The sequence below is a fragment of the Pseudomonas sp. LFS044 genome, assembly GCF_047978245.1.
Classification (GTDB): Bacteria; Pseudomonadota; Gammaproteobacteria; order Pseudomonadales; family Pseudomonadaceae; genus Aquipseudomonas.
The window spans coordinates 1-56,502 of sequence record NZ_JBFPFX010000039.1 but is presented as its reverse complement, the minus strand read 5'-3'; the positions used below and the strand labels follow the sequence as shown (position 1 = coordinate 56,502).

Genomic DNA, 56,502 nt, shown 5'->3' with positions numbered 1-56,502 from the left:
GCCAATTTAAAAGACAGTGAGTAATCTCGCTGTGTGCGCTTTACACCTTGCTCCATCTGACTCTCCGGAAATTCGGGATGGGAGGTGTAAACCTTATTCAGGACGGGACAGGGGAAACAAAAAAGGCCCACCTTTCGGTGAGCCTCTTTGATACTGCGTATGGTGCCGGCACCAGGAATCGAACCCGGGACCTACTGATTACAAGTCAGTTGCTCTACCATCTGAGCTATACCGGCAATGGGGCGTCATTATAACGATCGTTCGACGCCTGTAAACCACTTCCTTTCAAATACTCGAAAATGACCTAAGTCACCGGCCTAAAAGGAGAAATTTCCTACCAGCCGCGGTGGATGGTATTGACGTTTGGCTCGGTCTTGCCGGGGTTGAAGAACAGCTTGTCGTTGTCGCAGCCGCGCTTGCGGCAGGGGCTTTCAGTGCGCAGGGGCAGGCCGTTGTCGCCGCCCAGCTGCATGGCTGGGGTGTTCCAGCCCAGGTTGCTGGTGGGCTGGGGGGCGGGGCTGTTGCTGCAGGCGGTCAGGGTGAGCGCGAAGGCCAGCAGGGCGAGGGGTTTGGCTTGGGTCACGATGTCTAAGTCCGTTTGTCCATGTCGGTCTGGCGCAACGCCAGACGGTCGCGGGGCTGGCGGGCAGCGCGCGACGTAGCTTTTTAATGATTTGGGGTGGGGATGATACACGGTTGGCTCGGGATTGCGGTGCCTTGGGGCGGTGGGGCGCTGAATGTGCGGGCCTCTTCGCGGGGCAAGCCCGCTCCCACAAAAACCGGGCGGTGGTGCTGTCAGATTCGGGGGCATCTGTAAGGGATTTCTGAAGCTGAAACCAAATGCTTCAGGGTTGGGGTGTTTGGGAATTATCCTACGCGCGCTGCTGAAGCTTCACGATTGGCGTGAGAGACACTCAGGGATACCGTTCCTGGGTCGCCGATTCTGGTGACAGGGTGTGAGAACCCGATCGCGAATAAGCAGTAGCCACATGGTGGCCGTACGCGGGCAGACTTCGGTCTGGCCGAGCTTCCTTATTCCCTCGGTTTCTCACCCCGCGTACGGCTGCCACCCAAATCCGTGAGAAAGATTTTCGTGGCAGGCCTTTCCATTGGAATAAGGAATTAGCCATGAAAAAAATCGTTCCAGACCCACCGCGCCCCCTCATCACCACGCCATACTTCTCTATCCACAGCGACATCTCCCCAATCGACGCCATCGCCCACGCCCTCGAGCTGATGCGTGTCGTAGCCGAAACCATCGATAACCATTGCCGTGACCACGCCGGAAAACCCGGCCTGCACCTGCTGGTCAACGCCGCCCATGCAGCCGATTCGGCGTGCGTGCTGGTGCAGCATGCAAAGCGGCGATTGGAAGACGCCCAGGCTACGGAGGCGTTGGAATGAGTCCGGAACCAAAGCCTATTACCACTGCTGGTGTCGAAACGTTTCTCGAGGTCGGTAACCCGCCGGTGGGCCTTTTGCGTGTGCAGCCCGGTATCCCAATCGATGCGGCCTATGAGCAGGTGTCAGTGCTGCTGGGCTACATCAAGCACCTGGTGCGTGAAGGTGATATGGAGGATGACCATAAGCTGCTGGGTGCGGCGGATTATCTCAGTTCATTGGCTAAGGCTTTGATGAACGATATTGAGATGGGCAGGAATAGAGTCCGTTGAAGTGGGTAATGCTGTTCACTTAAGTTATGCATCGCCTGAGGTGGGGCCGCTTTGCGGCCCATCGCGACCGGTCCGGCGCCCCGGCAAGGCCGCTCCCACAGTCTCCGCGCATGATCTGTGAGCGACTTGGGGCCTTTTCGCGGGCAAGCCCGCTCCTACAAAGAGTGGGTTTTGCCTAATCGAATTTTTGTTTATGCACAAGAGGCATCCATGCCTTGCGCGAAAGGCATGCCGATTCCACACGCCGTCGGTCTTTGCGCAAATGCCTGTTTTTACTGGGCTTGGCGAGCGCTTCGGAATAAGCCAGGCGTTTGAAATAGCGCTTGGCTGCAAACATTCATCACAAGCTTGTTCACAGAGTTATCCACAGGTTGTGCTGTGGCTAACTGTCGCGTTCTGCCAGTAAAAGCAGGTTGCGTGGGGTGAGCGGGTAATCGCAGAAGGTACCCAGGCGCACGGCGTAGCCTTGCTCTTCAAGGAACAGCGCGCGGTCGAGTACCAGCCACAGCTCCAGCGGCCGGCGGAACAGGTTGCGCACCCGTTCGAGGTTGCGCACTGCAGCCAGGCGCTGCCAGCCGGCGGCTTCGAGGGCTTCCCAATCGGGAGTGAAGGTGAGCTCCAAGTCGCGCAGCGCGGCCAGGTCGCGGCAGTACTGCTCGAAGGGTTTGCTCAGCCAGGCAACCGGCAGCGAGGGGGTGGGCAGGTACTCGTCGATTTGGCGTTGTTGGCGCTGCAGCAGGTCGAAGCCCAGGCGCCGGGCCATGGAGCAGTCGCGCTGGTGGCGCACGCGTGCGCCGGCGGTGACGGTTTCGCTCAGGGGCAGGCCGAGGTCGGTCAGTGACAATTGCAGCGGCGAGTGCTGCGCGGCTGTGGATAACGGCTGGTAGTGCTCGGCCTGGATGCGGTTGTAGCAGCACGGCGCCACGGCGAGGTGGCGGCAGCCTTGCTGGCTGGCCACGCGCAGCAAGTGCACGTGCAGGTCGCCGCAGGCGTGCAGGGCCACCACGCTTTTGTCGCTGTCGAGATGGCGGCGGCTGTCGGCGGCCATCACGTCCTGATGGATGTGGTTGGCCGGCAAATGGTGATGGTCGCTCAAGGCCTGGCCGGCAGCGACCAGTGCGGCGTCGTACTCGAGGCAGGTCAGGTGCTGGCCGGGCTGCAGCAGGCGGCGGCCGAGGTAGCCTTTGCCCGAGCACCAGTCCAGCCAGTGCTGGGTTCGTGTGCGAAAGCCCAGGCGGCGGCTGAAGGCTTCGATCTGCTGCCATTTACGGCCGGGGACGTTGACGTCCAGGCGGTGGGCGGCGGGGGGCAGGCCGGTGTCGGGTAGGTCGCCAAGGGCGCAGAGCTGTTGAGCTTTATCGGCTAACTGTGGATAAGGCGCGGGCAGGGCTTGCGGGTCGAGGTCGGCTTCGGCGTCGGTCAGGCTGCAGTAGCGCAGGTGGGCGGAGAGTTCGGGGTGTTGGGCTTCCCAGTCCAGGCGCAGGGTGGTGAAGGGCCTGGGTTTCCACAGCTGTTGGTGCTCGGTCAGGAACTGGTCGAGGGCCTGGAAGCGGTCGCTTAGGTGGTGGCTGTGGAGGTAGGGGGGCATGGGCTTGAGGGGTGTGGGGGTTATAGGGCCTCATCGCGGGCAAGCCCGCTTGTAGGAGCGGGCTTGCCCGCGATGAGGTCAGCGAGATCTCAGCGCCCCTGGCAGGCGTCTACGCGCAACCAACGCTCCAGCAGCTTGAAGCCCTGTACCAGAATGAACGAGATCAGCAGGTAGAACAGGCCTGCCGCAAAGAAGATCTCCACCGGCAGATAGGTGCGGGCGATGATGGTGCGTGCCATGCCGGTCAGCTCAAGCAGGGTCACGGTGCTGGCCAGCGCACTGGCCTTGAGCATCAGGATCACTTCGTTGCTGTAGGCCGGCAGGCCGATGCGCGCAGCGCGGGGCAGCATGATGTAGAACAGCGTCTTGCCGCGTGACATGCCCAGCGCCCGAGCCGCCTCGATCTCACCCTTGGGGATCGACTGCAGCGCGCCACGCAGAATCTCGGCAATGTAGGCGGCGGTGTGCAGGGTCATGGTCAGCACCGTGCACCAGAACGGGTCGCGCAGGTAGGGCCACAGGCTGCTCGCACGCACCGCATCGAACTGCGCCAGGCCGTAATAGACCAGGAACAGCTGCACCAGCAGGGGCGTACCACGGAAGAAGAAGATGTAGCTGTAAGGCACGGCGCGCACATACCAGTGCCTGGAGGAGCGGGCGATGCCCAGCGGGATCGCCAAAATCAGCCCGGCGACAACCGCGATGGCGACCAGCTCCAGGGTCAGGGTGGCACCCTGGGCCAGGCGTGGCAGCCACTTGATGATCACTTCCCAATTCATTGCTCAGCCCTCGCAAAGCCGCGAGCGGCGCGTTTTTCCATGAAGTGCATGCCGGTCATGGCGACGATGGTCAGGCTCAGGTAGATGCAGGCCGCAACCATATAGAAGGTGAAGGGCTCTTTGGTCACGGTCACGCCGATCTGTGCGTGGCGCATGATTTCTTCAAGGCCGATCACCGACACCAGCGCGGTGTCCTTCATCAGGATCATGAACAGGTTACCAAGGCCGGGCAGGGCGATGCGCCACATCTGCGGCAGGATGATCCGCGAGAGGATGCGCCCCTTCGACAGGCCAAGCGCCAGGCCGGCCTCACGGTGGCCCTTGGGGATCGCCAGGATGGCACCGCGGAACACTTCGGTGGCATAGGCGCCGAAGCACAGGCCGAGGGCGATCACGCCGGCGGCAAAGGCGCTGAGTTCCAGGCCCGGCATGTTGAGGGCGTTGCCGAGGCTGTTCATCAGCCCGACGGTACCGAAGTAGATAAGCAATACCCAGAGCAGTTCGGGCACACCACGAACCAGGGTCGAGTAGAAGCCGCCAAGCCATTGCAGCGGTTTGATCGGGGAAGTCTTGGCCAGGGCGCCGAGCAGGCCCAGGACCAGCCCAAGCAGCAGGGCGCAAAGCGCCAGTTTTACGGTCATCAAGGTGCCAGCCGCCAGGGCCGGACCGAATCCGTGCAGGTCGATATTCATGGGCAGGGTCGTTCTAGGGACCGGCACGCCGCAGGGCGTGCCGGTCGGGGCGAATCAATAGATGCTGAACGGGAAGTACTTGTCGTTGATCTTCTTGTAGGTGCCGTCGGCGACAATTTCCTTCAGTGCGGCATTGAGCTTGTTGCGCAGCTCGTTGTCGCCTTTGCGCACGGCGATGCCGACCTTGTCACTGTCGTTGACCGGGTCGCCCTTGAACTCGAAGTTCTTGCCAGCGTCGGACTTCAGCCAGTCATAGTTGGCATATTTGTCGGCGAGGATGGCGTCCAGGCGGCCGGAGGTCAGGTCCAGGTAGGCGTTTTCCTGGCCGTCATACAGGTTGACCTTGAACTCGCCGTCCATGCCACCGTTGTCGTCCAGCCAGGTCGCGGCCTGGGTGGCGCGCTGGGTACCGATGGTCTTGCCCTTGAGCGAAGCACGGTCGGTTTTGAAGTCGACGTTTTTAGGGGCGATGAATTGCTGCTTGTTGGAGTAGTACGGGTCGGTGAAATCAACCGCCTGCTTGCGCTCGTCGGTGATCGACAGCGAGGAGATCAGGAAGTCGAACTTCTTGGCGTTCAGCGCCGGGATGATGCCGTCCCAGTCGGAGGTGACCACTTCGCATTCGACCTTCATCTTGGCGCACAGCGCGTCGCCGATGTCCTTGTCGAAGCCGACTACCTGGCCGCTGGCATCTTTGTTGTTGAAGGGCGGGTAGGCCGCCTCGATGCCCATTTTCAGTTTTTCGGCTGCCATGGCATTGGCCGAAAACACCAGAGTGGCGGCAGCTGCCAGGAGGAATTTCTTGTAGGTCTGCATTCGTGTTGCTCCGTTAGCGGTGGCTGGACATGAATTGCTTGCAACGCGCCGAGGTCGGGTTCTCGAAGACCTGCTGCGGCGATCCTTGCTCTTCAACCAGGCCCTGGTGCAGGAAGACCACTTCACTGGACACCTGGCGGGCAAAGTTCATCTCGTGCGTCACCAGCAGCATGGTACGGCCTTCTTCGGCCAGTGCGCGGATAACGTTAAGCACTTCCTGGACCATTTCCGGATCGAGCGCCGAGGTTGGCTCGTCGAACAGGATGACCTTGGGGCGCATGGCCAGGGTGCGGGCGATGGCGGCACGCTGCTGCTGGCCACCGGAAAGCTGGGCGGGGTAGCTGTGGCGCTTGTCGAAGATGCCGACCTTGTTCAGCAGCGCTTCGGCCGCTTCGATCGCCTCGGCCTTGCTCTGGCCGAGCACGCGGCGTGGCGCCTCGATGATGTTGTCGAGCACCGACATGTGCGGCCACAGGTTGAAATTCTGGAAGACGAAGCCGATTTCGCTGCGCAGGCGGTTGATCTGGCGGTTGTCGGCAGCGATCAGGTCACCATTTTTGGCGGCCTTGAGCTTCAGCGACTCACCGGCCACGAGGATTTCGCCCTGGTGTGGGTTTTCCAGCAGGTTGATGCAGCGCAGCAGGGTGGACTTGCCGGAGCCGGACGATCCCAGAATGGAGATCACGTCACCGTCACGCGCGGTCAGCGAAATGCCCTTGAGAATTTCCTGGTCGCCGTAGCGTTTGTGCAGGTTGCGGATTTCCAGCGCGGGCGTGGCCTGGGCCATGTGCGGTCCTCATGTGTTCGGGTGCGTTCCCAGCTGTTGGCGGCCTTCCTGGCGTGCGCCAAGCTAGCATAGCGGCATTATGGCGGCCAACAGGGTCGCAGGGGGCTCGGGGCATTGCCGGGGGATTTGTCGCATCGTTGCAGCGCAACGTCGCGCAGATGTCCGCAAGGGGGCTCGCCCAACTCCAGAGCCTTGATGAAAAAAGGCGCGATGGTGCCAGCTTTGGGCAGGTGTGGGAAGCGCTTTTGACCCCTTCGCGTCAAACCAGCCGCGCCAGGCTCACCGATCCCCCGTAGGAGCGGCTTCAGCCGCGATAGCCGTCAACCCGATCCCAGGTTGTACCCCAAGGTTGCACTTTTCTGTATTGCTGTGGTGCATAGGTGTTACCCAGGAGCACCTTTGGTGCGTTTGTAAGTGGGTATTTCCGTAATCTCGTCATTTACTGCTTATTTGGCGGCCTTTCGGTCAGACTTGGCCGAATGCCCTGCAACCCGCGCCCTTCACGGCTGCCAGATCAATCTGACGAATGCATTCAGCAGATGGCCCGCTTATTGCCCTATCGAAACCGCCGATTGCAGCGACGCCTAAACCAACCCCGGGCGCGCTTCGTATTAGCAGTCGGGTGGTCCACTCCTTACAAAGGTAGTTTTATGAGCGGTAACAATTCCAATGACCTCGCTCAGGGGCTCAAACAGCGGCATGTCACCATGCTGTCCATTGCTGGCGTTATCGGCGCCGGTCTGTTCGTAGGCTCCGGCCACGCCATCGCTGCTGCCGGCCCTGCCGTGCTGCTGGCCTATGCTGCCGCCGGTACCTTGGTGGTGCTGGTGATGCGCATGCTCGGCGAAATGGCGATTGCCTCGCCAGACACCGGTTCGTTTTCAACCTATGCCGACCGCGCCATTGGCCGCTGGGCCGGTTTCACCATTGGCTGGCTGTACTGGTGGTTCTGGGTGCTTGTCATCCCGCTGGAAGCCAACGCCGCCGCAGCAATCCTCCACGCCTGGTTCCCTGCGGTCGATCTCTGGGCCTTCTCCCTGTTGATCACCCTGGCACTTACCCTGACCAACCTGTGCAGCGTCAAGAACTACGGCGAGTTCGAGTTCTGGTTTGCCCTGCTCAAGGTGCTGGCGATCATCGGCTTCATCGTCGTGGGTTGCGTGGCCATGTTCGGCTTCGTGCCCAATAGCCAGGTCAGCGGTGCAAGCCACCTTTTCGATACCCAAGGCTTCATGCCTAATGGCCTGGGCGCAGTGCTGGCAGCGATGCTGACCACCATGTTCTCGTTCATGGGGACCGAAATCGTCACGATCGCTGCTGCCGAATCGAAAGACCCGGGCAAGCAGATCAGCCGCGCCACCAACTCGGTGATCTGGCGTATCTGCCTGTTCTACCTGGTATCGATCTTCCTGGTCGTGGCCCTGGTGCCGTGGAACGACCCGGCGCTGGCCGAAACCGGTTCCTACCAGACCGTGCTGAGCCGCATCGGTGTGCCGAACGCCAAGCTGATCGTCGACATCGTGGTGCTGATCGCCGTGACCAGCTGCCTCAACTCGGCGCTGTACACCTCTTCGCGCATGCTGTTCTCGCTGAGCAAGCGTGGCGATGCCCCGGCTATTGCGCAGCGCACCACCAAGGCATCTACCCCGCATGTGGCGGTACTGCTGTCGACCGCAGCGGCATTCCTCTGCGTGTTCGCCAACTACGTGGCGCCGGCCCAGGTGTTCGAGTTCCTGCTGGCCAGCTCCGGCGCCATCGCGCTGCTGGTGTACCTGGTGATCGCCGTTTCGCAGCTGCGCATGCGCAGCCAGCGTGAAGCGCGTGGCGAGAAGATCGACTTCAAGATGTGGCTGTTCCCGGGCCTGACCTGGGCGACCATTGCCTTCATCGTTGCGGTGCTGGTGGTGATGGGGCTGCGTGAAGACCACCGTGCAGAGATCATCGCCACCGCGCTGCTGAGCATTGGTGTTGTGGCGGCTGGCTTGCTGGTGCATCGCAAGCGCCAGGCGGCTGGGCGGGTGGCGCTGGATAACTGACCCGCGCTGGCTGCAATGAAAAGGCCGCGCCCTGTAAGGGGCGCGGCCTTTTTGGTTGTCAGTGCCGGCCTCTTCGCGGGGCGAGCCCGCTCCCACGGGTTTCTCCACAATGCCCGAGGCCTGTGTACAACCTGTGGGGGCGGGCTTGCCCCGCGAAGAGGCCGGTACTGGCTCAGCCGAACTGTTTCTGCTGCTGTTGCTGCTTGGCCACCAGCTCGGAGGCGGCGATGTACGCTTCCTGGAACTCGTCGCTCTCCAGCCACGCCATGGTGGTGTCTTCGTCGGCGCCATCGAGCCAGGTGCGGTAGGCGTTGAACACCAGCACGATGTAGTCGGTGGCGTGCTCTTCCTTGTGCCCTTTGAGCACCAGCGCCAACAGCGGGTCGACCAGGAACACCGAGATCATCGCCACCAGGCTGGTTTCCTGCGCGGCTTTCATCTTCTCGAACATGTCCTTGTAGCTGTCCGATTCCATGGCCTTGTTGAACACCTGCTCGATGCTGGCGCTGTCGCCGGCGCTGGCCTTGACTGCCTGGCCGCTGCGCACCATACGGTTCTGCTTGGCCTTGGTGGCGGCGCGTTTGGCGCGTTTCTGTTGCTTGGTATGGGTAGCCATGGGGCTGGAAATCCTTGGGGGCGAAAATGTGCGTATTGAATCGTACTTGCCGAGGAAACCCAAGCGGCAGGCAATGGTCTGAGGCAGGCCGCCGGATATCCGGTATCCATTGATGAGGTTTCACGGATGAAAACAGCACTCTCGCTTGGCCTGCTGGCTGCGGCGCTCTGTGGTTGCGGCAATATGGCTGCGGTCAAATCGTTCAATACGCCCTACGCCTCGCCGGTTGCAGGCGATACCGCAAGGCTGCGGGTGGTCGCCAATGGCATGGTGCGTGCTGTGCCGGAAAAGGACTGCGTGGACTGGTACAGCCCTGGCGCGGGGGTAATCGCGGTGCCCACCGAAGGCTTCGCCGACCGTAATGGCGAGAGCCTGGGTATGCCTGCCAGTGCGGCGGTGCAGGCGGGGGATGCGGTCAGCGAGGTGCTGGTCCCGGCGGGCAAGCCCTTTACCCTGCACTTTCTCGATCGCGGCCAGTCGGCGGGGTATGACAGGGTGCAGAACTGCCTGGGGATGTTCTCGTTTGTGCCGGAAAAAGGCGCTGACTATGAGTTTGTCGTGCATGGCTACAGTGCCTGCGATGGTTCGCTCAAGCGCCTGGGCGACACCCGGGAAGTGCCCAAGCGCAAGGCGGACTATTGCAGTGCCATCGCTAACTTCTAAGCCTTCAGGCTTGCGGTGCCAGCTCATCTTCCTCGAAACCGCGTGAGGCGCGCCCTACCAATTGTGCGTCGGGTGCATACGCAACACTGAGGTCCTTGCCGGGGTAATCCAGCGAATGCAGGAAGTGGCGGATGCAGTTGATCCGGGCGCGCTTCTTGTCGTCGGATTTGATTACCGTCCACGGTGCATCGGCGGTGTCGGTGTGGAAGAACATCGCCTCTTTGGCGGCGGTGTAGTCCTCCCATTTATCCAGCGACTTGATGTCGATGGGTGAAAGCTTCCAGTGCTTGAGTGGGTCATCCCGGCGTGAGATGAAGCGGCGCAGTTGCTCCTCGCGGTTCACCGAGAACCAGTACTTGAACAGCAGGATGCCGCTGTTGCACAGCATGCGCTCCAGGTCCGGCGCCTGGCGCATGAACTCCAGGTACTGCAGGGGCGAGCAGAATTCCATCACCTTTTCGACCCCGGCGCGGTTGTACCAGGAGCGGTCGAAGAACACCATTTCGCCTGCCGTGGGCAGGTGCTGGATGTAACGCTGGAAATACCACTGGCCCTTTTCCTGCTCGGAAGGCTTCTCCAGCGCGACAATGCGCGCGCCGCGCGGATTCAAGTGCTCCATGAAGCGCTTGATGGTGCCACCCTTGCCCGCAGCATCGCGCCCTTCGAACAGCACCACCATACGCTGCCCGGTTTCCTTGACCCAGCTTTGTACCTTCAGCAGCTCGATCTGCAGCGCATGCTTGGCCGTCTCGTATTCCTGGCGGCGCATGCGGGTGGGGTAGGGGTAGCTGGCCGGCAGGCGCGCAGAGGTGCTGTCCTCGTTGCTGCCTTTCGGTGCGCTGGCCACTTCCAGCGCGGCCGGTGCCTGGCTGATCTGGGTGATGGCCGGCTCGGGTTTGCGCTGACGGGGGCGGCGGGGGCGCGGTTTTGGCGAGGGGCTTGGCGTGGGGCTGTCGGGGGCGGGGAGCAGCAGGGGAGTTTCTTCGCTCATGGAGGTCCTTGCAGGGTCGGGTCGTGTGTCCGTCTGCAATTGTGGGTTTGAGCGAGAAGGCGCTTGTTGATGTTGGTCAACAATGAGCAGTGAGGCAGAAGGGAACGAAAAAATCGCAGACAACAAAAAACCCGCACTAGGCGGGTTTCTTGTTGTCGCTTCGGGTAACTTTGCAACCACCAGAAGCTTGAAGGTGGTGCCCAGAGACGGAGTCGAACCGCCGACACGAGGATTTTCAATCCTCTGCTCTACCGACTGAGCTATCTGGGCGACGAGGTGAATTAAATAGATTTCCAGACCGCTCGTCAACGACTTTTTGAAAAAATTTTAAATTAATTCCGTCGCTTACGATTTTTGGGGTCATTCGGCCGGGGGAACGTAGCCTTCCGCTTGGGCATAGTCTTCGCCAGCGAAAAACTTGTCCATCTCGGCCTGGAGGAACTTGCGGTCCTCGGCGTTCATCATGTTCAGGCGCTTTTCGTTGATCAGCATGGTCTGGTGTTTCTGCCAGTCGGCCCAGGCTTGCTGCGAGATGTGATCAAAGATGTCCTGGCCCTTGGCGCCGGGGTAGGGCGGGCGCTCCAGGCCTGGCAATTCTTTGTTGTACTTGCGGCACATCACGGTACGGGTCATCGGGCATCTCCTGCAATCAGTTCGTCGGCCGCGCGTTTGAGCAGCTTCTTGACCGGGGCGGCGAGGCCCAGGCGCGGCGGGGTGGCGAGGTTATACCAGAGCCAGTCGGCCTCGGCCACGTGCTGGCCGACCGGGTCGACACGCACCAGCCACGGCTCGATCGCCAGCTGGAAATGGCTGAACGTGTGGGTCAGGCCGTCCAGTGCGCGGCTTTCTGCCAGGCGCAGGCCGTGCTGGTAGGCCAGGTCATCGAGCTGCTGGATATCTTCAAGCTCGGGCAGGCTCCACAGCCCGCCCCACAGGCCGCTGGAAGGGCGACGGTAAAGCAGGATCGCGCCTTCGTGGTTGGCCAGCAGCGGCATCAGTGTGCGGCGCTGCGGCAGGGCCTTGCGCGGCTTGGGCTCGGGGTAGCGGGTTTCTTCACCGTGCAGGTGCGCCTCGCAGCCGTGCTGCAGCGGGCATATCAGGCAGCTGGGCTTGCTGCGCGTGCACAGCGTGGCGCCCATGTCCATCATCGCCTGGGTGTAATGGTTGGCGCGGGTGGGCGGGGTGAAGCGCTCGGCGGTGGCCCACAGCTGGTTGGCCACCTTGGGCTCGCCCGGGTAGCCGGCCTGCGCGGTGTAGCGGGCCAGCACGCGCTTGACGTTGCCATCCAGGATCGGTGCACGGATGCCCATGCTGATGCTGGCGATGGCACCGGCGGTGGAGCGGCCGATGCCGGGCAGCTCGGTAAGCTGCTCGACACTGCGCGGGAATTCGCCGCCATGCTGCTCGACCACGATCTTCGCGGCCTTCTGCAGGTTGCGCGCGCGGGTGTAGTAGCCCAGGCCGGTCCACAGGTGCAGCACCTCGTCTTCCGGCGCTTCGGCCAGGGCCTGCACGGTAGGCAGCGCCTGCATGAAGCGGTCGAAGTAGTTCAGCACGGTGCTGACCTGGGTCTGTTGCAGCATGATTTCCGACACCCACACCCGGTATGGGTTGATGCCCTGTTGCCAGGGCAGGTCATGCCGGCCGTGCTGGTCGTACCAATCCAGCACGGCGCTGGAGAACTGCGCAGGGGTCATCGCTTGAACAGCCCCTTGAGCGCGTCTTTCAGTTCTGGGCTCACTTTGTCTCCGAGTTTTTCATCGAGCTTTTCATCGATCTTGTCTTTCAGGCGGTTGCCGGCCAGCTTGGCTGCGACCTTGCCCAGGCCGTCCTGGTCCAGGCGGCAGGCCTTGGCGCCCAGCTCCAGCGGGCCACGGCAGCGCAGCGGCACTTCGACACCGACGTAGCGCTCGTTAACCTGGCAGGCCGGGTCGGGCATGGCGCGCTGGTCACCCTCGACGATCACACCAACGTTGTAGTCCATGCCCAGCACCCGCAGGTCGAGGTCGCCGTGGCCGTTGACGGTCAGGCCGGGGATACGTGCCTTGAGGTCCGGGTTGCTGGCCACGCCGTTGCGCATCACCAGGTTGCCGCGCAGTTCTTCGAACGGTGTGTCCTTGCCGCGCGGCTCGCCGCTCAGCGACTTGCGGTTGAGGGTGGCGATAGCCTGGCAGAGTTGCTGCTCCAGGTTGGCGTTGACCAGCACGCCGTCGTTGATGGTGAAGTTTGCGCTGCCGTTGAGGGTGTCGACCAGTGCCTTCTGGCTGTTACCGGTGGCTGTCAGATCGCTGGTCAGGGTCAGCAGGCCTTTTACCGGCGGGGCCTGCTCTTTGTCGTCGGCCTTGATGAAGTGTTCCACCGGTACTCGGTTGATCTTGGTATTGAGGCCGATCTGCGGCACGGCAGGGCGCACGTCGACGGTGCCCTTGGCCTCGAAGCTGCCGTTGTAAAGGCCGCCGCGCAAGGTTTGCAGGGTGACCAGGCCGCCTTGGCCGGTCGCCTGCAGTTGAGCGTCGCTGATTGGCAACTTGTCGAGGGTCAGCGAACCGAAGGCCAGGTCGGCCTGCAGGTCGAGGGCGCGCAGGCGATCGACCGGCAGTAGCTTGTCGTTGCTCCAGGCCACCTGGGTCGGCGCGTTCGGCAGCGGTGAGCTGCCTGCCCCGGCCACGGCGCTGGCTTCCTGTTGCTTGACCTCGTTCTGGCGCGCCGCGGTGGCGCCCTTGGCTTCTTCGCTCTTGGCCGGCATCAGAACATATCGATGAGCCCCGCCGAGACCGCCTTGACGACCGCCTGCACCTTGTTGGTCGCGCCAAGCTTCACGAGGACGTTGTTGACGTGAAAAGTCACCGTCCGCTCCGCGATGCCGAGGATCTGACCGATCTCGCATGCCGTCTTGCCTTCGGCGGTCCAGCACAGCACTTCGCGTTCCCGCGCCGTCAGCACGACGCTTGCCGCTGGCGCGAGCTTCGGCACCATGAAGCCGCTCATCAGCGAATGTGACAGGTTCGCGAGCCAGTGGGTCTGCAGCGTGAGCATGTCGATTTCGGCAGGCGTGAGGCGATCCGCATGGCGCGCGATGCTCAGCAGGCCGAACGCGCCGCGCGCGGCCCAGCTCGACTGCGCGATGCCGACCGACAACCCGGCCTCGCGCGCATCTTCCCACAACGGGCATGGCGCGACCTCGTCGACGTCCGGCCAGACGATCATGTTGGTGGTGAGCGCACCGTCGCGGACCGTCGAATCGATCTTGATGTAGTCCTGCGCCTGATAGTGCGCCATCCAGCCGTCCGGATAGGTGTCGAAGATCGCGACGGCCGATTTCGACACGGGCAGCGGCACCCGGATTCCGTAACAGCAGTATTCGAAGCCCAGGCGCTTCGAATACGCGGCGATCCGCTGGAAGAGCTGCTGCTCGTTCTCCGCGGCGCTGAATTGATGGTAGGCGTCCTGCCAGCGCAGCTCCATGTAGCGGTCGGCGTCGAATTTGTCGCCTTTGAGCTTAACGCGCAGGGCTTGCTTGGCGAAGTCTTCGACGGCCACGCGGCCGCTGAAGGTGCTGTCGTCCAGTTTTACCGCCAGGTCTTCCAGGGCCAGGCTGTTCGGCGTGCCCTGCAGGCGGCTGACCAGCTCCAGTTTGTTGAAGGCAGCGGGATCGTTGGTGGCCGGCAGTGGGTGGCCGATGCCGTCGAGGAAGGTGCGCAGGTCGAACTGGGCGATGGACAGGCCGCCGCTGAGCTGCGGCGCCTTGTCCAGGTCGCGCAGGTTCAGCTCGCCCAGGGCTCGCAGCTGGTTGGCGGAGATCTTGAGGCCGTTCCACGACGCCACATTGGCCGCCATGTCGACCAGCACCTGGCCCTGGGCGGCGAAGGTCATGGTCTTGCCGGCCAGCGGCTCGCCCGAGGTTTCGCCGGTCAGGCGCATGTCCTCGAAGTTGTAGCGCTTGAGCTTGCGGTCGAAGCGCAGCTCGCCGGCAAGCTCCGTGCGCGCCTTGAGGTTCGGCTGGCTGGCGCTGAGGAAGGCGCTGGCCTTGAGCGGGATGTTCGCACCTTCGTGGACCGGGCCAGTGCTCAGCTGGATGCTTTCGGCGCTGTAACTCTTGCCGGTCTTGGCATCGGTGTACTGCACGCGGGCGTTGTTCACGGTGAGACTGTCGATGTCCAGCTTGACCGTGCGCTCGCTGCTGCTTTCTGCCGGCGCACCTGGCTGTTCGGCGGGCGCTGGGGTGCTGGCGGCTGCGCCGTCCTTCGCCGGCAGCGGCTTGCCGATGTCTTCCCAGTTGCCATGGCCCTGTTCATCACGGGCCAGGGTCAGGTTCAGCCCTTCGACGCGCACATCGCTCATCTGCACTTCGCGGCGCAGCAAGGGCAGCACGCGTACCGACAGGCCGAGCATCTGCAGGTCGGCGAACGGCTCGGTGGGCTTGTTCAGGGTGGCGATGCTGGCTTCGTGCAGTTCCAGGCCCAGCCACGGGAACAGGCTCCAGCCGATATCGCCGTTGAGGGTCAGCTCGACATGGGCCTTGTCGCGCGCCAACTGGCGGATCTCGTCTTTATAGTCGTTGGGATCGAAGAGGTGGGTCAGGGCGAAGCCCAGCGCCACGATGATCAGCAGCAACCCGAGAAGCCCCAGTCCCAGGATTTTGCCGAACGCTTTCATGGGCGAGTCCTTGTAGTCCGTATTTGAATTTCAAGCGGCAGAGTATAGCGCCGCAGCGGTGGGCCCTGAGTATCAGACAAGAGATACAGGGCATTTCCTACTAATTGATCAGACATTGCGACTTTCGACAGCGGTTGGCCGGGCAGTTCCTTTTTAGTGACGAGCCAGAAGTACCGATTCAGCCGGGCAAAAAATAACGATATCAGATTGCTTCCATGTCATGAGCGAACTGGTACTCTTGCGCCGCTTTCGAAGCGCCCGCGACCCATTGTCGCGGCGCGTTGCCATGCAACGGCCACGCCTCACGTGCATTCAGAAGAGCCGGGCATTCAATCCGCAAGCACCGTCTACCTACAAAAGGATCGAATCCATGAACAGCAGTATCACGGCAGGGGCGGCCGCCAGCGCGCCGGGCTTCCTGTCGAAGGAGCGCATCATCGCCCGCCCGGGCTTCAACCGCTGGCTGGTGCCCCCAGCGGCGCTGGCCATTCACCTGTGCATCGGCATGGCCTACGGTTTCTCCGTATTCTGGCTGCCACTGTCGCAGGCCATCGGCATTACCGCACCGGTCGCGTGCTCGGCTGACATGGGCTTCATCGCCCGAATGTTCAGCGCCGAGTGCGACTGGCCGATTTCCATGCTCAGCTGGATCTACACCCTGTTCTTCGTCTTCCTCGGCTGTTCGGCAGCCGTGCTGGGCGGCTGGCTGGAACACGCCGGCCCACGCAAGGCTGGCCTGGTGTCGGCGCTGTGCTGGTGCGGCGGCATGCTGATTTCGGCGATTGGCGTTAAAACCCACCAACTGTGGCTGATGTGGCTGGGCTCTGGCGTGATCGGCGGCATCGGCCTGGGGCTGGGTTACATCTCGCCGGTCTCGACTTTGATCAAGTGGTTCCCGGACAAGCGCGGCATGGCCACCGGCATGGCGATCATGGGCTTCGGCGGCGGCGCGATGGTCGGCGCCCCGCTGGCCACTGCGCTGATGGGCCACTTCGGCAACGAGCATGAAGTCGGCGTATGGCAGAGCTTCGTCGCCATGGCGGCGATCTACTTCGTGTTCATGACGGCTGGCGCCCTGGCCTATCGCGTGCCGCCTACCGGGTGGAAGCCGGAAGGCTGGACCGCGCCGGTGAAAAAAGCCAACGCGATGGTCACCGACCGCCATGTGCACGTCAGTGTGGCGTGGAAAACCCCGCAGTTTGCGTTGATCTGGCTGGTACTGTGCCTGAACGTGTCGGCGGGCATCGGCATCCTCGGCATGGCCTCGCCGCTGCTGCAGGAAGTGTTTGCCGGCAAGCTGCTGGGCAACGAGCTGACGTTCAGTGAGCTGAACGCCGCGCAGCTGGCGCAGATTGCCGCCATTGCGGCGGGCTTCACCGGCCTGCTCAGCCTGTTCAACATCGGTGGGCGGTTCTTCTGGGCGTCGTTCTCGGACTACATCGGCCGCAAGAACACCTACTTCGCCTTCTTCGCCCTGGGCGTTGGCCTCTACAGCCTGGTGCCGAACATGGGCCATCTGGGGAACGTGGCGCTGTTCGTGGCCGCCTTCTGCATCATCCTGTCCATGTACGGCGGTGGTTTCGCCACAGTGCCGGCCTACCTGGCCGACCTGTTCGGCACGCAGATGGTCGGCGCCATTCACGGCCGCCTGCTGACGGCCTGGGCCGCTGCCGGCGTGCTTGGCCCGGTGCTGATCACCTACCTGCGCGAGTATCAGCTGGCAGCCGGTGTGGAGCGTGCAGCGGCCTATGACATGACCCTGTACATCCTCGCCGGCCTGCTGGTGCTGGGCTTCATCTGCAACTTGCTGGTGCGCCCGGTGGCCGACAAGCACTTCATGAGCGATGCACAACTGGCGGCCGAGCGTGCGCTGAGCCACGACAAAGGTGCCGATGGTGCGCGCTCGCTGGAATGGCATGCCGCGCCGGGCAGCCTGCCGCTGGTGCTGATTGCCTGGGCCGTGGTGGTGGTTCCGCTGGCCTGGGGGGTGTGGATTACCCTGCAGAAGACGGCGGTGTTGTTCCACTGAGGGGCATGACAGCCAGCTGATTGGCTGGCTGTCATGGCCTCATCGCCGGCAAGCCGGCTCCCACAGGTTTCTCCACAGTGCACGAATTTTGTGGGGTCTCTGTGGGAGCCAAAGCAGCCCCTTGCATTGCCATATGTCATCCGCGTTTCAAGCTTGAGCGTTCTGGGCCTATAATGGAGCCCTTTTCGCCCAATGATTTTGCGGAGCTGGTGATGGTCGAACGTAAGGCTTCCGTCGAGCGCAATACCCTGGAAACCCAGGTCAAGTGCTCGATCAACCTCGATGGCAGTGGCAAGGCTCGATTTGATATCGGCGTGCCTTTCCTTGAACACATGCTCGACCAGATCGCCCGACACGGGCTGATCGATCTGGATATCGAGTGCAAGGGTGACCTGCATATCGACGATCACCATACCGTCGAAGACGTCGGTATCACCCTGGGCCAGGCATTCGCCCAGGCCATCGGCGACAAGAAAGGCATCTTCCGCTACGGCCATGCCTATGTGCCGCTGGACGAAGCGCTGTCGCGCGTGGTCATCGACTTCTCCGGTCGCCCGGGCCTGCAGATGCACGTGCCGTACACCCGTGCCACGGTCGGTGGCTTCGATGTCGACCTGTTCCAGGAGTTCTTCCAGGGCTTCGTCAACCACGCCCTGGTGAGCCTGCACATCGACAACCTGCGTGGCCACAATACCCACCACCAGATCGAAACCGTGTTCAAGGCTTTCGGCCGCGCGCTGCGCATGGCCGTGACCCTCGACGAGCGCATGGCCGGGCAGATGCCATCCACCAAGGGATGCCTGTAAATGCAGACGGTAGCCGTAATCGACTATGGCATGGGCAACCTGCACTCGGTGGCCAAGGCGCTTGAGCACGTCGGCGCCGGCAAGGTGCTGGTCACCAGCGATGCCGCGGTAATCCGCGAGGCTGACCGTGTGGTGTTTCCCGGTGTGGGTGCGATTCGCGACTGCATGGCCGAAATCCGCCGCCTGGGCTTCGACAGCCTGGTGCGTGAAGTCAGCCAGGACCGCCCGTTCCTCGGCATTTGCGTCGGCATGCAAGCGCTGCTCGACCATTCCGAAGAAAACGACGGTGTCGATTGCATCGGCCTGTTCCCAGGCAATGTGCGCTTTTTCGGCAAAGACCTGCGTGAAGACGGTGAGCACCTGAAGGTGCCGCACATGGGCTGGAACGAAGTCGCCCAGACCATCGACCACCCGCTGTGGCACGACATTTCTGACCGCGCGCGCTTCTACTTCGTGCACAGCTACTACATCAATGCCGGCAAGCCGGGCCAGGTGGTCGGCCGCGGCCACTATGGCGTCGACTTCGCCGCCGCGCTGGCCGACGGTTCGCGCTTTGCTGTGCAGTTCCACCCGGAGAAGAGCCATACCCATGGCCTGCAGCTGCTGCAGAACTTCGTCGCCTGGGACGGGCGCTGGTAAATGAGCAGGTCGAAGACCAAGGCCCCGGTCATCACCCTGGCCGCCGAGCAAGAGCGCGAGGCGCTCGACACCTTGAAGCGCTTCCTGGAAGACCGCTTCGAGCTGCAGCTGGGGTCGTTCGAGGTGGCCGAAGTCCTCGACCTGTTCAGCAAAGAAATTGCACCTCATTACTACAACAGGGCGATTGCCGATGTTCAGCTGCACCTCAAGGAGCGGTTCGAGAGCATCGAAAGCGACCTGTGGGCACTCGAGAAGCCCTGAAACCCAACAAATAGACAGGTTCCCAAGATGCTGATTATCCCCGCTATCGATCTGAAGGACGGCGCTTGCGTGCGCCTGCGCCAGGGCCGCATGGAAGACTCCACGGTATTTTCCGACGACCCGGTGAGCATGGCCGCCAAGTGGGTCGAAGGTGGCTGCCGCCGCCTGCACCTGGTCGACCTCAACGGCGCCTTCGAAGGCCAGCCGGTCAACGGTGAAGTGGTTACCGCCATCGCCAAGCGTTACCCGACCCTGCCGATCCAGATCGGCGGTGGCATCCGTTCGCTGGAAACCATCGAGCACTACGTCAAGGCTGGCGTCAGCTACGTGATCATCGGCACCAAGGCGGTCAAACAGCCAGAATTCGTCGCTGAAGCGTGCAAAGCGTTCCCGGGCAAGGTCATCGTTGGCCTGGATGCCAAGGACGGTTTCGTTGCCACCGACGGCTGGGCTGAAGTGAGCTCGGTGCAGGTCATCGACCTGGCCAAGCGTTTCGAGGCCGATGGCGTCTCGGCGATCGTCTACACCGACATCGCCAAGGACGGCATGATGCAGGGCTGCAACGTGCCGTTCACCAAGGCCCTGGCCGAAGCCACGCGCATTCCGGTGATCGCTTCCGGTGGCATCCACAACCTGGGTGACATCAAGGCCCTGCTGGACGCCAAGGCGCCAGGCATCGTCGGCGCCATCACTGGCCGCGCCATCTACGAAGGCACTCTCGATGTCGCCGAGGCCCAGGCCTTCTGCGACAACTACCAAGGCTGAGGACTGAACCATGGCACTGGCCAAGCGCATCATCCCTTGCCTGGACGTGGACAACGGCCGGGTGGTCAAGGGCGTCAAGTTCGAGAACATCCGTGACGCCGGCGACCCGGTGGAGATCGCCCGTCGCTACAACGAGCAGGGTGCCGACGAAATCACCTTCCTCGACATCACCGCCAGTGTCGATGGCCGCGACACCACCTTGCATACCGTCGAGCGCATGGCCAGCCAGGTGTTCATCCCGCTGACCGTGGGTGGCGGCGTGCGTACCGTGCAAGACATCCGCAACCTGCTCAATGCCGGTGCCGACAAGGTTTCGATCAACACCGCCGCGGTGTTCAACCCCGAGTTCGTGGGTGAAGCTGCCGACCGTTTCGGGTCGCAGTGCATTGTGGTGGCCATCGATGCCAAGAAGGTTTCCGCCCCTGGCGAAGCGCCGCGCTGGGAGATCTTCACCCACGGTGGGCGTAAGCCGACCGGGCTGGATGCCGTCGAGTGGGCGAAGAAGATGGAAGGCCTGGGTGCCGGTGAGATCCTGCTGACCAGCATGGATCAGGATGGCATGAAGAACGGCTTCGACCTGGGTGTAACCCGTGCCATCAGCGATGCGCTGGGTATTCCGGTCATTGCCTCGGGTGGTGTAGGCAACCTGCAGCACCTGGCGGACGGGATTCTGGAAGGGCATGCCAGCGCGGTACTGGCGGCGAGCATCTTCCACTTTGGTGAGTACACCGTGCCGGAGGCCAAGGCCTACATGGCTTCGCGCGGGATCGTGGTTCGCTGATCGAGTGATTGGGGCTGCTGCGCAGCCCATCGCCGGCAAGCCGGCTCACACAGGTACAGTGTACGCCGGCCCTGTGGGAGCCGGCTTGCCGGCGATGGGCCGCAAAGCGGCCCCAATGGCTTCAGCCGTGGTTCTTGCCAAGCAACGCGTGGTAAAGCTCGGTATCCCCAAGAATCCCCACCACCTTGTCGTTATCCTGCAACACCAGCTTGTTGCCGGTCTGATAACGAATCCGCAGCGCCTCGCGCATGCCGATATCAGCATTCACCAGCGTCGGCCGACGCTCCAGCAACTCCACATCCTCACCCGGCGCCCAGTTTTGCAGGTCCAGCCCGTTCTGCCCCTGGCGTGCACGCTGCAGAGAACCGCCTTCGCCCAGGTCCAGCCACGAATCGATGCCTGGGTCCAGGCACACCGAACCATTGATCCGCTTGCAGTTGTCCAGCGTGCGCATCAGGCTGCGGCCGCACAGCACGTTCAGCGGGTTGGTGTGGGCGACGAACGTACGCACATACTCGTCCGCCGGGTTCAGCACGATCTCTTCGGGCTTGCTGTACTGAATGATCCGGCCGTCCTTCATGATGGCGATGCGGCTGCCCAGCTTCAGCGCCTCATCCAGGTCGTGGCTGACGAACACGATGGTCTTGCTCAACTTGCGTTGCAGCTCCAGCAACTCGTCCTGCAAGCCCTGGCGGATCAGCGGGTCGAGGGCGGAGAACGGTTCGTCCATCAGCAGGATATCGGCATCCATGGCCAGCGCCCGGGCCAGGCCCACGCGCTGCTGCATACCGCCGGATAGCTCGTCCGGCTTCTTGTTGCGCCACTGGGTCAGGCCCACCAGCTCAAGTTTCTCGTCCACCAGCTTGCGCCGTTCCTTTTCAGGGCGGCCCTGCATTTCCAGGCCAAAGCTGATGTTCTCGCGCACCGTCAGCCAGGGCATCAGGGCGAACTTCTGGAACACCATGGCGATACGCTTGGTGCGCATCATCTTCAATTCGGCCGGGGTGCAGTGGGCGATGTCGATGTGCTTGCCTTCATGCTCGACGAACAGCTTGCCGCGGCTGACCGTGTTGAGGCCGTTGATGCAGCGCAACAGGCTCGACTTGCCCGAACCGGACAGGCCCATCAGCACACAGATCTCGCCCTTGTTGATGTCCAGGTTGGCCTTTTCGACGCCGACCACCAGGCCCGTCTGCTTGAGGATCTGCTCGCGGGTCTTGCCTTGGTCCAGCAGCGCCAGTGCCTCGCGCGGCTTGTTGGAGAAGATGACGTCGACGTCTTCGAAACGAATGATGCTCATGCTTCACCCCTTACCGTGGCTTCCGGTTGCTTGCAGATACGGTCGAGCATGATCGCCAGCAGCACGATCGCCAGGCCCGCTTCGAAGCCCAGGGAAATATCGGCGGTGTTCAGTGCGTTGACCACGGGTTTGCCCAGGCCGTCGGCGCCCACCAGGGCGGCGATCACCACCATCGACAGCGACAGCATGATGCACTGGGTAACCCCGGCAGCGATGCTCGGCATGGCGTGGGGCAGTTCGATGCGGGTCAGCAGCTGGCGGCGCGAGCAGCCAAAGGCCTTGCCGGCGTCGAGCAGCTCTTGCGGCACGTCACAGATGCCCAGGTAAGTGAGGCGGATGGGCGCGGCGATGGCGAATACCACCGTGGAGATCAGCCCGGGTACCACGCCCAGGCCGAACAGGGTCAGGGTAGGGATCAGGTAGACGAAGGTCGGCACCGTCTGCATCAGGTCGAGGACCGGGCGCATGGCGGTATAGAACATCGGCTTGTGTGCGGCGACGATGCCCAGCGGCACGCCGATGGCCACGCACACCACCGTGGCGAAGGTGACCTGCGCCAAGGTCTCCATGGTTTCCTGCCAGTAACCCAGGTTGAGGATCAACAGGAACGACAGCGCAACGAACACGGTCAGCGCCCATTTGCGCTGGATCAAGTGCGCGAGGCCGGCGAACAGGGCAATGAGGACGAACGGGTTGAACCAGGTCAGGGTGCTGGTGACCCCATGAATCATGAATTCCAGGCCTTGGGCGATGGCGTCGAAATAGGCGGCGCCATTCTGGGTCAGCCATTCGACGAATGACGCGATGTACTGACCCAGGGGTATTTTCTGATCGATAAGCATGATAGCGAGCTTCCACCTGCAAAGATTGAAATCAGTCCGGGGCGGGCACGGTCCCGCCCCGCGGTGTTGCTTGAGCGTCTTGCGTTATTGCGTCAGTTTGGCTTTGGCCGCCTCAAGGCCGGGTTTGCCGTCCACGGTGGTTACCCCGGCCAGCCAGGCGTCAAGCTTGCCTGGGTTGTCCTTGAGCCACTTCTGCGCGGCAGCCTCGGGTTTCATCTTGTCGTCCAGGACATAGCCCATCATGGTGCTTTCATCCTTGAGCTCGAACGACAGGTTCTTCAGTAGCTGGCCAACGTTGCTGCACTCCTGCGCATAGCCCTTGCGGGTGTTGGTCAGCACGGTGGCCTTGCCGTAGTCGGGGCCGAAGAAATCATCCCCGCCGGTGAGGTACTGCATCTTGAACCGGGTGTTCATCGGGTGGGGTTCCCAACCCAGGAACACGATGGCATCCCCGCGTTTCTGCGCCCGGTCGACCTGCGACAACATGCCGGCCTCGCTCGACTGCACGATCTTGAAACCGGCGTCTTTCAGGCCGAAGGCGTTCTTGTCGATCATGCTCTGGATGGTGCGGTTGCCGTCGTTGCCCGGCTCGATGCCGTAGATCTTGCCGTCCAGTTCCTTCTTGAACTTGGGAATGTCGGCAAAATCCTTGAGGCCCTTGTCGTACAGCGCCTGTGGCACGGCCAAGGTGTACTTGGCGTTTTCCAGGTTGGCGCGCACGGTTTCTACAGTGCCGGCGTCGCGGTACTGCTTGATGTCGTTCTCCATGGTCGGCATCCAGTTGCCGAGAAACACGTCCAGGTCCTTGCCGGTGGCCAGCGACTTGTAGGTCACCGGTACCGAGATCATGGTGGTGTGGGTCTTGTAACCCAAGGCTTCGAGCACGACGCTGGTGGTCGCTGTGGTAACGGTGATGTCGGTCCAGCCGACATCGGAGAAACGCACCGTCTGGCACTGCTCGGGTTCTGCAGCCTGGGCCAGTAACGGTGCGGACAGCAACGCGACCAGCAACAGCGAGGGTGAACCTTTCATGGATGGACTCCTGTGATTTTATCTTCGGGTTCGCGGGGGCCGCCGGGGCTTTCTCAGGGTCCGGTCGACCAGGCCTGCAGAGGGCAGGTTGCGAGGCCGTGCAATACGAGTCGCTTTCGATAATCCTCCAGCGCCGGGCAATCGCCTACTGGTGGGGTCGTATCCAGTACGCAACGGGTCGCATCCAGTGAGGGCGATGTCGCTTATGGATTTATCCACCCCGACCGGCGCATTTTTCCGTCACTCAAGCGCTGAAAAGCGGCGCACAAATGGCCAAAACAGCGCGGCGCTGCTGGACAAAATTACGTCGGTTGCAGACGGCGAGGGGGTGCGTAAAAGCCCGATGATGCTTGCATTCGTGGCGGCTCGCAGCTTCAGCCTAGCAGTTGCCCCGCCCTGCGCATGGCGCGCAGAGACAAGCCCAGCAAGAGGTGAAGCGACAATGGCCATCAGCGTGTTCGACCTGTTCAAGATCGGTGTCGGGCCCTCCAGCTCGCATACCGTCGGCCCCATGCGTGCGGGTGCTTTGTTCGTTCAGGGCCTGCGTGAACGCGGGGAGCTGGCGCAGGTGAAACGTATCGAGGTGCGGCTGTACGGTTCGCTGTCGGCCACTGGCATCGGCCACGGCACCGACAACGCCACCATCATGGGTTTGATGGGCGATTGGCCCGACGCCATCGACCCGACCCAGATCGTCCCGCGCATCGCCGACCTGCGCGAAACCAACATCCTCAAGCTGGATAACCGCCTGCCCATCGAATTCGTCTGGGCCCGCGACATGCTGCTGCTGGACGAAAACCTGCCGTACCACCCCAACGCCATGACCCTGATCGCCGAGGGCGAGCACGGCGAGCTGCACCGTGACACCTACTACTCGGTGGGCGGCGGCTTCGTGGTCGATGCGCAGCAGGCTGCCAGCGGTGTGCTGGACGCCGACCAGACGGTGCTGCCGTACGATTTCGACAGCGCCGCCGAGCTGCTGCGCCTGTGCAAGCAAAACGACCTCAGCGTGTCGCAATTGATGATGGCCAACGAGAAGGTCTGGCGCAGCGAGGCGGAAATCCGCGCGGGCCTGCACAAGCTCTGGGAAGCCATGCAGGAGTGCGTCAGCAACGGCCTCAAGTACGAGGGCACACTGCCCGGCGGGCTGAACGTGCGCCGCCGTGCCGCCAAGTTGCACCGCAGCCTGCAGGAGATCGGCAAGCCTAATGTGATTGGCTCGACCATGAGCGCCATGGAGTGGGTCAACCTGTTCGCGCTGGCGGTCAACGAAGAGAACGCCGCCGGCGGGCGCATGGTCACCGCGCCCACCAACGGCGCCGCCGGCATCATCCCGGCGGTGCTGCACTACTACATGCGCTTCAGTGACGAGGTCGATGAGTCCAGCGTGGTCGACTTCTTCCTCGGCGCCGCGGCGGTGGGCATCCTGTGCAAGAAGAACGCTTCGATTTCCGGTGCCGAAGTCGGCTGCCAGGGTGAAGTCGGTTCCGCATGCGCCATGGCGGCGGCGGGCCTTGCCGAAGTGCTGGGCGGCACGCCGGGGCAGGTGGAGAACGCGGCCGAGATTGCTCTGGAGCACAACCTTGGCCTGACCTGCGACCCGGTCGGTGGCCTGGTGCAGGTGCCGTGCATCGAGCGCAATGCGATTGCTGCAGTCAAAGCCATCAACGCCGTGCAGATGGCCCTGCGCGGCGACGGCGAACACTTCATATCGCTTGACCAGGTCATCCGCACCATGCGCGATACCGGAGCCGACATGCACGACAAATACAAAGAGACTTCGCGCGGTGGGCTGGCGGTCAGCGCCATCGAATGCTGATGCGCTGATCTCGCGCTATTCTCGACACGACGCCCCGTTATGGGGCGTTTGTGCATCTACCGATCGTCGGGTGTCGTGATCAGTGTGGGCATTGTCGGTGACACTCAAGAGTGTCGTTTCTGGGAAACCTACACTGCGCGTGTCACCAAAGTGCTCAACGGTTACACGGGAGGCGCTAGCTCGCCGGTTTGCGCCGCCTGGCAAACGCATCGCAAGCCCCTGAATTGCTCAGCAAAGGCGTCGTTTTCAGGAGTTTTCGAATGGCTGTTCAACTTCCGGCACGGCGTTTGCGTTGAGATTGGCAACCTACCCCTCGGAAACTGACCGGGGGGTCATAACAAGAAATCAGTGCCCGCCTGAGGCACACCCTGCATTTGTGTGAGGAGAAATCGCGATGACGTCGTACACCTCCGGGAACCCAACCCAGAACCGCACAGCACCCCAGTCCATCGGTTTTCTCCTACTGGACAATTTCACCCTTATTTCCCTGGCGTCGGCCGTCGAGCCGCTGCGCATGGCCAACCAGCTGTCCGGCCGTGAGCTGTACCGTTGGCACACGCTGACCGTGGATGGCGGCCAGGTGTGGGCCAGCGACGGCCTGCAGATCACCCCCGACGCCGCCATGCACAGCGCGCCGCCGATCGACACCGTGATCGTCTGCGGCGGCGTGGGCATCCAGCGCACCGTTACCCGTGAGCACGTTACCTGGCTGCAGGCCCAGGCCCGCCAGTCGCGCCGCTTGGGTGCGGTGTGCACCGGCAGCTGGGCATTGGCCTGTGCCGGCCTGCTCGACGGCTTCGATTGCAGCGTGCACTGGGAGTGCCTGGCCGCGATGCAGGAGGCCTTCCCGCGGGTGAACATGAGCACGCGCCTGTTCACCCTCGACCGCAACCGCTTCACCAGCTCCGGCGGCACCGCGCCGCTGGACATGATGCTGCACCTGATCAGCCGCGATCATGGTCGCGAGCTGTCGGCGGCGATCTCCGAGATGTTCGTCTACGAGCGTATTCGCAACGAACAGGACCACCAGCGCGTGCCGCTCAAGCACATGCTCGGCACCAACCAGCCGAAGCTGCAGGAAATCGTCGCGCTGATGGAGGCCAACCTGGAAGAGCCGATCGACCTGGACGAGCTGGCGGTCTATGTAGCCGTGTCGCGGCGCCAGCTCGAGCGTTTGTTCCAGAAGTACCTGCACTGCTCGCCATCGCGCTATTACCTGAAGCTGCGCCTGATCCGCGCGCGGCAACTGCTCAAGCAGACGCCGATGTCGATCATCGAAGTGGCGTCGGTGTGCGGCTTCGTTTCCACGCCGCACTTCTCCAAGTGTTACCGCGAGTACTTCGGCATTCCGCCGCGGGATGAGCGCGTAGGCTCCAATACTGCGCAGCAGGTGGCAATGATGCCGATTCCACAGGCCATGACCCTGTCGCCGCACAGCGGGCCGATGGCTGCACTGAGCCAGGCGCGTAACGAGTCGACGTTTGCCAGCGTGAGGCTTTAAGGCTTCGGGGCTGCTTTGCAGCCCAATCGCCGGCAAGCCGGCTCCCACAGATTCACCGCAAGGCGTGAGATCGGTGCGGTACCTGTGGGAGCCGGCTTGCCGGCGATGAGGGCCAAGAGGGCAACGCTGCATCATTGGTTGATAATGATTCTCGACTACAGGTAACATCGCCGCCCTCGAAATCGCTTGGCACACCACCCCGTGGCGGACGACAAACTGCAGCTCTACCTCGCCCACCGGGCAGCATTGGTCGACTATTGCGCGCCAATCGTGGGTTGCCGCGCCCGTGCCGAAGACGTGGTACAGGAAGCCTGGCTGCGCTTCAGCCGCCAGGACAGCGATGCCGATATCCGCCACCCGGCCAGTTATCTCTACCGCATCGTCCGTAACCTGTCGTTGGACCAAATCCGCCGCACGGCAACCGAAAAGGCCCAGCCCGGTGGCGACGAGATGCTTGCCGAGTTGCCTTCCAGCACCGCCTCGCCCGAGCAGACCATCACCCAGCAGGACGAGCTCGCCGCCATCAACCGTGCCCTCGAGGCGCTGCCTGAGCGCACCCGCCTGGCCTTCGAAATGCACCGCCTCGGTGGCTTCACCTTGCAGCAGGTGGCGGCCCACCTGAACGTTTCGGTGAGCCTGGTGCACCAGTTGGTCCACGATGCCTTGCGCCATTGCATGGCACAGCTGGAGGACGACCTGTGAAAATGCCTGCTGCTGGCGCGTCCTTTGCTCAATGGGCCGACTCTGTGCGACCCTTCGCGCCCCCGAGCCCCCTGGAGACTTGCCGGACATGACGTCAGCGGACCGCGTATCCAGCCGCCGCGACCAAGCCCTCGACTGGCTCCTGCGCATCCAGCAGGCGCCGCACGATGCGCAACTGCGTGCCGAGCTGGCGCAGTGGTGCGCCAGCGATGTGGCCAATGCCCAGGCCTACGGCAAGGCCGAGCGGGTGTGGCGCCTGACCGGCCAGCTGGCGCCTGCCACCGCCGAGCAGTGGCCCGAGCAACCTGCAACAGCCAGGGTGCTGCAGCTGCCCAGGAAAAAGCCTGCCCGACGCTGGTGGTTGGGTGCAGCGGTGGCGGCCTGCCTGATGGTGGCCGTAGCACCTTCGCTGAGCCTGCGCCTGCAGGCCGACTACCGCACCGCCCAGGGCGAGACCCGCGATGTGACGTTGGCCGATGGCAGCGTGGTGCAGCTGGACAGCGACACCGCTATTGCCGTGGATTACTCCGGCGATCATCGCGACGTGAAGCTGCTGACGGGCCAGGCGTTCTTCGAGGTAATGCCCGACAAGGCCAAGCCATTCCACGTACGCGCCGATGCGATAAAAGTGACGGTGACCGGCACTGCCTTCAACGTCGCGCTACGGCCGGGCAGGGCGGGCGTGGATGTGCAGCATGGCTCGGTGAGGGTCGAGGATGCCGTCGATGGGCATGTGTTGTCGGATGCGCTCACGGCCGGTGAACGGCTGCGTTATGTCGATGGCCTCGTACAGGTGAACACCCTCGTGCCATCGCAGGTGGCGGCTTGGCGCCAGGGGCAGTTGATCGCCGATAACCAGCGTGTTGCCGAAGTGGTGCAAGAGCTGGCGCAGTACCTGCCGGGTAAGGTGTTGCTGCGCGATGATGCACTGGGCGACAAGCGTGTTACCGGTGTGTATGACCTGCGCAAGCCTGAGGCTGCCTTGCGGGCTGTGCTTCGTCCCCATGGCGGTGACGTGCACAGCTACGGGCCTTGGCTTCTGGTACTGAGCAAGCCTTGAGCCCCGGGCCGATGCTCAGCGGCCCCCCTGCAAAAATATTTCCTGAATTCTCTGAAAAATCCTCGTACTGCCCCGTCTTCTCCCCCGCGCGCAACAACTGATAGCGATTCGTATTCAATTTTGGTTCCGGCAACTGCCCGGGGCGGGGATGTGGCATGACTCAAACAATAAGCCGGAAGCCGCGCAGCGCGCGGGGTTGGTCGTTGCGCCTGAAATGCGTGTTGGGCAGTGGGCTGCTGGGCCTGGGTGGACTCCTGCCCGCGCCGCTGCTGTGGGCCACCGAGGCGCCCGCGCAATTGGCGCAGGTACATGCCTTCGCCATCCCGGCGCAGCAACTGGCTGGCGCGCTGATCGCCTTCGGCCAGCAGAGCGGGCTGCAGGTCAGCGCGGATGCACAATTGCTCGAAGGCGCCCAGGGCAACCCGGTGCAGGGAAACTTCAGCAGCGAGGCGGCTCTGTCGCGGCTGCTCTCAGGTAGCGGCCTGACCTGGGACACGGACGGTGATGTGATGAGCCTGCGCCTGCTGCACAGCGAAGCCGATGCCGGCCCGCTGGAGCTGCATGACACCCTGGTGCTGGGCGACACCGAAGGCAACGGCTACATGGGCGCCACGGTCATCAGCGGCAAGGCCATCCGTGCCTTCCCCGGTGCCAACGGCGACATCACCACGCTGTTGCAGATGCACCCCAGCGTGCAGTTTTCCGGCGCGCAGAAAAGCTCCAACACTCCAGGCGAGATCGACCCCGCCGACATCAGCATCAATGGCGCCAAGTTCTACCAGAACAACTTCATGATCGACGGCATCTCGATCAACAACGACCTGGACCCCGGCGCCCACGGCTACAGCGAGAACCGCCAGTTCGACGCCGCGCCCAGCAACCCCCACGGCATCGCCCTGGACGCCGACCTGCTGCAGGAAGTCAAGGTCTACGACAGCAACGTGCCGGCCGAGTACGGCGGCTTCAATGGCGGTGTGATCGATGCCATCACCCGCCGCCCGAGCAAAGGCTTGCACGGCAAGTTCTCCTATGGGATCAGCCGCTCGGAGTGGACGCGTTATCACATCACCGAACAGGATCAGGAAAGCTTCGACAACTCGTCCTCCGAGCAGTACCAGCCCGAGTTCGAGAAAACCACGCTGCGTGGCATGCTCGAAGGCCACCTCACCGACAACTTCGGCGCGATCCTGAGCTTTTCCCAGCGCCGTTCGGTGATCCCGCTCAACCGCTACGAGAACGGTTACACCAGCCCCAATGCCGACAGCCGCGAAGACCAGACCCGGCAGCTCGACAACTACATGCTCAAGACATACTGGGACGTCAACGATCGGCTGACCGTGGAAAGCTCGTTCATCCAGGCGCCCCAGGAGAACGTGTTCTTCCGCGAGAACTTCCTGAACTCTGGGTTCACCAACAAGAACGGTGGCTGGCAGGGCTCGCTGAAGGCGATCTGGGAAGGTGACCAGGCGCGCTGGACCCATACCCTGGCGCTGACCAATCTGTACAGCTCGCGTGAGTCAGATGAAACAGACACCGTAAATTGGTGGTACTCCGACGCCAAGAACTGGGGCAACCCCAGCAGCAACACCGCGAAAAGCGGCGAAGGCGCGTTCGGCAACCTCGACCAGACCCAGCGCGGCATCGATTACACCCTCAAAGGCGAATGGCAGACCTTCGACTTCGCCGGTGTCAGTCACGGCATCACCACGGGCCTTGAGCTTTCGCGCCAGCGCGCCGTGTGGGAGCGCGAAGAGACCGGGCAGGGCGTCACCACCTTCAAGCGCGACAATGGCACAGGTTGCGCGGGCAGCGACCCATGGTGCTCGGTCAGCCCGCTGCTCAATGGCAACACCCGCCAGTGGGGCAGCATCCGTACCCAGTACAATGCCGGCAAGATCGACCTGACCGAAAACGCCTACGCCTTCTTCATCGACGACCAGGTGCAGATCGGCAAGCTCAGCCTGCGCCCGGGCCTGCGCTTCGAGGGCGACGACTACATGAAGCAGAAAACCGTTTCGCCGCGCTTTGCCGGTGACTACGACTTCTTCGGCGACCGCAGCACCGTGCTGGTATTCGGCGCCAACCGCTACTACGGGCGCAACCTGTTCAAGTACCGCCTGGCCGATGGTCGCCAGGCCCTGAACACTACCTACACCCGGGCCAGCCAGGACGGCGCGTGGGTGGGGCGTCAGGTGCTCAATACCAACCGCTTCTCGGACATGAACATCCCCTACGACGACGAGTTGATGCTGGGCCTGGAGCAGCGCTGGCTGAACACCGACATCCGCCTGAAGTACGTGCACCGCAAGGGTAACGACCAAGTGGTGCGCACCTCGTCGCGTACGCTCGGCCTCGACCCCGTCGATGGCTACCAGAGCATCTACTACACCTACGTCAACGCCGGCGCCAGTGAGAGCGACAATGTTTCGTTGACGATCACCCCCAATCAGTCGTTCCGCGTGCTGGGCAGCATCACCAGCCTGCAGCTGGCGCTGGACTGGTCGCGCAGCAAGAATGCCTACAGCACGTACGAAAGCGGCTTCAGCGAAGCTGAATATGCCGATGACGACGTGATCTACGATGGCAAACGCCTGGCATACAGCGAGCTGCCGGCCAGCGACTTCAACCGCCCATGGACAGCGCGGTTGACCACCATCACCGAGATCCCCAGCTGGCACCTGAGCATCAGCAATTTCTTCCGCTACCGCGGCGCCTACGAGCAGATCATCGACACAGGCCGCACCGAAGATATCGACGGCGAGGCCCTGCGTGTCTACGACACCGCATCGGTGGCCGCCGCCCCAACCTGGGACATGCGCGTCAAGTGGGAGATCCCCACGGCAAAAGAACAGGCGCTGTTCGTGGCTGTGGACGTGACCAATGTCACCGACAAGGTCAACCCTATCGTCAGCAACAGCAGCACCGCCCGGACCACTTACGAAGTCGGCCGCCAGTACTGGCTGGAAGTCGGCTACCGCTTCTGATCCCTGAAAAAAAACCGTGGACACCCTGATGAAAAAGCTCCTTGCGGGCCTGCTCGGCCCGCTGCTGCTCGGCGCCTGTGCGTCGCTGCCTGAACCTGACGCGCCATTGCCCTGGGATCCCCAGGTCACCCAAGGCACCCTGGCCAACGGCATGCAATACCGCCTGGTGCGCGAGTCGGCCCAGCCCGGCAGGCTCGACCTGCGCATGACCGTCAACGCCGGCTCCGTGGACGAGGCCGACGACCAGGTCGGTGTCGCCCACCTGGTCGAGCACCTGGTGTTCCACAGCCGTGCCGGGCATGCCGAAAACGTGCGCGCACGCATGGTCGGCCTGGGTTGGGTGCAAGGCCGGCACTTCAACGCCATGACCAACTACGAGCGCACTCAGTACATGCTCAGCCCACCATCGGGCATGCGCCAGGCGCCGCAGGCCTTGCAGGTGCTGGCCGACATGGCGTTCGCCGGCGACTACAGCGCGGCGGACCTCGAGCGCGAACGGCCGATCGTCATCGAGGAATGGCGTGGCGGGCTGGGTGTGGCGCAGCGCATGAACGAACAGCGCACGGCTTCGCAACGCGTCGGTTCGCGTTACCCGGCGCACCGCACCATCGGCAACGAAGCGGCTATTCGAGAAGCCAGCCTGGCCAACCTGCAAGCGTTCCAGGCAACCTGGTACCAGCCGTCGAACATGGTCATTTCAGCCGTGGGCGATTTCGAGCCTGGAGCGATGCTGGCGCAGATCGAAACGGCCTTCGGTAAAGCGCGAGGCGGCGCGGTACCGCCGCGTGGGCATCGCGACCTGCCGCTGGATGACCAGCTGAAGGTCTTCCGCCTGCAGGACCCTCAATCCGGCAGCAGCCAGGTGTCGCTGCTGCTGCGTCTGCACGAGCCGCAAAGCCGCGGTACCAGCCGCGCGGCCATGCGTGAGCGGTTGATCGACCGCATGGCCCTGGCGGCGCTGGTCGACAATTTGCGTCGTCAGCCCAGGCAGGCGGGTGTGCGCAGTTTGACCGCGCAGAAAACCCTGATCGGCAGCCAGTCGACGGTGCTCGGCATCGCTGCTGGCGTAGACGGCCTGCAGCACCAACAAGCGTTGCGCCAGTTGCTGACCGAGATCGAGCGCTTGCGCCAGCATGGCTTCAGCGAGCAGGACTTCGAACACCAGCGGGCGCATATCCGCGCCTTGGGCGACAAGACCCTGGCCAACCACACGCCACGTACGTTCGCGCAATGGGTCGAGCAGCTCACCAACGCCACGGCGCCTGAAGGCAGCGTGGTCGAACGTCATGCTGCAGCGCGTCGCTATTTGCAGGTGTTGCCAGGCATCGACCTTGAAGACCTCAACGGCAGGCTGAAGCATTGGCTAGGCAGTGCCGACCGCGTGCTGCAGTTCAGCGTGCCCAGGCAGTCGGAGGTCGAGGTACCGAGTGTTGCAGCGGTCGAGGCATTGCAGGCGCAGATCGCCAGCCAGGTCCTGCCCGCACCTGCGCAGCAGCGCACTGACGCCCCCACCGTGGCAACCTACAAGCCCGATGCACCGGGCCCAGCCGGGCAAATCGTCGGGCGCCAGGCGTTCGCCGCCGAGCACGTCGAGCACTGGGCCCTGGGCAACGGTGACAAGCTGGTGTGGCTGCGCCGCAACGGCCCGGACGGCAACTGGCTGCTACAGGCCGAATCATCCGCAGGCTACCGCCTTGCCGATGCGCCAGCCTGGCGCCTGCAGATGGCTGCGCAACTGGCGGTGCGCAGCGGGCCGGATGGCGCTCAAGCGTGGCGCCAGGCACAGCGGGCCACGCTCGGCCTGGAGCATCAGCCGCAGCGCCTGCAGTTGAACCTCAGCGGTGCTCCCGGGCAACTGCCGGCTTTGTTGCAGAGCTATCGCCTGAGCCAGCTGGCGGGCATCGACCCGAAGTTGTTCGACGAAGCGCGCAACGACCTGCTGCAGCGGGTGCGCAGCAGCCCCTTAGATGTACGTTCACGCCAGGAAAGCGCGCAGCGCGTACTCAAGTACGGCGCCGATCATTGGCAAAGCCCCGCCCCGCTAGCGCTGCAACAGCTGGACCGCGAGCAGTTGCAGGCCGACTGGCAGCGCCTTGCCAGCGCCCCCGTGACCTATTACTTGATGGCCGACGCGCCCGCAGAGCAGCTCGAACCGCTGGTACGCGGTTACCTGGCCAACCTGCCGCGCGGCGCTGCGGCAAACGCGCAATCGGCCGTACAGCAGCCTGGCCAGCGCCGCACAGACCTGGCCATCGCGCTGGAGCCGCGGGCCGTTCTGCAGGCCAGCAGCTATCTGCCTCAAGCCTGGCAACCACAAGCGGCCATGCGCGTAGCGCTGTTGCGCGACCTCGCCAACCAACGGCTCAAGCAGCAGCTGCGCGGTGAAGCCTCGGGGGTGTATCGCCTGAGCTTCGATGCACAGCTCGACCCCGATTCGCAGCGTATCGAAAGTACGCTGAGCTTCACTTGCGACCCGGCGCGGGTGGACGAACTCTGGGCGCTGGCGCAGAAGACCCTGGCCGGTTTGAGCGTGGATGAGCAGTGGCTGAAGACCACACGCCACGAACTGCAACGCCAGGAAGCCAAGCGCCGCGAAGACCCGCAAACCCAGTTCAAGCGCCTGATCCTCAGCGAGCGCCACTGGCAAGACCCCCGCTACCTCAGCGAACAGGCCAGGTTGCCCGAAGCGTTGACCCTGCCGGCCATGCAGCACATGGCGCGGCAGCTGTTCCCCGCCGCCAACCAGGTGCAGCTGCGCCTGCTGCCATCGCCCGCCGCGCTGGAGCAGGCCTTGTGAATACCTTGCGCACGTTCTACCGCCTGAGCCGCCCGTTCTGGCACGACCGCCGGCAATGGGTGGCATGGCTGATGCTGGCGGCGGTGATCGGCCTGGGTTTGCTGGTGGTGCAGATCAATGTGCTGATCAACAGCTGGAGCAAGACCTTCTACGACACCTTGGCCGCGTTCGACACGACGGGGCTGTATGGCCTGGTCGGCGAGTACGCGCTGTACCTGGGCAGCTATGTGCTGATCATCGTGGCCATGGACTACATCCGCAAAGGGCTGGAGCTGCGCTGGCGCCAGGCGATGACCGGGCGCCTGACCGACGCCTGGCTGGCCGACCAGGCCTTCTACCGCCTTGGGCTGACCGGCGAGCCGGACAACCCCGACCAGCGTATCGCCCAGGACGTCGACCTGATGGTTGGCTTGAGCATCGAGCTGGTCGCTTCGCTGGTGATCAACCTCGCGCAGGTCGGCGCGTTCGTGGTGATCCTGTGGAACCTGTCGGGGGTGCAGACCTTCAGCCTGTTCGGTGAGCGTTTCACGGTGCATGGCTATCTGCTGTGGCTCGTGCTGGCCTACACCTTGATCGGTAGCCTGCTCACCCACCTGATCGGCAAGCCGCTGCATGCGCTCAACTACGAGCGTGAACACCGCGAGGCGGATTTTCGCGCCAGCCTGCTGCGCAAGCGCGACCATGCCGAGCAGATTGCGCTGTACCGTGGTGAGGCCGTCGAGCGCGAGCAGCTGGCCGAACGCTTTCGCGCCATCGCCGACAATTGGCGGCAGTTGATGGGGCGCGAGCGCAACCTCAGCCTGTTCACCGTCTCCTACGAGCGTTTGAGCCTGATTATCCCGGTGTTCGCCGCGCTGCCGGCATTCATGGCCAAGACCATCACCCTGGGTGGGCTGATGCAGATCCGCAGTGCCTTCAATGCCGTGCATGGCTCGCTCAGCTGGTTCATCAAGTTGTACAACAAGCTGGTGCGCTGGAGCGCGGCGTTACAGCGGCTGGAGCAGTTCGAGCAGGCGATTGCGGCCAGCCGCAGGCAGGCCGTTAGCGCCATACCGGGCGACTGTCTGTGTACCCGAGGGCTGACGCTTTTCCGGCCGGATGGCAGTGCGATGCTGCGCGACCTGGACCTGCAAGCAGGGCAGGGCCAGTGGTTGCGGCTGGGTGGACGCAGCGGGGTTGGCAAGTCGACCTTGCTGCGCACCTTGCAGGGGCTTTGGCCGTACTGCCTGGGCGACTGGCAACTGCCACCGGGTCGCAGCTTGCTGCTTCCGCAGAAACCCTACATGCCGCACATGAGCCTGCGCGCCTTACTGGCTTATCCACAGGTGCGGTCGATAGACGATGTGCAGTTGATCGGTGTGCTGGGCCAGGTGGGGCTGGGAGCCCTGATTGGGCAACTGGACAAGCAGGCTGAGTGGGAACGCGTGCTTTCCGGCGGGGAGCAGCAGCGGTTGAGCCTGGCGCGGGCGTTGCTGTACCGGCCGGATACCTTGTACCTGGATGAGGCGACCAGCCAGCTCGACCTGGGCAGTGCCCGGGGCTTGCTGGGAATGCTCAGACGGGAGTTGCCGCGGTGTACGGTGGTGGGGGTGACCCACCAGGAAGGGCTGGCACGGCTGTTTGACCGGACTGCAGAACTGGAGAAGCTGGCCGAGCCGGTTTAAGGCAGGCCTGGCCCTATCGCCGGCAAGCCAGCTCCCACAGGTATTGCACAGGCCTCGGGCCTTGAGTAATTCCTGTAAGGCAGGCCTGGCCCTATCGCCGGCAAGCCAGCTCCTACAGGTACTGCACAGGCCTCGGGCTTTGTGTAATCACTGTGGGAGCTGGCTTGCCGGCGATAGGGCCAGTACAGGAAAAATAAATCAGGCCCGCTTGTTGAAACTCGCCAACGCCGGCAACAGATTCTTGTCGATGGCCTGGCGCACCGCCGGCAGAATCGTCGCACTCCCGGTATACATCTGCTCGACCATACCCTTCAGCGCCCGCGCATTAGGCTCTGTCAGCCCACGCACCACCGCTTCGCAAGCCTGCTCGGCACTGGCGCCCGCCGGAATCTCGAAACCGCGCGCGCGCAACTGGCCGGCGAGGTCGTCCTGATCAATCAAATCCGCATGCATCATGGCTGTTGTCCCTTTTATCGCTAAGAGAGTGCTGCTGTGATTTACGACCGATTCTGTGACGACCGCGACATGCCCGCAACAACAAGATGTCGCCATGACTGCTTTGGCTAAGAACAGGTCGTTTACGGCTAAATCGCCAACCCGGCAAGCCCGCACACTGAAGCCATTCACGGTACCAGAGGGTTTGGTCACCCTCGCTCATGCACAGTGGATGTTGCTCGCTCTTGGCCCCGCTAGCTCACGGCTTTGCGGGGTTATTTTTATTCTGCTTGTTCTCCCTGTACAACCATACACCTAGCATTTTTGCCAGGTGACGGGCTGCACGATTAATTGCTCTTCTGTAGGGGATGGAATTCCAAAGGAGCGGAAAGCGTGATTAAGAATATGTGTAAGGCCTTTGTGCTAGGGGCGATGTTGACCATGGCTTCGGCTTGCTCGTCATGGACCTCGTCGGACAACAGCACTTCAAGCACGGTAACGCAACTGTTCACGCTTGAGCCCACCCCTGATCGCAACGTGCTTCAGAAAACGGCCACAGGTTATTTGGCCACTGTACTGTCTGATCCTTCGACCCAGGAAATCACGTGGATCAAGGTGAACTCAGCGTTAGTCAGCAATGAAACCAAAGCGTTGGCAGTAACGCTGCCGAGCGGTAAGACGGCAGCGTTCAACCTTCGTGACTTCAATACCCTTACGGCGGGTATTGAAGGCTGGGTCGGTTACACGCAATCCACCTGGAAACAGACGCATGCGCCATCGAACTCTGCAGAGATGGACAACGACCCGTTTTATTACTTATCTATCGCCAAACAAGGCAATCGTATAGTGGGCAATCTTGTAGTCGAAGGGCAGCGCTATCGAATTGATCCTGTCGGCGAGGGGCAATATGCACTGGTCAAAGTTGACGAGTCAAAGTTACCGCCAGAGGGTGAGCCCATCAGGGCTAACGAGGGATCAACCAAAGCCAGCCGAGCTTCGAGCGCGCCTGCCTCTACACACAGCATCATTAGGCTGCTTATTGTCTCGACTAATCAATCGCGTACCAAGTATCCGGACTATCGGTTGCGGGTAGCGCAAGTGCTGCAGGATGCCAATCAATATCTAAGAAATAGTCAAGTTGAAATTACCTATGAGTTGGCCGGATATTATGACGCAAACTATAACGAAACCGGTAGTTACGGCGAGCAGCTTGCTGAATTGCAGAATGCCAATTCCGATTTGGGCAGAGCTGTCTATGTGCACCGGGACGCACTAAGGGCTGATCTGGTTTCGATGCTTTCGACATTCAGCGATGTATGCGGTGTAGCTTATCAGCCCGCTGACAGCAGGGGAGGGGGTTACTCGGTCTTCAGCTGCATAGACGGCACGTTGGCGCATGAGCTAGGACATAACCTGGGCGGGGGGCATGGGCGTGAAGCAACAGACCCGCCCAATAGCTACAACCATGGTTATGAGCACGCTTCTCCAGCATTCCACACCATTATGCGGACACCCCACGGTGCGATCCCTTATTTTTCCAACCCGCGCATACAGCATCAAGGTGTAGCGATTGGTACCGTGCGAAACCATGACAATGCTCGCCGTTTCAACGAGTATCGGGAAACGGTGGCGAATTTCTATCCGCCATACTACACACCGATTACCGTTACTCTGTTCGAACAGGATAATTTTTCGGGTCGCAGCTGTACTATGACCCTTCAACACCTTGATATAAAGGGCGCCTGCATGAACGCGAGGTCTGCCAGGGTGCAAGGCGCTGCGGTGAAATCGAGTTTCTGCATCGGTAATGGTCAAGCCACCAGCGAATCTTGCTACATCGTTGGCAGCGAAACCGGCGACTATTCCGCTTCCAATTTGGACAACCCTAGTAATCTGCCACCCAATGTAACGCATAGAAAAATTGGGGCTGGCGCCATTGGGAATGTGTTGCAAGCTCGGTACCAGCTCCTTTACCGCTAGTGGTCAGTGTAACCGGCACGGTCAGCCTTTTGTGTTGGGCTGGCCAGTGCCGGCGCTTCAAACCCTATTAATCATCGTGCTGCTTGGATAGCTGAATGGTTCTACTCGGGTGTTTGGGCTTTGGCAAGTTTCTTTGCTCCTCAATTATTTGTTCCAGCGCTTGTAGGGTTCGGTCGCCAAATGGGGTCGACTTTGGTCCGGCCAAGTCTACGTGAAGCAACATTTGTTCACTTGCTGCCAATGCTTCGTCGGATTCTTTTCGATGCAGACTGTGATAAATCTGCAGGCGCTTGTGATCAAACCCGATGATCTGCGTTTGCACCCACACTTCTGTACTTAGTTTTACTTCATGCAGGTAGTTGATGTGCGCTTCCAGGGTGAACAGCGAATTTCCGCTGTGCCCACGGCTGTCGGCATCCAGGCCGATGCGTTCCATCAGCGCATCGGTGGCATAGCTGAAGATCAGCAGGTAATAGGCATCGCGCAGATGCCCGTTGTAGTCCACCCAATCCTTTTGGATCGGGGTGCGGTAGGTGATCAGTGCTGGCATTGCTTGCTCCTCAATCGCCAAAGGCCATGCCATGTGTTGCCTTGCTGGTCTTCACTGCCTCCAGCACCGCCAGCAGGGTGTCATCACGGTAGCGCTCCAGCGCGGCGATGCTGCGCTCGCCCAGTTGTGCCGAGGTGCCGTCGACCACATCGTCGATCAGTTTGTCAGTCAGCTCCGGCGCTGGCAGGTAGGTCCAGGGCAGCTTGAGGGCCGGGCCGAACTGCGACATGAAATGGCGCATGCCGGCATCGCCACCGGCCAGGGTGTAGGTGAGGAAGGTGCCCATGAACGACCAGCGCAGGCCGGCGCCAAAGCGGATGGCATCGTCGATCTCGCCGGTGGTGGCCACGCCGTCGTTGACCAGGTGCAGCGCCTCACGCCACAGCGCTTCGAGTAGGCGGTCGGCGATGAAGCCGGGGACTTCCTTGCGCACGTGCAGCGGTCGCATGCCGAGGGCGGTGTAGATGGTTTTGGCAGCTTCGATGGCTTCAGGGGTGGTGCGGTTGCCGCCGACGATCTCGACCAGTGGCAGCAGGTATACCGGGTTGAACGGATGGCCGACTACGCAGCGCTGCGGGTGGGTGGACGACTCGTAGAATTCACTGGGCAACAGGCCCGAAGTGCTTGAGCCGATGATCGCGTCGGGCTTGGCGGCGGCGCTAATTTTGGCGTGCAGGTCGAGCTTGAGGTCCAGACGCTCTGGTGCGCTTTCCTGAATGAAATCGGCCTCGCGCACGCATTCCTCGATGGTGGCAACGAATTTCAGCCGGGCCTGTGACGCCCCTGGAGCCAGGCCTTGTTGCTCAAGCGCCGGCCAGGCGTTGGCGATGCGTTTGCGCAAGGCTTGCTCGGCACCGGGCGCCGGGTCCCAGGCCACTACATCCAGGCCGTGGGCGAGGGCGCGGGCGACCCAGCCGCTGCCGATCACGCCGCTACCCAGGGCGGCGAAAGTCTTGATCTCGGTAATGAAGGGCATATCGGTCTCCTGAAGGGATCAGCGGCGCTTGAGGTTCATTTTTTCCCGGCCTTCTGCCGGCGTGAGCACGCGGCCACCCAGGCGGGTGATGATCTCGGCTGCGCGTTCCACCAACTGGCCGTTGCTGGCCAGCACGCCACGGTCCAGGTACAGGTTGTCTTCCAGGCCGACCCGCACGTTGCCGCCGAGCAGCATGGCTTGTGCTGCCATCGGCATCTGCATGCGGCCGATGCCAAAGCCCGCCCAGGTGACGTTGGCCGGCAAGTTGTCGACCATCGCCTTCATGGTGGTGGTGTCAGCCGGCGCGCCCCACGGGATGCCCAGGCACAGCTGGAACAGCGGGTCGTCGAGCAGGCCTTCTTTGATCATCTGCTTGGCGAACCACAGGTGGCCGGTGTCGAAGATTTCCAGCTCGGCTTTCACGCCCAACTCGGTAATGCGCTTGGCGCCGGCGCGAAGCTGCGCGGGGGTGGAGACGTAGATGGCATTGCCGTCGCCGAAGTTGAGGGTGCCGCAATCGAGGGTGCAGATTTCCGGCAGCAGCGCTTCGATATGGGCCAGGCGTTCCAGCGGGCCGATCAGGTCGGTGCCTGGGCCGAACTCCATGGGCGATTCGCCCGGGCCGATTTCCAGGTCGCCGCCCATGCCGGCGGTCAGGTTGACGATGATGTCCACGTCGGCTTCGCGGATGCGTTCCATGACTTCGCGGTAGAGGTTGACGTCGCGGCTGAAACGACCGGTTTGCGGGTCGCGGACGTGGCAGTGGACCACGGTGGCGCCGGCTTTGGCGGCCTCCACGGCGGATTCGGCGATCTGTTTCGGGGTGACCGGGACCAGGTGGCTCTTGGCGACCGTGTCGCCGGCGCCGGTGAGGGCGCAGGTGATGATGACGTCGTGGTTCATGGCGGTTCCTTGTGATGTCTGTGCTGGCCCTTTCGCGGGGCGAGCCCGCTCCCACAGGATCAGCGAGATCCTGAGTTTTACGCTGTACCTGTGGGAGCGGGCTTGCCCCGCGAAGAGGCCGGATCAGTTGGCGGTGAGCTTGAGGTTCTCGGCCGCAGGCTTGCCGTCGAAGGTGGTCACCCCTTCGAGCCAGCGGGCCTTGTCGTCGGGGTGGTCCTTGAGCCACTGGCGGGCCGAGGCCAGTGCGTCCTTGTGGTCGAGCAGCGGCTGCATCATGCGGCTCTCGTCCTCGGCGCTGAATTTCAGGTTGGCCAGCAGGCGGTGCGCGTTGGGGCAGCGGTCGGCGTAGTCCGGCGCGGTTACCGTCCACACCGTGGCGCGGCCTTCGTCCGGGCCAAGCGCGTCCTGGCTGTCGCCCAGGTAGGCCATGTCGATGTTGACGTTCATCGGGTGCGGCGCCCAACCGAAGAACACCACCGCCTCCTTGCGCCGCACGGCGCGGTCGACGGCGGCCAGCATGCCGGCCTCGCTGGACTCGACCAGCTGGAACTTGCCCAGGCCGAACTGGTTCTTGGCAATCATCGCCTTGATCTGGGTATTGGCGCCGGAGCCCGGCTCAATGCCGTAGATTTTCCCGCCCAGCTCCTTCTCGAACTTGTGGATATCGGCGAAGGTCTTCAAACCTTTGTCGGCCAGGTATTTGGGCACGGCCAAGGTCGCCCGGGCGTCTTCCAGGCTCGGCTGGTCGAGCACCTTGACCTGCTGGGCGTCGACGAACGGGGTGATGGTCTGGGTCATGATCGGGTTCCAGTAACCCAGGAACATATCCAGGCGCTTGTCGCGGATGCCGGCAAAGATGATCTGCTGCGAGGCACTTGTCTGTTTGGTCTGGTAACCCAGGCCGTCGAGCAGCACCTGGGCCATGGCGCTGGTGGCGATGACGTCGGTCCAGTTGACCACGCCAAGGCGCACATTCTTGCAGGCCGCAGGCTCGGCGGCGAAAAGCGGGGTTGCAACGATGCTGCTCAGGGCAAGGGACAACAGGCTGCGGCGGATCAAGCTGTGCATGGTGGCTCTCCATCGGCAGTGCATATTGTTATTGAGGGCGGCCTCTGCGGACCGTGTGAATACGCTACGCTGGCGGCAGGGTGGGAAATCGCACCCTGGCGACCAACACTTGCACGGAAGCGACCACCTGTGACGTGGAGCAAGCAATGCCGCAACTGATTCATTTCCTGCTGCTGCCGGGGTTCTCGGCCATGGGCTTCATCAGCGCCCTGGAGCCGTTGCGCGTGGCCAACCGGTTCAAGGGGCCTTCGTACCGTTGGCGGGTGCTGAGCCTGGATGGCGGTGCGGTGGAGGCCAGCAATGGCATGTCGGTGAATGCCGATGGCGCGCTGGGGGAGGGTGAGCCGGGAGGGATACTGTTGATCGTCGCCGGCTTCGAGCCGCTGGCGTGTTACGGCCCGGCGCTGCAGCAGGCGCTGCGCCGCCTCGATCACCAAGGGGTGATCCTTGGCGGCATCGACACGGGCCCTGTGGTGCTCGCCGAGGCGGGCCTGCTCGACGGCCATCGCGCGACTTTGCACTGGGAAGCGCTGGACGCATTCAAGGAGCGCTATCCGCGCCTGCAGGCGACCCAGGAGCTGTTCGAGATCGACCGACGGCGCATCACCTGCGCCGGTGGCACGGCGTCGATCGACCTGATGCTCGACCTGATTGCGCAAGCGCATGGCAGTGAGCTGGCGGTGCAGGTGTCGGAGCAGTTCGTGCTCGGGCGTATCCGCCCGCGACAGGACCACCAGCGCATGCAGATCGCCAGCCGTTACGGCATCAGCAACAAGAAGCTGGTGAAGGTGATTGGGGAGATGGAGCGCAATACCGAGCAGCCGCTCAATACTCAGGTGCTGGCCGATGCGGTGCAGGTGACGCGTAGGCAGCTGGAGCGGTTGTTCCGGTTGCATCTGGACGATACGCCCAGTGGGTTCTATTTGCGGCTGCGGCTGGACAAGGCACGGCAGTTGCTGCGCCAGACCGATATGAGCGTGCTGGAAGTGGCGGTCGCGTGTGGGTTCGAGTCCGCTTCGTATTTCACCCGGTGTTATCGGGCGCGGTACCAGTGTTGCCCGCGGGAGGACAGGTTGGCCAGGGCAGTTTGATTTCCTCCTGCACTGGCCCTATCGCCGGCAAGCCAGCTCCCACAGGTATTGCACAGGCGTTGAATGCCGTGGGGTACCTGTAGGAGCTGGCTTGCCGGCGATAGGGCCTGCGCAGGAAACAGGGATTTCACTGCTGGCCGATGGACTGCAAATACTCCGACCGGTCATCACTGCGCTGGGCCACGCAGGTATCCCAGGCCGCCTGGAATGCCTTGCTCCCCTGCTTCTCGGCATAGGTCTCGACCTTGCAATCAGCATCGCGCAGTTGCATCCACAGCTTCTCTGCCGCGTCCATGCGCCCGATCAGCGCAGTGGCCTGGTCGCCTTCGTCGGCATATTGATCGCGAATGCGCTGGATCAAGTCATCGTAAGCCGACTTCAGCTCCCGCTCGGCCGTCTGCTTGCTGAACGCCGCGCAGGCGTAGGTCTGCTGGTCGGTCTCGACGTTGTCGCACGGGGTGCTTTCTTCCTCGCCGGCCTGGGCGCCCGATACGACGGCCAGCAGCGCCAGCCATGCCAATGATTTCATCCCTTTTCTCCTCAACAGGCTGACGAATCGCAGGGATTCTCGCTCAGACGAAGGCGCCTGGGTAGCCACCTGTCCAAATGTTCATAAAGCATCCAGAAAGGTCGTTATCGAGACTGTCTCTCATCGCCAGACGGCGTGCCAGAGGGCGTGTTGTCGCGCGTTGACGCTTTCGGCAAACCCCCTGTCGTTTTTGCATCGGGGCGCCTCGGGGCACAGGCATATGCTGGCCCCAAAGCGCCGGCACAACGTTCGGTGCGACCCAACTCAATAAAAGGGGACAGCCTGATGAGCCCAGCCGAATTACACGCCGACAGCATCGTCATCGACGGTTTGATCATTGCCAAGTGGAACCGCGAGCTGTTCGAAGACATGCGCAAAGGCGGGCTCACGGCGGCCAACTGCACGGTGTCGGTCTGGGAAGGGTTCAAGGCTACCGTCGACAACATCGCCTCCAGCCAGAAGCTTATTCGCGACAACAGCGACCTGGTCATGCCGGTGCGTACCACCGCCGACATCCGCAAGGCCAAGGAGCTGGGCAAGACCGGCATCCTCTTCGGCTTCCAGAATGCCCATGCGTTCGAAGACCAGATTGCCTACGTCGATGTATTCAAGCAGCTGGGCGTGGGCATCGTGCAGATGTGCTACAACACCCAGAACCTGGTCGGCACCGGCTGCTACGAGCGTGACGGCGGGCTGTCCGGCTTCGGCCGCGAGATCGTCGCCGAAATGAACCGCGTGGGCATCATGTGCGACCTGTCCCACGTCGGCTCCAAGACGTCCGAAGAAGTCATCCTCGAATCGAAAAAGCCGGTGTGCTACTCGCACTGCCTGCCATCGGGCCTGAAAGAGCACCCACGCAACAAGTCGGACGCAGAACTGAAGTTCATCGCCGACCACGGCGGCTTTGTCGGCGTGACCATGTTCGCGCCGTTCCTGGCCAAGGGCATCGACTCGACCATCGACGACTACGCCGAAGCCATCGAGTACACCATGAACATCGTGGGTGAAGACGCCATCGGCATCGGCACCGACTTCACCCAGGGCCACGGCCAGGACTTCTTCGAGTACCTGACCCACGACAAGGGCTACGCCCGTCGCCTGACCAACTTCGGCAAGATCATCAACCCGCTGGGCATCCGCACCGTCGGCGAATTCCCCAACCTCACCGAGACCCTGCTCAAGCGCGGCCATTCCGAGCGCGTGGTACGCAAGATCATGGGCGAGAACTGGGTAAACGTCCTCAAGGACGTCTGGGGCGAGTAAGCCGCTCTCCAAGCCTGATAGCCCCTGCCAGCAACGCCGGGGCACCCACATGAAAATTTTTATGGAGTTGAGTTTCCATGGCCAAGATCGCCCCGCAATTGCCAATCGAAGTCGACAGCGAGACCGGTGTCTGGACCAGCGACGCCCTGCCGATGCTGTATGTACCCCGCCATTTCTTCGTCAACAACCACATCGGCATCGAGGAAGTGCTGGGCGCCGACGCCTACGCCGAGATCCTCTACAAGGCTGGCTACAAGTCCGCCTGGCACTGGTGTGAAAAAGAAGCCGAATGCCATGGCCTGGAAGGCGTGGCGGTGTTCGAACACTACATGAAGCGCCTGAGCCAGCGTGGCTGGGGCCTGTTCGAGATCCAGGACATCGACCTGGACAAGGGCACCTGCAGCGTCAAGCTCAAGCATTCTGCGTTCGTGTACGTGTACGGCAAGGTTGGCCGCAAGGTCGACTACATGTTCACCGGCTGGTTCGCCGGCGCAATGGACCAGATTCTCGCTGCCCGCGGCAGCAAGATTCGCACTGTGGCCGAACAGGTCTATGGCGGGTCGGAAGAAGGCCACGAAGATGGCCTGTTCGTTACAAAGCCGTTGTAAGCCGGAGATAGCGTCATGGCATTCGAAGCAATGTTCCAGCCGATTCAGATCGGCAAACTGACCATCCGCAACCGCGTGCTCAGCACTGCGCACGCCGAGGTCTACGCCACTGACGGCGGCATGACTACCGACCGCTATGTGAAGTATTACGAAGAGAAGGCCAAGGGCGGCATCGGCCTGGCGATCTGCGGCGGCTCGTCCGTGGTCGCCATCGACAGCCCGCAGGAGTGGTGGGCGTCGGTCAACCTCTCGACCGACCGCATCATCCCGCACTTCCAGAACCTGGCCGACGCCATGCACAAGCATGGCGCCAAGATCATGATCCAGATTACCCACATGGGCCGTCGCTCGCGTTGGGACGGCTTCAACTGGCCGACCCTGATGTCGCCGTCGGGCATCCGTGAGCCGGTGCACCGCGCCACCTGCAAGACTATCGAAGTGGAAGAGATCTGGCGGGTTATCGGCAACTACGCGCAGGCTGCGCGTCGGGCCAAGGAAGGCGGCCTGGACGGCGTCGAACTGTCGGCAGTGCACCAGCACATGATCGACCAGTTCTGGAGCCCGCGGGTCAACAAACGTACCGACGAATGGGGCGGCACCTTCGAAGGCCGGATGAAGTTCGGCCTGGAGGTGCTCAAGGCCGTGCGCGCCGAGGTGGGCGACGATTTCTGCGTGGGCATGCGTATCTGTGGTGACGAGTTCCACCCCGATGGCCTGAGCCACGAGGACATGAAGCAGATCGCCGCGTATTACGATGCGACCGGCATGCTCGACTTCATTGGCGTAGTCGGCTCGGGGTGCGACACCCACAACACCCTGGCCAACGTCATCCCCAACATGAGCTACCCGCCGGAGCCGTTCCTGCACCTGGCGGCCGGCATCAAGGAAGTGGTCAAGGTTCCGGTGCTGCACGCGCAGAACATCAAGGACCCGAACCAGGCCACGCGCATCCTCGAAGGCGGCTACGTGGACATGGTCGGCATGACCCGCGCGCACATGGCTGACCCGCACCTGATCGCCAAGATCAAGATGGGCCAGATCGACCAGATCAAACAGTGCGTGGGTGCCAACTACTGCATCGACCGCCAGTACCAGGGCCTGGATGTGCTGTGCATCCAGAACGCCGCGACCTCCCGTGAATACATGGGCGTGCCGCACATCATCGAGAAAACCACCGGCGTCAAACGCAAGGTGGTGGTGGTCGGTGCCGGCCCTGCCGGCATGGAAGCCGCCCGCGTGGCGGCCGAACGCGGCCACGACGTGACCCTGTTCGAGAAGAAAGACCAGATCGGCGGGCAGATCACTATCGCCGCCAAGGCCCCGCAGCGTGATCAGATCGCCGGCATCACCCGCTGGTACCAGCTGGAACTCGCGCGCCTGAAAGTCGACCTGCGCCTGGGCACCGCTGCCAGCGTGGACGCCATCCAGGACCTGCGCCCGGACGTCATCGTGCTGGCGGTGGGCGGCCATCCGTTCGTCGAGCAGAACGAACACTGGGGCGCCGCCGAAGGGTTGGTGGTCAGCAGCTGGGACGTGCTCGACGGCAAGGTTGCGCCGGGCAAGAACGTGCTGGTGTACGACACCATCTGCGAATTCACCGGCATGTCGACGGCAGACTTCATTGCCGACAAGGGCAGCCAGGTCGAGATCGTCACCGACGACATCAAGCCGGGCGTAGCGATGGGTGGCACCACGTTCCCGACTTACTACCGCAGCATGTACCCGAAAGAAGTGATCATGACCGGCGACATGATGCTGGAAAAGGTCTACCGCGAGGGCGACAAGCTGGTGGCGGTGCTCGAGAACGAGTACACCGGCGCCAAGGAAGAACGCGTGGTCGACCAGGTGGTGGTCGAGAACGGTGTGCGGCCTGATGAAGAACTGTACTACGCGCTGAAGGAAGGCTCGCGCAACAAGGGCCAGATCGATGTGGAGGCGCTGTTCGCCATCAAGCCGCAGCCGATCCTCAGCCAGCCGGGCGAAGGCTACCTGCTGTATCGCATCGGCGACTGCGTGGCCCAGCGCAACGTGCATGCGGCGATCTACGACGCCTTGCGGCTGTGCAAGGATTTCTGATCCAGCGCGCCTAAACGCCGTAGACCCCTGTGGGAGCGGGCTTGCCCCGCGAATGCGTCAGCACCAACAACGATGTTGTCAGGCCGGACGTCTTCGCGGGACAAGCCCGCTCCCACAAGGGGCATAGCGGCGCAAGAATTCAGCTGTTGTTGTGGGAGCCTCCCATGTTGAACACCCTTCTACCTATTCTGCTGTTCGCTGCCCTTGGCCTGGCGGTGCTCGGCGCCCTGCGCCGGGTGCGCATGTGGCGGCGTGGCCGGCCGTCCAAGGTCAACCTGATCGGCGGCCTGCTGGCCATGCCGCGCCGCTACCTGGTGGATCTGCACCACGTGGTCGAGCGCGACAAATACATGTCCAAGACCCACGTGGCCACCGCAGGCGGCTTCGTACTGTCGGCCGCGCTGGCCATTCTGGTGCACGGTTTCGGCCTGCAGAGCAAGATCCTCGGCTACGCGCTGCTGGTCGCCACGGTGATCATGTTCAGCGGTGCCATCTTCGTCTTCAAACGGCGGCTCAACCCGCCTTCGCGCCTGTCCAAAGGCCCGTGGATGCGCCTGCCGAAAAGCCTGCTGGTGTTTGCGGCAAGCTTCTTCATTGCCACCTTGCCGGTTGCCGGCATCCTGCCTGCCAACAGCGGTGGCTGGGTGATGGTCGCGGTACTTGGCCTGGGCGTGCTGTGGGGCGTGTCGGAGCTGTTCTTCGGCATGACCTGGGGCGGCCCAATAAAACACGCCTTCGCCGGTGCCCTGCACCTGGCCTGGCACCGCCGTGCCGAACGCTTCGGCGGCGGCCGCTCCACCGGCCTCAAGCCGCTGGACCTGGAAGACCGCAACGCGCCGCTTGGCGTGGAAAAACCGGTGGACTTCACCTGGAACCAGCTGCTGGGCTTCGATGCCTGCGTGCAGTGCGGCAAATGTGAAGCCATGTGCCCGGCGTTCGCCGCAGGCCAGCCGCTGAACCCGAAAAAACTCATCCAGGACATGGTCATCGGCCTGGCCGGTGGCACCGACGCACAATTCGCTGGCAGCCCCTACCCGGGCAAACCCATTGGCGAGCACGGCGGCAACCCGCACCAGCCGATCGTCAACGGCCTGGTCGATGCCGAAACGCTGTGGTCGTGCACCACCTGCCGCGCCTGCGTCGAAGAGTGCCCGATGATGATCGAGCACGTCGATGCCATCGTCGACATGCGCCGCCACCTCACGCTGGAGAAGGGCGCGACCCCGAACAAAGGCGCCGAAGTACTGGAAAACCTGATCGCCACCGACAACCCGGGTGGTTTCGCACCCGGTGGCCGCATGAACTGGGCAGCCGACCTCAGCCTGAAACTGCTGCCGGAAGTGAAAACCACCGACGTACTGTTCTGGGTAGGTGATGGCGCGTTCGACATGCGCAATCAGCGCACCCTGCGTGCGTTCGTCAAAGTGCTCAAGGCCTCCAGTGTGGACTTCGCCGTACTCGGCCTGGAAGAGCGCGACAGTGGCGACGTGGCGCGCCGCCTGGGCGATGAAGCCACCTTCCAGCAGTTGGCCAAGCGCAATATCCAGACCCTGGCCAAGTACAAGTTCCAGCGCATCGTCACCTGCGACCCGCACAGTTTCCATGTGTTGAAGAATGAATACGGCGCACTGGGTGGGGATTACCAGGTGCAGCACCACAGCACCTATATCGCCGAACTGATCGCAGCCAAAAAGCTCAACCTCGGCCAGCACAAGGGCGGCAGTGTCACCTACCACGACCCGTGCTACCTGGGCCGTTACAACGGTGAATACGAAGCGCCCCGCGAAGTGCTCAAGGCACTGGGTATCGAAGTGCGCGAGATGGAGCGTTCGGGCTTCCGTTCCCGTTGCTGCGGCGGTGGCGGCGGCGCGCCGATCACCGATATCCCGGGCAAGCAACGTATCCCCGACATGCGCATGGACGACATCCGCGAGACCAAGGCCGAGCTGGTTGCAGTGGGTTGCCCACAGTGCACCGCGATGCTCGAAGGCGTGGTCGAACCGCGCCCACAGATCAAGGACCTCGCCGAGTTGGTAGCCGATGTGCTGATCGAAGAGGAAACCCCGGCGGCCGCAAAGTCGCCAACGGTCAAACGTGAACCTGCGGAGGTGCACTGATGAGCGACATCATCCGCCGCGACCCACGCGCCGAGTGGATCGCCCGTAACCGTCTGCACCCGCTGCATGCGGCCCTGCAGACGCAACAAACCCGTTGGATGGGGCCGAACGGCCTCATCCGCAAGAACCCGCATGCCATCGCCGCCGGGTTCATCGGCCCCAGTGGCATCAAGCGTATCGACCGCAGCGGTGCCCAGCAGGGCACCGGTGTCGGCGGGCGGCGCGCAGCGGCAGCGGTGGTGCAGTTGCCGCTGCACCAGGTGCCGGCGCCGGCGTTCTACATTGCCGTAGTGCCCGACATGGTCGGTGGCCGCCTGAGCAGCCACGACCGCGACCTGCTGGGCCTGGCGCACAGCCTGGCCGGCAAGGACGGCGCAGTGTTGGCGGTGGTGTTTGGCGAACACAAGGAAAACAACTTTTCCACAGCCGGGGTCGATCGCCTGCTGGTTATCGAAGGCGAGGCGTTCGAAGGCTATGCACCTGAGCAACGGGTGCAGGGGCTGCGGGCTGTGGATAACCAGTTCACGCCGCGCCACTGGCTGCTGCCCGATAGCCGCACCGGTGGTGGCGAACTGGGCCGGCGCTTCGCTGCCGCCTTGGGCGAGCGGCCGGCGACGCGGGTCTGGCAGGTCAAGGACGGCCAGTGCATCGGCCGTGCCGGCGCGGGTCAGCAAGACCTGCAACGCGCCCTGCCACGGTTGATCCTGGCTGCGGCGGAATGTGCCGAACCTGTCAGCGAGACCCGCCACGAAGCGCTGCCGGTGGAGTTGTCCACAGGCTTCGCACGCAGCCTGTCGCATATCGAGGACCTCGGCTCGGTGGCCGTAGACCCGGCCACCATTGCCATGGCCGAGTCCGAGTTCATCGTTTCGGGCGGTAACGGCGTCAAGGACTGGGACCTGTACCACAAGGCTACCGCAGCCCTCGGCGCCACTGAAGGCGCCTCGCGGGTGGCAGTGGACGACGGCTTCATGCCGCGCAACCGCCAGGTGGGTGCAACCGGTACCTGGGTTACTGCGCGGGTTTACGTGGCTGTGGGTATCTCTGGCGCGATCCAGCACCTGCAGGGCATCGGCGCCTGCGACAAGGTGGTGGCGATCAACATGGACCCAGGCTGCGACATGATCAAACGTGCCGACCTGTCGGTGATTGGCGACAGTTCGGCAATTCTCCAGGCACTGATCGAGGCTGTGGACAACTTCCGCAGCGGCGGCCAGCGCGACGCGGCATAAGGGCACGAGCATGAGTACGAAAGTCATCAGCCTGGTTTCCATCGGTGCCCACCCCAGCTCCGGCCGCGCACGCCGCGCCGAGCAGGATGCCCGCGCTGTGGAGCTGGGTTTGCAGCTGGCTGGGGATAACTTGCAGGTGGTGCATGCCGGCGACCCGCAAGAAGAAGCATTGCGCGCCTACCTGGGCATGGGCCTGGACCACCTGGATGTGCTGGAGCAGCCCGCCGGGGCCGATGTGCTGGGCGTGCTGGGGGATTACCTGCGCGACGCCGGGGCGCAGTTGGTGCTGACCGGCAGCCAGGCCGAGACGGGTGAAGGGTCGGGCATGTTGCCGTTCCTGCTGGCCGAAAAACTTGGCTGGCCGTTGATCGTGGGGTTGGCCGAGGTGGAGTCGATCGAGAACGGCACCGCCCAGGTATTGCAGGCCTTGCCGCGTGGTCAGCGGCGCCGGCTGAAAGTGCGCCTGCCGTTGCTGGCGACTGTGGATAACGCTGCGCCTAAACCGCGCCAGAGCGCATTCGGGCCGGCGCGCCGGGGTGTGCTGGCGGCGCGTCATGTGGCGATAGTCGAGGATGATCTGCTGGCCGAAGCCGAGTTGCAGCCTGCACGGCCACGGCCCAAGCGGCTCAAGGTGATCAAGGCCAAGAGCGGCGCCGACCGGATGAAGGCTGCGACCGCCAAGGCCAGTGGCGGTGGCGGCAAGGTGCTGAAGGATGTTTCGCCACAGGAGGGCGCCGAGGCCATCCTCAAGCTGCTGGTGGAAGAGGGCGTGCTGCGCTAAAGCCCTCCGCGCTCGCCGGCAAGGCCGCCCTCACTTTGTGGGAGCGGGCTTGCCCCGCGAACACCGGCCCAGCCGGTGCCATACACCGCGGGGCAAGCCCGCCCCCACAATGATCCCCTGATCTGCTGCATGCACATTCTGCCTGTGCATAAGTCCATCCTGTTGCCCACCACACCGCTGGATTTGGCGAAAATGGCTCAACCATCAGGTGCAACTCTGTTTTGCCCACGGAATCTGTTCGTCAAGGTGTGGATAAAGTGTTGGTGCATGGCTGGGGGCCATATATAACGGGGCTTACAGAGCTTTGATCATAAATTGATCAGGTCTGAGCCGGCTCTTCAGGCACAGATATGCGAGTCTCTGGGTGGTTTTGCCCACAATCGCTGTTAGCTGGTCTGTGGATAATCTGTTCGGCACTAGCTGTAAGCCGTGCAACACAAGGCTTTTGAAGAACTGATCAGAAAACGATCAAATTGAGTCTGAATCCTATGTCCCAGGCATATTAAGGCCTTGAATCCTTTATCCACAACCTGATTGCAGCGGTTGTCCTGATTGCCCACAATCTCTGTTGGTGTCTCTGTGGACAACGTGTACGGAGTAGCCTGTAGCCCCCGAGATCCAAGGGCTTCAGTGCTTTGATCAAATATTGACCAATTCCTTCGGGACACTCCTCACAGAAGTGCAAGTGCACTCCGCACTGAGTTCCTTACAAGTTGTGGGTAAGTCTTGCAGACCTGTCATTTTTGTCAGTTAGCAGCATTGCTTCCAGCTGTTAGGGTGAGCTATCACAAACAGTGGGGCTCTTACATGCACCATGCGCTGCGACCATCCACGCGAACCCGCGCAGGCGGGGTTTCAAGGGCCTATCTACCCTACGGTGCCCGCATACTGGACGATGTCGCGTTGCTCGCCTTTACCGGGCAGCCTGTCGACCCTCTGACGGGCTGCTACCACTTGGGTAATGGCCGGCGGGTATATAACCCGGTGTTGATGCGCTTTCAATCCCCTGATCCTTTCAGCCCATTTTCAATCGGCGGGCTGAATACTTACGCCTATTGTGGTGGCGACCCTGTCAACCGGGTAGATCCCAGTGGAGCGAGTTGGCTGAGCAAGTTGATAAGTGGCTTCAGCCTATTGTCTAGCTCGGTCACTTCAATCGGGGCTACCGCGCGGACGGCCCGGAATGTGGTCATTCGCCTGGAAGCCCAACATTCCGGCTCCCTTATCAACGAGCCGAGCCTGAGATCAAGGGTAGGTAACACCGTCTTCTTGTACACAGGATTGGCGGGGGGTGCAGGGACGGCGTTGAGCGGTGTAGAGCAAGGGTGGATAGGTAATGTGCTGACCAGCCACGGCCGTCGGCTGGGGGTGGGTAGCGCGGTCGGAAACATAACAGGTGGTCTTTTCTCCAACGTCGAGGCGGCGCAGGCCGTATGGCGCGGAGTGGGACAGCCAGGTGTGTCAGCGGGCAGGGTGGCGTGGGAAACGTTCTATGAAGTCACTGGCGCGAGGATGATGGTTGAAGGGGCTTCATACTTATGGGGAGGCGCAAGGGCATTGGGGGCGCGGATAAACTCGGCTTATAGTGCGGCTGCAGAGGCTTGGCGGAGCTGGGGTGCCAATCAAACTCCGAGTGCACCCCCTTCGACACCTGTGGGGAATATCAGACGCTGACACGGCGATGCGCCGTGCCAGCGGGGTGGGGCGGGTTACTGCGCTTTCACCTCTTTCAGGTAAGCAGCAGGCTCTGCGCCCAAATTGGCCAGCACACGGTCGCTGTACCAGTCAATGAAGTTCACCACACCAAACTCGTAAGTCTTCGAGTAAGGCCCAGGCTGGTACGCCGTGGAGTTGATGCCACGCTGGTTTTCCTCCGCCAGGCGGCGGTCCTGGTCGTTGGTGGCGTCCCACACCTTGCGCATGCGCTCAGGGTCGTAGTCCACGCCTTCCACGGCATCCTTGTGCACCAGCCACTTGGTGGTGACCATGGTTTCCTGGGCGCTGATCGGCCACACCGTGAACACGATCATGTGGTCGCCCATGCAGTGGTTCCAGGAGTGTGGCAGGTGCAAGATGCGCATCGAGCCGAGGTCCGGGTTCTTGATGCGGCCCATCAGCTTCTGGCAGGCCTGCTTGCCGTCCATGGTCATCGATACCGTGCCTTTGAGCAGCGGCATGCGCACGATACGGTTACGCAGGCCGTGGCTCTTGTGCAGGTACGGGATTTTTTCGGCTTCCCAGGCGGCGGCCGAGGCGGCTACGTGGTCCTTGAATTCCTGGCTGGCGCGCGGGTCGTTGGTGTCGTCCCACTCCAGCAGGGTTTGCAGCAGCTCCGGGTGCGAACCGCTGCAGTGGTAGCACTCGCGGTTGTTTTCCAGCACCAGCTTCCAGTTGGCCTTTTCCATCAAGGTGGTATGGACCGCCACCTTGGTGTTCTCCATGTCGTAAGGTTCCATGTAGTGTTCCAGCGTGGCCAGGAACTCGTCGATGGCAGGTGGGTTTTCCGACAGGCTGATAAAGATGTAGCCACCGGCAACCTTCACGTTCACAGGCTTCAGGCCGTACTCCTTCATGTCGAAGTCGGCGCCCATTTCGGTGCCTGCAAACAGCAGGCGGCCGTCCAGTTCATAGGTCCACTGGTGGTAGTGGCAGACCAGCTTGGCCACTTTGCCTTTGTCGCTGACGCACAGGCGCGAACCGCGGTGGCGGCAGACGTTATGGAAGGCGTGCACCTTGCCCTCGGCGCCACGCACCACCAGGATCGGGTTCTTGCCGATCTGCAGGGTGATGTAGTTGCCCTTTGCCGGGATCTCGCAGGTCATGCCGGCGATCAGCCATTCTTTCTGGAAGATCTCCTGCATGTCGATCTGGAACAGACGCTCGTCGGTGTAGAACGGCTGGGGCAGCGAGTAGGTGCGCTCGCGGGTCTGCAGCATCTCGGCGGTCGCCTTGCGTGCAGGTTCAAGTGGATCGCCCAGGCTCAGGGTTGCGGTGACGTCCATCGTGTAATCCTCGGGGCCGTGTGCGGCCGGCAAAAGGTGGCTAATCGTTGTTGTGGTGCCGCAAGACTGGCTGCCAGAAAAAGGCAGTTTCTTTTGCCGTGGAGTGTGCGTCCGAAGGCGGCGCGAACCGTATCCATGGGCGACATGGCCGATTTGAATTACGACGCGCCAGCCCTTGTATCACGGGGCTGGTCGCGATAAGCACGCCGATGTCGCAGGCAGGAATGTACGTCGCGTTCAGCTTGCGCATTATCGCAGCCATGAAAAGGGCCAGAGTCGGCCGCTGGAGATGAACATGTCCGATACCTTCCTCAATCCGGTCACCACCCAGACCTGGGCCAACGGCCGCCACATCGTGCGCTGCGTCAAGGTCATCCAGGAGACCTGGGACGTGCGCACCTTCTGCTTCATGGCCGACCAGCCGATCATGTTCTTCTTCAAGCCTGGGCAGTTCGTCACCCTGGAGCTGGAGATCGAAGGCAAGCCGGTGATGCGCTCCTACACCATCTCCAGTTCGCCATCGGTGCCCTACAGCTTCTCGATCACCGTCAAGCGCGTGCCGGGCGGGTTGGTATCCAACCACCTGCACGACACCATGCACGAAGGCGCCGAGCTGCCGGTGCACGGCCCGGTGGGGCTGTTCAACGCCATCGATTTCCCGGCGGGCAAGACCTTGTACTTGTCGGGTGGTGTCGGCATTACCCCGGTGATGTCGATGGCGCGCTGGTTCTACGACACCAACGCCAACGTCGATATGGTCTTCGTGCACAGCGCCCGTTCGCCGAAAGACATCATCTACCACCGCGAGCTGGAGCAGATGGCTTCGCGTATCCCCAACTTTAGCCTGCACATCATTTGCGAGAAGCACGGCTTGGGCGAGCCCTGGGCGGGCTACCGCGGCTACCTGAACCAGCGGCTGATGGAGCTGATCGCGCCCGACTACATGGAGCGCACGGTGTTCTGCTGCGGCCCGACGCCGTACATGACCGCCGTCAAGCGCATGCTCGAAGCGGTTGGCTTCGACATGAAGAACTACCACGAGGAGTCGTTTGGGGCGACGCCTGCGGAGGCCAAGGCCGATGCCGTGGAGCACGCCGAGCAGGCCGCCGACGCGCCGGAGGTGGACGTCTCGGATCTCAACCTGGTGGAGTTCATCGGCAGCGAGAAGAGCATCCGCATCGCCCCGGGCGAGACCGTGCATGCGGCGGCGGCCAAGGTTGGCCTGATGATTCCGAAAGCCTGCGGCATGGGCATCTGCGGCACTTGCAAGGTGCTCAAGCTGGGTGGCGAGGTGGAGATGGAACACAACGGCGGGATTACCGAGGAAGACGAGGCTGAGGGTTACATTCTGTCGTGCTGCAGTGTGCCTAAAGGGGATGTGCGGATCGATTACTGATCCGAGGGCCCAGGGGGCTGCTTTGCAGCCCATTCGCGGGGCAAGCCCGCTCCCACAGGTATTGCACTGAACCTGAGGGCAGTGGAGTACCTGTGGGAGCGGGCTTGTTCTGGTCAAGTTTTTCCGGACACCGATTACGGTGATCACGCCGCCTGCTGCTCCATAGCTATCGGCGACAGATAGTTGTTATGGCTGTGGAGCCTGATTCGGTTGTAT

48 protein-coding genes, 2 tRNA genes and 2 pseudogenes are annotated in these 56,502 nt (G+C 62.5%); 27 read left to right on the top strand and 25 right to left on the bottom strand.

Annotation, left to right across the window (positions count from 1 at the left end):
• Window positions 1–160: 160 nt before the first annotated feature.
• A tRNA-Thr gene (locus ACNQPL_RS24800) sits at window positions 161–236 on the bottom strand.
• Window positions 237–334: 98 nt separating this feature from the next.
• Complete coding sequence (locus tag ACNQPL_RS24795; RefSeq protein ID WP_387523679.1) at window positions 335–583, bottom strand: hypothetical protein; 249 nt, start codon at window positions 581–583, stop codon at window positions 335–337.
• 545 nt (window positions 584–1,128) lie between these two features.
• Between ACNQPL_RS24795 and ACNQPL_RS24790 the strand changes: the two genes are divergently transcribed.
• Both ACNQPL_RS24790 and ACNQPL_RS24785 read left to right on the top strand, forming a co-directional pair.
• A complete protein-coding gene (locus ACNQPL_RS24790; protein ID WP_416468155.1) occupies window positions 1,129–1,404 on the top strand; it encodes a hypothetical protein in 276 nt (91 codons plus the stop codon).
• Window positions 1,401–1,673 (top strand): DUF3077 domain-containing protein, encoded by a 273-nt coding sequence (locus ACNQPL_RS24785; protein WP_416468154.1) that lies wholly within the window; start codon window positions 1,401–1,403, stop codon window positions 1,671–1,673. The genes ACNQPL_RS24790 and ACNQPL_RS24785 overlap by 4 nt, the downstream gene beginning before the upstream one ends.
• A 382-nt stretch (window positions 1,674–2,055) precedes the next feature.
• Here the strand turns inward: ACNQPL_RS24785 and ACNQPL_RS24780 are convergent, their stop codons facing one another.
• The 5 genes from ACNQPL_RS24780 to ACNQPL_RS24760 form a co-directional block, all read right to left on the bottom strand.
• A complete protein-coding gene (locus ACNQPL_RS24780; RefSeq protein ID WP_416468153.1) occupies window positions 2,056–3,261 on the bottom strand; it encodes a methyltransferase in 1,206 nt (401 codons plus the stop codon).
• Between the two features lie 89 nt (window positions 3,262–3,350).
• Window positions 3,351–4,040, bottom strand: coding sequence for an ABC transporter permease (locus tag ACNQPL_RS24775; protein WP_346613535.1), 690 nt, complete (start codon window positions 4,038–4,040; stop codon window positions 3,351–3,353).
• A complete protein-coding gene (locus tag ACNQPL_RS24770; protein WP_346613536.1) occupies window positions 4,037–4,732 on the bottom strand; it encodes an ABC transporter permease in 696 nt (231 codons plus the stop codon). Before ACNQPL_RS24770 ends, ACNQPL_RS24775 begins: the two co-directional genes overlap by 4 nt.
• Before the next feature lie 54 nt (window positions 4,733–4,786).
• A complete protein-coding gene (locus ACNQPL_RS24765) occupies window positions 4,787–5,548 on the bottom strand; it encodes an ABC transporter substrate-binding protein (protein ID WP_346613537.1) in 762 nt (253 codons plus the stop codon).
• A gap of 13 nt (window positions 5,549–5,561) precedes the next feature.
• A complete protein-coding gene (locus tag ACNQPL_RS24760; protein ID WP_387523694.1) occupies window positions 5,562–6,335 on the bottom strand; it encodes an ABC transporter ATP-binding protein in 774 nt (257 codons plus the stop codon).
• A 650-nt stretch (window positions 6,336–6,985) separates the two neighbouring features.
• On the opposite strand from ACNQPL_RS24760, the gene gabP reads away from it, so the two are divergent.
• On the top strand, window positions 6,986–8,371 hold the full coding sequence (gene gabP, locus ACNQPL_RS24755; protein WP_346613539.1) for a GABA permease: 1,386 nt from the start codon (window positions 6,986–6,988) through the stop codon (window positions 8,369–8,371).
• A gap of 172 nt (window positions 8,372–8,543) precedes the next feature.
• On the opposite strand, the gene ACNQPL_RS24750 is transcribed toward gabP, so the two are convergent.
• Window positions 8,544–8,987, bottom strand: a complete 444-nt coding sequence (locus ACNQPL_RS24750; protein WP_346613540.1) for a hypothetical protein — start codon at window positions 8,985–8,987, stop codon at window positions 8,544–8,546.
• 126 nt (window positions 8,988–9,113) lie between these two features.
• On the opposite strand from ACNQPL_RS24750, the gene ACNQPL_RS24745 reads away from it, so the two are divergent.
• Entirely contained in the window at window positions 9,114–9,650 is a 537-nt protein-coding gene (locus ACNQPL_RS24745) for a hypothetical protein (protein ID WP_387523698.1), read from the top strand.
• A 4-nt stretch (window positions 9,651–9,654) separates the two neighbouring features.
• On the opposite strand, the gene ppk2 is transcribed toward ACNQPL_RS24745, so the two are convergent.
• The 7 genes and pseudogenes from ppk2 to ACNQPL_RS24710 all read right to left on the bottom strand — a co-directional run.
• Window positions 9,655–10,641: a polyphosphate kinase 2 gene (gene ppk2 / locus ACNQPL_RS24740; protein WP_346613542.1), complete on the bottom strand. Its 987-nt coding sequence runs from the start codon at window positions 10,639–10,641 to the stop codon at window positions 9,655–9,657.
• Window positions 10,642–10,835: 194 nt separating this feature from the next.
• Window positions 10,836–10,911 (bottom strand) — tRNA-Phe (locus ACNQPL_RS24735).
• A 90-nt stretch (window positions 10,912–11,001) separates the two neighbouring features.
• Window positions 11,002–11,274, bottom strand: a complete 273-nt coding sequence (locus tag ACNQPL_RS24730; RefSeq protein ID WP_346613543.1) for an oxidative damage protection protein — start codon at window positions 11,272–11,274, stop codon at window positions 11,002–11,004.
• A complete protein-coding gene (gene mutY, locus ACNQPL_RS24725; protein WP_416468152.1) occupies window positions 11,271–12,338 on the bottom strand; it encodes an A/G-specific adenine glycosylase in 1,068 nt (355 codons plus the stop codon). The genes ACNQPL_RS24730 and mutY overlap by 4 nt, the downstream gene beginning before the upstream one ends.
• Window positions 12,335–13,405, bottom strand: a pseudogene (locus ACNQPL_RS24720) (AsmA family protein); the annotation flags it as partial. The pseudogene ACNQPL_RS24720 and the gene mutY, both read right to left, overlap by 4 nt.
• Window positions 13,387–13,617: a helix-turn-helix domain-containing protein gene (locus ACNQPL_RS24715; protein ID WP_416468157.1), complete on the bottom strand. Its 231-nt coding sequence runs from the start codon at window positions 13,615–13,617 to the stop codon at window positions 13,387–13,389. The gene ACNQPL_RS24715 and the pseudogene ACNQPL_RS24720, both read right to left, overlap by 19 nt.
• Before the next feature lie 27 nt (window positions 13,618–13,644).
• Window positions 13,645–15,297, bottom strand: a pseudogene (locus tag ACNQPL_RS24710) (AsmA family protein); the annotation flags it as partial.
• A 370-nt stretch (window positions 15,298–15,667) separates the two neighbouring features.
• Between ACNQPL_RS24710 and ACNQPL_RS24705 the strand changes: the two are divergent.
• From ACNQPL_RS24705 to hisF, 6 genes are all read left to right on the top strand, one after another.
• On the top strand, window positions 15,668–17,326 hold the full coding sequence (locus tag ACNQPL_RS24705) for an OFA family MFS transporter (protein ID WP_416468151.1): 1,659 nt from the start codon (window positions 15,668–15,670) through the stop codon (window positions 17,324–17,326).
• Between the two features lie 212 nt (window positions 17,327–17,538).
• Window positions 17,539–18,132: an imidazoleglycerol-phosphate dehydratase HisB gene (hisB, locus tag ACNQPL_RS24700; RefSeq protein ID WP_346613547.1), complete on the top strand. Its 594-nt coding sequence runs from the start codon at window positions 17,539–17,541 to the stop codon at window positions 18,130–18,132.
• Complete coding sequence (hisH, locus tag ACNQPL_RS24695; protein WP_346613548.1) at window positions 18,133–18,771, top strand: imidazole glycerol phosphate synthase subunit HisH; 639 nt, start codon at window positions 18,133–18,135, stop codon at window positions 18,769–18,771. It abuts the gene before it with no gap.
• On the top strand, window positions 18,772–19,032 hold the full coding sequence (locus tag ACNQPL_RS24690) for a DUF2164 domain-containing protein (protein ID WP_346613549.1): 261 nt from the start codon (window positions 18,772–18,774) through the stop codon (window positions 19,030–19,032).
• A gap of 27 nt (window positions 19,033–19,059) precedes the next feature.
• Window positions 19,060–19,797 carry a 1-(5-phosphoribosyl)-5-[(5-phosphoribosylamino)methylideneamino]imidazole-4-carboxamide isomerase gene (gene hisA / locus ACNQPL_RS24685; protein WP_060494680.1) on the top strand — a complete coding sequence of 246 codons (738 nt, stop codon included), beginning with the start codon at window positions 19,060–19,062 and terminating at the stop codon, window positions 19,795–19,797.
• A 10-nt stretch (window positions 19,798–19,807) separates the two neighbouring features.
• Entirely contained in the window at window positions 19,808–20,578 is a 771-nt protein-coding gene (gene hisF, locus ACNQPL_RS24680; RefSeq protein WP_176509087.1) for an imidazole glycerol phosphate synthase subunit HisF, read from the top strand.
• 121 nt (window positions 20,579–20,699) lie between these two features.
• On the opposite strand, the gene choV is transcribed toward hisF, so the two are convergent.
• The 3 genes from choV to ACNQPL_RS24665 form a co-directional block, all read right to left on the bottom strand.
• Window positions 20,700–21,878: a choline ABC transporter ATP-binding protein gene (gene choV, locus ACNQPL_RS24675; protein WP_346613550.1), complete on the bottom strand. Its 1,179-nt coding sequence runs from the start codon at window positions 21,876–21,878 to the stop codon at window positions 20,700–20,702.
• Entirely contained in the window at window positions 21,875–22,723 is an 849-nt protein-coding gene (gene choW, locus ACNQPL_RS24670) for a choline ABC transporter permease subunit (protein WP_346613693.1), read from the bottom strand. Before choW ends, choV begins: the two co-directional genes overlap by 4 nt.
• 81 nt (window positions 22,724–22,804) lie before the next feature.
• Window positions 22,805–23,752, bottom strand: coding sequence for a choline ABC transporter substrate-binding protein (locus ACNQPL_RS24665; protein ID WP_346613551.1), 948 nt, complete (start codon window positions 23,750–23,752; stop codon window positions 22,805–22,807).
• A gap of 442 nt (window positions 23,753–24,194) precedes the next feature.
• Between ACNQPL_RS24665 and ACNQPL_RS24660 the strand changes: the two genes are divergently transcribed.
• From ACNQPL_RS24660 to ACNQPL_RS24630, 7 genes are all read left to right on the top strand, one after another.
• Entirely contained in the window at window positions 24,195–25,571 is a 1,377-nt protein-coding gene (locus tag ACNQPL_RS24660; protein ID WP_416468150.1) for an L-serine ammonia-lyase, read from the top strand.
• Between the two features lie 394 nt (window positions 25,572–25,965).
• Entirely contained in the window at window positions 25,966–27,072 is a 1,107-nt protein-coding gene (locus tag ACNQPL_RS24655; protein WP_346613553.1) for a GlxA family transcriptional regulator, read from the top strand.
• A gap of 186 nt (window positions 27,073–27,258) precedes the next feature.
• Complete coding sequence (locus ACNQPL_RS24650) at window positions 27,259–27,774, top strand: sigma-70 family RNA polymerase sigma factor (protein WP_416468149.1); 516 nt, start codon at window positions 27,259–27,261, stop codon at window positions 27,772–27,774.
• An 88-nt stretch (window positions 27,775–27,862) separates the two neighbouring features.
• Entirely contained in the window at window positions 27,863–28,834 is a 972-nt protein-coding gene (locus ACNQPL_RS24645; protein ID WP_416468148.1) for a FecR family protein, read from the top strand.
• A 155-nt stretch (window positions 28,835–28,989) separates the two neighbouring features.
• Window positions 28,990–31,818 (top strand): secretin and TonB N-terminal domain-containing protein, encoded by a 2,829-nt coding sequence (locus ACNQPL_RS24640; protein ID WP_416468147.1) that lies wholly within the window; start codon window positions 28,990–28,992, stop codon window positions 31,816–31,818.
• Between the two features lie 28 nt (window positions 31,819–31,846).
• The gene (locus tag ACNQPL_RS24635; protein WP_416468146.1) at window positions 31,847–34,615 is read left to right on the top strand and encodes an insulinase family protein; all 2,769 of its coding nucleotides are present in this window, start codon (window positions 31,847–31,849) and stop codon (window positions 34,613–34,615) included.
• The gene (locus tag ACNQPL_RS24630) at window positions 34,612–36,279 is read left to right on the top strand and encodes an ABC transporter ATP-binding protein/permease (RefSeq protein WP_416468145.1); all 1,668 of its coding nucleotides are present in this window, start codon (window positions 34,612–34,614) and stop codon (window positions 36,277–36,279) included. Before ACNQPL_RS24635 ends, ACNQPL_RS24630 begins: the two co-directional genes overlap by 4 nt.
• A 198-nt stretch (window positions 36,280–36,477) precedes the next feature.
• Here the strand turns inward: ACNQPL_RS24630 and ACNQPL_RS24625 are convergent, their stop codons facing one another.
• Window positions 36,478–36,735: a hypothetical protein gene (locus ACNQPL_RS24625; RefSeq protein WP_346613694.1), complete on the bottom strand. Its 258-nt coding sequence runs from the start codon at window positions 36,733–36,735 to the stop codon at window positions 36,478–36,480.
• A gap of 372 nt (window positions 36,736–37,107) precedes the next feature.
• Between ACNQPL_RS24625 and ACNQPL_RS24620 the strand changes: the two genes are divergently transcribed.
• Window positions 37,108–38,694 carry a M12 family metallo-peptidase gene (locus tag ACNQPL_RS24620; protein WP_416468144.1) on the top strand — a complete coding sequence of 529 codons (1,587 nt, stop codon included), beginning with the start codon at window positions 37,108–37,110 and terminating at the stop codon, window positions 38,692–38,694.
• Window positions 38,695–38,761: 67 nt separating this feature from the next.
• Here ACNQPL_RS24620 and ACNQPL_RS24615 read toward each other — a convergent pair whose 3' ends face one another.
• The 4 genes from ACNQPL_RS24615 to choX all read right to left on the bottom strand — a co-directional run bounded on the left by ACNQPL_RS24615 (window position 38,762) and on the right by choX (window position 42,191).
• Window positions 38,762–39,244: a thioesterase family protein gene (locus ACNQPL_RS24615; protein ID WP_416468143.1), complete on the bottom strand. Its 483-nt coding sequence runs from the start codon at window positions 39,242–39,244 to the stop codon at window positions 38,762–38,764.
• Between the two features lie 10 nt (window positions 39,245–39,254).
• On the bottom strand, window positions 39,255–40,220 hold the full coding sequence (locus ACNQPL_RS24610; protein WP_416468142.1) for an L-carnitine dehydrogenase: 966 nt from the start codon (window positions 40,218–40,220) through the stop codon (window positions 39,255–39,257).
• Between the two features lie 18 nt (window positions 40,221–40,238).
• On the bottom strand, window positions 40,239–41,123 hold the full coding sequence (locus ACNQPL_RS24605) for a 3-keto-5-aminohexanoate cleavage protein (RefSeq protein WP_346613562.1): 885 nt from the start codon (window positions 41,121–41,123) through the stop codon (window positions 40,239–40,241).
• 123 nt (window positions 41,124–41,246) lie between these two features.
• A complete protein-coding gene (gene choX, locus ACNQPL_RS24600; protein WP_416468141.1) occupies window positions 41,247–42,191 on the bottom strand; it encodes a choline ABC transporter substrate-binding protein in 945 nt (314 codons plus the stop codon).
• A gap of 146 nt (window positions 42,192–42,337) precedes the next feature.
• Between choX and ACNQPL_RS24595 the strand changes: the two genes are divergently transcribed.
• On the top strand, window positions 42,338–43,282 hold the full coding sequence (locus ACNQPL_RS24595; protein ID WP_416468140.1) for a GlxA family transcriptional regulator: 945 nt from the start codon (window positions 42,338–42,340) through the stop codon (window positions 43,280–43,282).
• A gap of 127 nt (window positions 43,283–43,409) precedes the next feature.
• Here ACNQPL_RS24595 and ACNQPL_RS24590 read toward each other — a convergent pair whose 3' ends face one another.
• Window positions 43,410–43,811, bottom strand: coding sequence for a lysozyme inhibitor LprI family protein (locus ACNQPL_RS24590; RefSeq protein WP_416468139.1), 402 nt, complete (start codon window positions 43,809–43,811; stop codon window positions 43,410–43,412).
• A 285-nt stretch (window positions 43,812–44,096) separates the two neighbouring features.
• Here ACNQPL_RS24590 and ACNQPL_RS24585 point away from each other — a divergent pair, with 285 nt between their 5' ends.
• The 7 genes from ACNQPL_RS24585 (at window position 44,097) to ACNQPL_RS24555 (ending at window position 53,562) form a co-directional block, all read left to right on the top strand.
• Window positions 44,097–45,074 (top strand): dipeptidase, encoded by a 978-nt coding sequence (locus tag ACNQPL_RS24585; protein ID WP_139667934.1) that lies wholly within the window; start codon window positions 44,097–44,099, stop codon window positions 45,072–45,074.
• Window positions 45,075–45,151: 77 nt separating this feature from the next.
• The gene (locus ACNQPL_RS24580; protein ID WP_027594293.1) at window positions 45,152–45,682 is read left to right on the top strand and encodes a DUF5943 domain-containing protein; all 531 of its coding nucleotides are present in this window, start codon (window positions 45,152–45,154) and stop codon (window positions 45,680–45,682) included.
• Window positions 45,683–45,697: 15 nt separating this feature from the next.
• Window positions 45,698–47,758, top strand: coding sequence for a dimethylglycine demethylation protein DgcA (dgcA, locus tag ACNQPL_RS24575; RefSeq protein ID WP_416468138.1), 2,061 nt, complete (start codon window positions 45,698–45,700; stop codon window positions 47,756–47,758).
• Between the two features lie 164 nt (window positions 47,759–47,922).
• A complete protein-coding gene (dgcB, locus tag ACNQPL_RS24570) occupies window positions 47,923–49,875 on the top strand; it encodes a dimethylglycine demethylation protein DgcB (protein WP_416468137.1) in 1,953 nt (650 codons plus the stop codon).
• The gene (locus ACNQPL_RS24565; protein WP_416468136.1) at window positions 49,875–51,107 is read left to right on the top strand and encodes an electron transfer flavoprotein subunit alpha/FixB family protein; all 1,233 of its coding nucleotides are present in this window, start codon (window positions 49,875–49,877) and stop codon (window positions 51,105–51,107) included. The genes dgcB and ACNQPL_RS24565 overlap by 1 nt, the downstream gene beginning before the upstream one ends.
• Window positions 51,108–51,117: 10 nt before the next feature.
• Window positions 51,118–51,888 carry an electron transfer flavoprotein subunit beta gene (locus tag ACNQPL_RS24560; RefSeq protein ID WP_416468135.1) on the top strand — a complete coding sequence of 257 codons (771 nt, stop codon included), beginning with the start codon at window positions 51,118–51,120 and terminating at the stop codon, window positions 51,886–51,888.
• Between the two features lie 807 nt (window positions 51,889–52,695).
• Entirely contained in the window at window positions 52,696–53,562 is an 867-nt protein-coding gene (locus ACNQPL_RS24555; protein WP_416468156.1) for an RHS repeat-associated core domain-containing protein, read from the top strand.
• 35 nt (window positions 53,563–53,597) lie between these two features.
• On the opposite strand, the gene gbcA is transcribed toward ACNQPL_RS24555, so the two are convergent.
• On the bottom strand, window positions 53,598–54,890 hold the full coding sequence (gbcA, locus tag ACNQPL_RS24550; protein ID WP_416468134.1) for a glycine-betaine demethylase subunit GbcA: 1,293 nt from the start codon (window positions 54,888–54,890) through the stop codon (window positions 53,598–53,600).
• Window positions 54,891–55,185: 295 nt separating this feature from the next.
• Between gbcA and gbcB the strand changes: the two genes are divergently transcribed.
• Window positions 55,186–56,286, top strand: a complete 1,101-nt coding sequence (gbcB, locus tag ACNQPL_RS24545; RefSeq protein ID WP_346613572.1) for a glycine-betaine demethylase subunit GbcB — start codon at window positions 55,186–55,188, stop codon at window positions 56,284–56,286.
• Window positions 56,287–56,502 lie beyond the last annotated feature (216 nt).

Coding starts and splice junctions, on each gene's coding strand:
- choV (WP_346613550.1), bottom strand. CDS start 21,878: ATGAGCATCATTCGTTTCGAAGACGTCGACGTCATCTTCTCCAACAAG.
- ACNQPL_RS24560 (WP_416468135.1), top strand. CDS start 51,118: ATGAGTACGAAAGTCATCAGCCTGGTTTCCATCGGTGCCCACCCCAGC.
- mutY (WP_416468152.1), bottom strand. CDS start 12,338: ATGACCCCTGCGCAGTTCTCCAGCGCCGTGCTGGATTGGTACGACCAG.
- ACNQPL_RS24765 (WP_346613537.1), bottom strand. CDS start 5,548: ATGCAGACCTACAAGAAATTCCTCCTGGCAGCTGCCGCCACTCTGGTG.
- ACNQPL_RS24750 (WP_346613540.1), bottom strand. CDS start 8,987: ATGGCTACCCATACCAAGCAACAGAAACGCGCCAAACGCGCCGCCACC.
- ACNQPL_RS24580 (WP_027594293.1), top strand. CDS start 45,152: ATGGCCAAGATCGCCCCGCAATTGCCAATCGAAGTCGACAGCGAGACC.
- dgcB (WP_416468137.1), top strand. CDS start 47,923: ATGTTGAACACCCTTCTACCTATTCTGCTGTTCGCTGCCCTTGGCCTG.
- ACNQPL_RS24565 (WP_416468136.1), top strand. CDS start 49,875: ATGAGCGACATCATCCGCCGCGACCCACGCGCCGAGTGGATCGCCCGT.
- ACNQPL_RS24790 (WP_416468155.1), top strand. CDS start 1,129: ATGAAAAAAATCGTTCCAGACCCACCGCGCCCCCTCATCACCACGCCA.
- ACNQPL_RS24760 (WP_387523694.1), bottom strand. CDS start 6,335: ATGGCCCAGGCCACGCCCGCGCTGGAAATCCGCAACCTGCACAAACGC.
- ACNQPL_RS24585 (WP_139667934.1), top strand. CDS start 44,097: ATGAGCCCAGCCGAATTACACGCCGACAGCATCGTCATCGACGGTTTG.
- ACNQPL_RS24705 (WP_416468151.1), top strand. CDS start 15,668: ATGAACAGCAGTATCACGGCAGGGGCGGCCGCCAGCGCGCCGGGCTTC.
- ACNQPL_RS24770 (WP_346613536.1), bottom strand. CDS start 4,732: ATGAATATCGACCTGCACGGATTCGGTCCGGCCCTGGCGGCTGGCACC.
- ACNQPL_RS24645 (WP_416468148.1), top strand. CDS start 27,863: ATGACGTCAGCGGACCGCGTATCCAGCCGCCGCGACCAAGCCCTCGAC.
- ACNQPL_RS24640 (WP_416468147.1), top strand. CDS start 28,990: ATGACTCAAACAATAAGCCGGAAGCCGCGCAGCGCGCGGGGTTGGTCG.
- ACNQPL_RS24665 (WP_346613551.1), bottom strand. CDS start 23,752: ATGAAAGGTTCACCCTCGCTGTTGCTGGTCGCGTTGCTGTCCGCACCG.
- ACNQPL_RS24745 (WP_387523698.1), top strand. CDS start 9,114: ATGAAAACAGCACTCTCGCTTGGCCTGCTGGCTGCGGCGCTCTGTGGT.
- choX (WP_416468141.1), bottom strand. CDS start 42,191: ATGCACAGCTTGATCCGCCGCAGCCTGTTGTCCCTTGCCCTGAGCAGC.
- ACNQPL_RS24660 (WP_416468150.1), top strand. CDS start 24,195: ATGGCCATCAGCGTGTTCGACCTGTTCAAGATCGGTGTCGGGCCCTCC.
- ACNQPL_RS24775 (WP_346613535.1), bottom strand. CDS start 4,040: ATGAATTGGGAAGTGATCATCAAGTGGCTGCCACGCCTGGCCCAGGGT.
- ACNQPL_RS24715 (WP_416468157.1), bottom strand. CDS start 13,617: ATGGTGCCGAAGCTCGCGCCAGCGGCAAGCGTCGTGCTGACGGCGCGG.
- gbcA (WP_416468134.1), bottom strand. CDS start 54,890: ATGGACGTCACCGCAACCCTGAGCCTGGGCGATCCACTTGAACCTGCA.
- ACNQPL_RS24690 (WP_346613549.1), top strand. CDS start 18,772: ATGAGCAGGTCGAAGACCAAGGCCCCGGTCATCACCCTGGCCGCCGAG.
- ACNQPL_RS24635 (WP_416468146.1), top strand. CDS start 31,847: ATGAAAAAGCTCCTTGCGGGCCTGCTCGGCCCGCTGCTGCTCGGCGCC.
- gbcB (WP_346613572.1), top strand. CDS start 55,186: ATGTCCGATACCTTCCTCAATCCGGTCACCACCCAGACCTGGGCCAAC.
- hisB (WP_346613547.1), top strand. CDS start 17,539: ATGGTCGAACGTAAGGCTTCCGTCGAGCGCAATACCCTGGAAACCCAG.
- ACNQPL_RS24615 (WP_416468143.1), bottom strand. CDS start 39,244: ATGCCAGCACTGATCACCTACCGCACCCCGATCCAAAAGGATTGGGTG.
- ACNQPL_RS24780 (WP_416468153.1), bottom strand. CDS start 3,261: ATGCCCCCCTACCTCCACAGCCACCACCTAAGCGACCGCTTCCAGGCC.
- ACNQPL_RS24730 (WP_346613543.1), bottom strand. CDS start 11,274: ATGACCCGTACCGTGATGTGCCGCAAGTACAACAAAGAATTGCCAGGC.
- ACNQPL_RS24625 (WP_346613694.1), bottom strand. CDS start 36,735: ATGATGCATGCGGATTTGATTGATCAGGACGACCTCGCCGGCCAGTTG.
- ACNQPL_RS24655 (WP_346613553.1), top strand. CDS start 25,966: ATGACGTCGTACACCTCCGGGAACCCAACCCAGAACCGCACAGCACCC.
- hisH (WP_346613548.1), top strand. CDS start 18,133: ATGCAGACGGTAGCCGTAATCGACTATGGCATGGGCAACCTGCACTCG.
- hisA (WP_060494680.1), top strand. CDS start 19,060: ATGCTGATTATCCCCGCTATCGATCTGAAGGACGGCGCTTGCGTGCGC.
- hisF (WP_176509087.1), top strand. CDS start 19,808: ATGGCACTGGCCAAGCGCATCATCCCTTGCCTGGACGTGGACAACGGC.
- ppk2 (WP_346613542.1), bottom strand. CDS start 10,641: ATGAGCGAAGAAACTCCCCTGCTGCTCCCCGCCCCCGACAGCCCCACG.
- dgcA (WP_416468138.1), top strand. CDS start 45,698: ATGGCATTCGAAGCAATGTTCCAGCCGATTCAGATCGGCAAACTGACC.
- ACNQPL_RS24610 (WP_416468142.1), bottom strand. CDS start 40,220: ATGCCCTTCATTACCGAGATCAAGACTTTCGCCGCCCTGGGTAGCGGC.
- ACNQPL_RS24605 (WP_346613562.1), bottom strand. CDS start 41,123: ATGAACCACGACGTCATCATCACCTGCGCCCTCACCGGCGCCGGCGAC.
- gabP (WP_346613539.1), top strand. CDS start 6,986: ATGAGCGGTAACAATTCCAATGACCTCGCTCAGGGGCTCAAACAGCGG.
- ACNQPL_RS24595 (WP_416468140.1), top strand. CDS start 42,338: ATGCCGCAACTGATTCATTTCCTGCTGCTGCCGGGGTTCTCGGCCATG.
- ACNQPL_RS24555 (WP_416468156.1), top strand. CDS start 52,696: ATGCACCATGCGCTGCGACCATCCACGCGAACCCGCGCAGGCGGGGTT.
- ACNQPL_RS24785 (WP_416468154.1), top strand. CDS start 1,401: ATGAGTCCGGAACCAAAGCCTATTACCACTGCTGGTGTCGAAACGTTT.
- ACNQPL_RS24590 (WP_416468139.1), bottom strand. CDS start 43,811: ATGAAATCATTGGCATGGCTGGCGCTGCTGGCCGTCGTATCGGGCGCC.